General features: G+C 52.5%; 42 protein-coding genes. 16 read left to right on the top strand and 26 right to left on the bottom strand.

Annotated features, from left to right (window positions below; translation table 11 throughout):
* Positions 1–220: 220 nt before the first annotated feature.
* The 3 genes from THS27_RS20130 to nspC form a co-directional block, all read right to left on the bottom strand.
* A complete protein-coding gene (locus THS27_RS20130) occupies positions 221–1789 on the bottom strand; it encodes an ATP-binding protein (RefSeq protein ID WP_085593861.1) in 1569 nt (522 codons plus the stop codon).
* A gap of 315 nt (positions 1790–2104) precedes the next feature.
* Positions 2105–3352 (bottom strand): saccharopine dehydrogenase family protein, encoded by a 1248-nt coding sequence (locus THS27_RS20125; protein ID WP_085593860.1) that lies wholly within the window; start codon positions 3350–3352, stop codon positions 2105–2107.
* A 50-nt stretch (positions 3353–3402) separates the two neighbouring features.
* Positions 3403–4500 carry a carboxynorspermidine decarboxylase gene (nspC, locus tag THS27_RS20120; RefSeq protein ID WP_085593859.1) on the bottom strand — a complete coding sequence of 366 codons (1098 nt, stop codon included), beginning with the start codon at positions 4498–4500 and terminating at the stop codon, positions 3403–3405.
* A 533-nt stretch (positions 4501–5033) separates the two neighbouring features.
* On the opposite strand from nspC, the gene THS27_RS20115 reads away from it, so the two are divergent.
* The 4 genes from THS27_RS20115 (at position 5034) to THS27_RS20100 (ending at position 8541) form a co-directional block, all read left to right on the top strand.
* Positions 5034–5507, top strand: a complete 474-nt coding sequence (locus tag THS27_RS20115; RefSeq protein ID WP_085593858.1) for a nuclear transport factor 2 family protein — start codon at positions 5034–5036, stop codon at positions 5505–5507.
* 14 nt (positions 5508–5521) lie between these two features.
* On the top strand, positions 5522–6085 hold the full coding sequence (locus THS27_RS20110) for a TetR/AcrR family transcriptional regulator (protein WP_085593857.1): 564 nt from the start codon (positions 5522–5524) through the stop codon (positions 6083–6085).
* Positions 6086–6330: 245 nt separating this feature from the next.
* Complete coding sequence (locus THS27_RS20105; RefSeq protein WP_139835681.1) at positions 6331–7824, top strand: hypothetical protein; 1494 nt, start codon at positions 6331–6333, stop codon at positions 7822–7824.
* Between the two features lie 231 nt (positions 7825–8055).
* Positions 8056–8541 carry a VOC family protein gene (locus THS27_RS20100; protein ID WP_085593855.1) on the top strand — a complete coding sequence of 162 codons (486 nt, stop codon included), beginning with the start codon at positions 8056–8058 and terminating at the stop codon, positions 8539–8541.
* Between the two features lie 15 nt (positions 8542–8556).
* Here THS27_RS20100 and THS27_RS20095 read toward each other — a convergent pair whose 3' ends face one another.
* Positions 8557–9594: a LacI family DNA-binding transcriptional regulator gene (locus THS27_RS20095; protein ID WP_085593854.1), complete on the bottom strand. Its 1038-nt coding sequence runs from the start codon at positions 9592–9594 to the stop codon at positions 8557–8559.
* A 197-nt stretch (positions 9595–9791) separates the two neighbouring features.
* Between THS27_RS20095 and THS27_RS20090 the strand changes: the two genes are divergently transcribed.
* The 9 genes from THS27_RS20090 to THS27_RS20050 all read left to right on the top strand — a co-directional run bounded on the left by THS27_RS20090 (position 9792) and on the right by THS27_RS20050 (position 19060).
* Positions 9792–11033, top strand: a complete 1242-nt coding sequence (locus tag THS27_RS20090; RefSeq protein WP_085593853.1) for an ABC transporter substrate-binding protein — start codon at positions 9792–9794, stop codon at positions 11031–11033.
* 86 nt (positions 11034–11119) lie between these two features.
* Positions 11120–12004, top strand: a complete 885-nt coding sequence (locus THS27_RS20085; RefSeq protein ID WP_085593852.1) for a carbohydrate ABC transporter permease — start codon at positions 11120–11122, stop codon at positions 12002–12004.
* 11 nt (positions 12005–12015) lie between these two features.
* The gene (locus tag THS27_RS20080) at positions 12016–12909 is read left to right on the top strand and encodes a carbohydrate ABC transporter permease (RefSeq protein ID WP_139835680.1); all 894 of its coding nucleotides are present in this window, start codon (positions 12016–12018) and stop codon (positions 12907–12909) included.
* Between the two features lie 5 nt (positions 12910–12914).
* Positions 12915–14000, top strand: a complete 1086-nt coding sequence (locus THS27_RS20075; RefSeq protein ID WP_139835679.1) for an ABC transporter ATP-binding protein — start codon at positions 12915–12917, stop codon at positions 13998–14000.
* 39 nt (positions 14001–14039) lie between these two features.
* Positions 14040–14786: a sugar phosphate isomerase/epimerase gene (locus THS27_RS20070; RefSeq protein ID WP_085593850.1), complete on the top strand. Its 747-nt coding sequence runs from the start codon at positions 14040–14042 to the stop codon at positions 14784–14786.
* 12 nt (positions 14787–14798) lie between these two features.
* Complete coding sequence (locus THS27_RS20065; protein ID WP_085593849.1) at positions 14799–15947, top strand: Gfo/Idh/MocA family protein; 1149 nt, start codon at positions 14799–14801, stop codon at positions 15945–15947.
* A 47-nt stretch (positions 15948–15994) separates the two neighbouring features.
* The gene (locus THS27_RS20060) at positions 15995–17053 is read left to right on the top strand and encodes a sugar phosphate isomerase/epimerase (RefSeq protein ID WP_085593848.1); all 1059 of its coding nucleotides are present in this window, start codon (positions 15995–15997) and stop codon (positions 17051–17053) included.
* 73 nt (positions 17054–17126) lie between these two features.
* Complete coding sequence (locus THS27_RS20055; RefSeq protein ID WP_085593847.1) at positions 17127–18290, top strand: Gfo/Idh/MocA family protein; 1164 nt, start codon at positions 17127–17129, stop codon at positions 18288–18290.
* Between the two features lie 203 nt (positions 18291–18493).
* Positions 18494–19060, top strand: coding sequence for a cysteine hydrolase family protein (locus THS27_RS20050; RefSeq protein ID WP_085593846.1), 567 nt, complete (start codon positions 18494–18496; stop codon positions 19058–19060).
* 150 nt (positions 19061–19210) lie between these two features.
* Here THS27_RS20050 and THS27_RS20045 read toward each other — a convergent pair whose 3' ends face one another.
* The 13 genes from THS27_RS20045 to THS27_RS19985 all read right to left on the bottom strand — a co-directional run bounded on the left by THS27_RS20045 (position 19211) and on the right by THS27_RS19985 (position 32471).
* Entirely contained in the window at positions 19211–20404 is a 1194-nt protein-coding gene (locus THS27_RS20045; RefSeq protein ID WP_085593845.1) for a sulfotransferase, read from the bottom strand.
* A complete protein-coding gene (locus THS27_RS20040) occupies positions 20401–21150 on the bottom strand; it encodes a hypothetical protein (protein WP_085593844.1) in 750 nt (249 codons plus the stop codon). The genes THS27_RS20045 and THS27_RS20040 overlap by 4 nt, the downstream gene beginning before the upstream one ends.
* A 159-nt stretch (positions 21151–21309) precedes the next feature.
* Entirely contained in the window at positions 21310–21585 is a 276-nt protein-coding gene (locus tag THS27_RS20035; RefSeq protein WP_085593843.1) for a hypothetical protein, read from the bottom strand.
* Complete coding sequence (locus THS27_RS20030) at positions 21582–22970, bottom strand: arylsulfotransferase family protein (protein ID WP_085593842.1); 1389 nt, start codon at positions 22968–22970, stop codon at positions 21582–21584. The genes THS27_RS20035 and THS27_RS20030 overlap by 4 nt, the downstream gene beginning before the upstream one ends.
* A gap of 363 nt (positions 22971–23333) precedes the next feature.
* Positions 23334–23828, bottom strand: a complete 495-nt coding sequence (locus tag THS27_RS20025; RefSeq protein WP_085593841.1) for an Lrp/AsnC family transcriptional regulator — start codon at positions 23826–23828, stop codon at positions 23334–23336.
* On the bottom strand, positions 23825–24826 hold the full coding sequence (gene doeB / locus THS27_RS20020) for a N(2)-acetyl-L-2,4-diaminobutanoate deacetylase DoeB (RefSeq protein ID WP_085593840.1): 1002 nt from the start codon (positions 24824–24826) through the stop codon (positions 23825–23827). Before doeB ends, THS27_RS20025 begins: the two co-directional genes overlap by 4 nt.
* 84 nt (positions 24827–24910) lie before the next feature.
* Entirely contained in the window at positions 24911–26092 is a 1182-nt protein-coding gene (gene doeA, locus THS27_RS20015; protein ID WP_085593839.1) for an ectoine hydrolase DoeA, read from the bottom strand.
* A 31-nt stretch (positions 26093–26123) separates the two neighbouring features.
* The gene (locus tag THS27_RS20010; protein ID WP_085593838.1) at positions 26124–27116 is read right to left on the bottom strand and encodes a cyclodeaminase; all 993 of its coding nucleotides are present in this window, start codon (positions 27114–27116) and stop codon (positions 26124–26126) included.
* A 2-nt stretch (positions 27117–27118) separates the two neighbouring features.
* Entirely contained in the window at positions 27119–28141 is a 1023-nt protein-coding gene (eutB, locus tag THS27_RS20005) for a hydroxyectoine utilization dehydratase EutB (protein WP_085593837.1), read from the bottom strand.
* An 11-nt stretch (positions 28142–28152) separates the two neighbouring features.
* Positions 28153–28938, bottom strand: a complete 786-nt coding sequence (locus tag THS27_RS20000; protein ID WP_085593836.1) for an Asp/Glu racemase — start codon at positions 28936–28938, stop codon at positions 28153–28155.
* A 100-nt stretch (positions 28939–29038) separates the two neighbouring features.
* On the bottom strand, positions 29039–30322 hold the full coding sequence (locus THS27_RS19995) for a TRAP transporter large permease (RefSeq protein WP_085593835.1): 1284 nt from the start codon (positions 30320–30322) through the stop codon (positions 29039–29041).
* Between the two features lie 15 nt (positions 30323–30337).
* Positions 30338–30922 (bottom strand): TRAP transporter small permease, encoded by a 585-nt coding sequence (locus tag THS27_RS19990; protein ID WP_168184954.1) that lies wholly within the window; start codon positions 30920–30922, stop codon positions 30338–30340.
* Between the two features lie 151 nt (positions 30923–31073).
* Positions 31074–32471: a PLP-dependent aminotransferase family protein gene (locus THS27_RS19985; RefSeq protein ID WP_085593834.1), complete on the bottom strand. Its 1398-nt coding sequence runs from the start codon at positions 32469–32471 to the stop codon at positions 31074–31076.
* Positions 32472–32690: 219 nt separating this feature from the next.
* On the opposite strand from THS27_RS19985, the gene THS27_RS19980 reads away from it, so the two are divergent.
* Positions 32691–33734, top strand: coding sequence for a DctP family TRAP transporter solute-binding subunit (locus tag THS27_RS19980; RefSeq protein ID WP_085593833.1), 1044 nt, complete (start codon positions 32691–32693; stop codon positions 33732–33734).
* 376 nt (positions 33735–34110) lie between these two features.
* Here the strand turns inward: THS27_RS19980 and THS27_RS19975 are convergent, their stop codons facing one another.
* From THS27_RS19975 to THS27_RS19940, 7 genes are all read right to left on the bottom strand, one after another.
* Positions 34111–34494, bottom strand: a complete 384-nt coding sequence (locus THS27_RS19975) for a hypothetical protein (protein WP_139835678.1) — start codon at positions 34492–34494, stop codon at positions 34111–34113.
* A gap of 301 nt (positions 34495–34795) precedes the next feature.
* A complete protein-coding gene (locus tag THS27_RS19970; RefSeq protein WP_085593831.1) occupies positions 34796–36193 on the bottom strand; it encodes an aspartate aminotransferase family protein in 1398 nt (465 codons plus the stop codon).
* A gap of 41 nt (positions 36194–36234) precedes the next feature.
* Positions 36235–37716 (bottom strand): NAD-dependent succinate-semialdehyde dehydrogenase, encoded by a 1482-nt coding sequence (locus THS27_RS19965; protein ID WP_085593830.1) that lies wholly within the window; start codon positions 37714–37716, stop codon positions 36235–36237.
* 234 nt (positions 37717–37950) lie between these two features.
* Positions 37951–38199, bottom strand: coding sequence for a hypothetical protein (locus THS27_RS19960; RefSeq protein ID WP_085593829.1), 249 nt, complete (start codon positions 38197–38199; stop codon positions 37951–37953).
* A complete protein-coding gene (locus tag THS27_RS19955; RefSeq protein WP_085593828.1) occupies positions 38196–41429 on the bottom strand; it encodes an ABC transporter transmembrane domain-containing protein in 3234 nt (1077 codons plus the stop codon). Before THS27_RS19955 ends, THS27_RS19960 begins: the two co-directional genes overlap by 4 nt.
* A gap of 43 nt (positions 41430–41472) precedes the next feature.
* The gene (locus THS27_RS19950) at positions 41473–42252 is read right to left on the bottom strand and encodes an MBL fold metallo-hydrolase (RefSeq protein WP_085593827.1); all 780 of its coding nucleotides are present in this window, start codon (positions 42250–42252) and stop codon (positions 41473–41475) included.
* Positions 42253–42668: 416 nt separating this feature from the next.
* Complete coding sequence (locus THS27_RS19940) at positions 42669–43628, bottom strand: acetyl-CoA carboxylase carboxyltransferase subunit alpha (protein WP_085593825.1); 960 nt, start codon at positions 43626–43628, stop codon at positions 42669–42671.
* A gap of 163 nt (positions 43629–43791) precedes the next feature.
* Between THS27_RS19940 and THS27_RS19935 the strand changes: the two genes are divergently transcribed.
* Complete coding sequence (locus tag THS27_RS19935) at positions 43792–44316, top strand: GNAT family N-acetyltransferase (RefSeq protein WP_085593824.1); 525 nt, start codon at positions 43792–43794, stop codon at positions 44314–44316.
* Here THS27_RS19935 and THS27_RS19930 read toward each other — a convergent pair.
* Entirely contained in the window at positions 44289–44747 is a 459-nt protein-coding gene (locus THS27_RS19930; RefSeq protein ID WP_085593823.1) for a helix-turn-helix domain-containing protein, read from the bottom strand. The genes THS27_RS19935 and THS27_RS19930 overlap by 28 nt on opposite strands.
* A 140-nt stretch (positions 44748–44887) precedes the next feature.
* Here THS27_RS19930 and THS27_RS19925 point away from each other — a divergent pair, with 140 nt between their 5' ends.
* Positions 44888–45910: a zinc-binding alcohol dehydrogenase family protein gene (locus tag THS27_RS19925; RefSeq protein ID WP_085593822.1), complete on the top strand. Its 1023-nt coding sequence runs from the start codon at positions 44888–44890 to the stop codon at positions 45908–45910.
* Positions 45911–46016: 106 nt separating this feature from the next.
* On the opposite strand, the gene THS27_RS19920 is transcribed toward THS27_RS19925, so the two are convergent.
* The coding region (locus THS27_RS19920; protein ID WP_246833043.1) for a LysR substrate-binding domain-containing protein at positions 46017–46497 on the bottom strand (481 nt) is incomplete at its 5' end.

Genomic DNA, 46497 nt, shown 5'->3' with positions numbered 1-46497 from the left:
TTAATGAGTCCTGAGCCTAGTGATTTTTTTTGATTATTTATTTTGACAAAATACGAGGGTGAATGTCACCAAATATCACTGAATTTACTCAGTTTTTATTGTTTATTTCGATCAATTTTTGCTTCACGGGAGTCATAAAATCAAAGTTATCATTTTTATGATTGGCCGTCTTTATGTGGTCGGCCGCTTCTTTAAATTGTCACGTCTGGAGTTGGGTGAATCATCCATCTTTTTGTGTCAATCTGTAGTGAGAATGGGCATCACGGGGTTTACCGCTTGTCATGTAGTCCAATATGCCTCGTCTTTCGAGGGCGGATAGCATATCCCGCGCGGTATGCCACCTAGTGGTGGACAATATTCGAAGTGCATCGCTTACGTTAATTTTTCCATGCTCAATTAGGTAATTAACGATCTTGCGTTCGTCCGGTGTTAAACTGAACGCTACGGCCTCTCCTAGCGCCTTATATGCATCACTGTCGAGAGAGTTGCTGCGATCCTTAACATTATTTCTTAGAGTGCAGATTACGCAGAGATTATCGGATTGTTTTTGCTTGAATTCTGGCGGTGGTAGGTTTGCCGCTGACATCTCAGCGACCATTCTTCTCGTTCCTTCACTTATGCACCTGACTTCGCCAAATTCTCTCAGACTCCTCATAACAAAAGGATTTCTTGGCCGGTGAGTGCCTACAATTGTCGCGGGAGTGATTTGCGGCATGAAACCACCGGGGCTTTCGACTTCTATGCGGTCGTCAAACATACGGACAAATATTGGAGCATTTCTGATGTTGAATGAGCGATGTACGCAAGCATTCACAATCATTTCATACCAAGCGTCGCGAGGGTATTCTGAGACAGTAAAGAATTTACCGTTTCGAAACTCAGTAAATTCTCTTACATTTGCTTCGATCAGCTCCGCAGCTCCCCGTATTACTTCAACAATTGTGCCTGAGATTAAACGGTCTTTTACAACGTTATAGTGTTGTCCTGAGAGGGCCTCTTTTCCTTCATAACGCAGAAAGTGAACAACAAGCCCGGGAAACACAGTGACTGGATCTTTGGCGAAAAGTAGGGCACACGCGTTATTGCACACGAATGTTCCTGAACGCTCACGCCCTAAGTGATAATTTTTTAGAATATCTTCTCTGGAATACTGAAGGTCTGTCGAAATGTTCTCTGTTACGAGTTTGGTAAATCTTGCGATTGCGTTTTCGTCAAAATCGTCAGGATAAACCAAACCACATGGCTCTTGCTCAAAAGAGCGTTCACCTTTGTCTATTCTGATTTCTTGCTTTTTTTGATCTAACAGCCGTTTGCATTCATCTCCAAGGCGTTCGTAAGCCTCGCCATTTGATAGTTCAACTAATTTACCTTCAACATATCGTATTCGAGCGAGGATAATAAAATCATTCTGCCCGGAACTATTAACGGCGGGAACTCTTTTTGTTTCAAATCTACCATCAGGACAGTGGTTTTCCCCTAGGCGCTCCAAATCTGACAATCGGTCCTGAGTTAAATGAGCGCACCCAGATATGGTTCCATCTTCCTCTATGCCTATGGCGAGGACACCGCCATCTACATTTGGACCATTTCCAAATCCTGACAAATACTTAGCCAGTTCTTTGGGCTGGGCTTTTGCTGATTTTCGATCAAATCGGTGATCTTCCGTCAAACGAGTAATCAGCGAAACGTCGTTGCTGTCGTATATTTGATCAGGGGAGTATAGGGCCTCGATTGGAGGTTTCTCCAAGAGATCCAAAAGCGAAAACTGCTGACTGTCATTTTGGGGCATTTATCTACTCGACGCTTACTCGACGCTAACCTGACAACTTAGGTGCAAGTTAGATCATGAGGTGTTCGGGGATGATAGAACCATGCATGACCATGCAACGATCTGTATCTTTAATACCATTAGCAGAGTGGCGGTTGTGATGGAATTCAATTCCCTATTGTGACTCTGCAGTTTACTCAATCTAGCCGATGATAGATGACGTTTGTGCTCATTGCTCGTGGAAAATTTAGGCTCGGGTTAAGTTTCCGTTTTAAGGCAAAAAACGGCGGAACATGTCCGCCGTTTTGAGTGGGTTTGCTGCATTGATTGCAGATATCAGCCTGCGAAATCCAGATCGCGGTCGCCATTGGCATCCTTGATACGGGTCGGAAGACCCATCTGGTTTAGCAGGTGCAAAAACGGTTTGGCCGGAAGGTCTTCGATATTGGCCATTTTTTTGACATCCCAGTCGCCCGATGCAATCAGCATGGCAGCCGCAACCGGCGGAACGCCAGCGGTATAGGAAATGCCCTGGCTGCCGACTTCTTCATAGGCGTCCTTGTGGTCGGCAACGTTGTAAATCAGAACCTCGGTTTCCTTGCCGTCCTTTTTACCCTTCACCAGATCCCCAATGCAGGTTTTACCGGTATAATCGGGTGCCAGCGAACTGGGGTCCGGCAGGCAGGCCTTTACAACCTTAAGCGGGATTACTTCCTGCCCTTCGGCTGTTACCACCGGCTGTTCAGACAGCAGGCCGATATTGTTAAGAACCGTAAAGACGTTGACGTAATGGTCGCCAAAACCCATCCAGAAACGGACATTGGGTACATTCAGGTTCTGTGACAGGGAATGAACCTCGTCATGGCCGGTCATGAAGGTTTGGCTTTCGCCAACCACTGGCATGTCCCAGATTTTCTTGATCTCGAACATCTTGTTCGATTGCCATTTGGAATCCTGCCACGAATAAACCGTGCCGGTAAATTCACGGAAATTGATTTCCGGGTCAAAATTGGTGGCAAAATATTTGCCGTGGCTGCCGGCATTAATGTCGATGATGTCGATGGATTCAATTTCATCGAAATAGTCTTCGACCGCCAGTTTGGCATAGGCATTAACGACGCCCGGGTCAAAGCCGGCACCCAGAATGGCGGTGACACCGGCTTTTTCGCATTCTTCGCGGCGTTTCCATTCATAATTGGCGTACCAGGGCGGCGTTTCGCAAATCTTGTCCTGCTCTTCATGGATGGCAGTATCAAGATAGGCGGCACCGGTGGCGATGCAGGCCGACATAACCGGCATGTTAATAAAGGGCGAACCGACATTGAGAACGATTTCGCAACCGGTTTCCCGGATCAATGCCGCGGTGGCATCAATATCGGTTGCGTCAAGTGCATGGCCCGCAAGAACGCCGTCCACATTTTTCAGGTTTTTCTTGGCGTGGATCGTATCAATGATCGCCTGGCATTTCGCAGCGGTGCGCGAAGCAATATGGATATCGCCAAGCACGTCGTTGTGTTGTGCGCATTTGTGTGCCACGACCTGGGCCACGCCACCAGCACCGATGATGAGAACGTTTTTCTTCATTTCAGGCCAAAAACTCCCTTTTTTGAATAGGTGAAATCCAAATAATCAGCCTATGACAGGCTGGAAACATAGTCTTCAAAGCCAAATTCCCGAACAAGGCGTTCGGTTCCGTCAAGTTCGCGAATGGCGATAGAGGGCATGCCAACCCCGTTAAACCAGTTCTTCTTGACCATCGTATAGCCAGCAGCATCCTGAATGGAAATGCGGTCGCCGACCTTGATTTCGTTTTCAAAGCGAAACTCGCCAAACACATCGCCCGCCAGGCAGGACTTGCCACAAATCATAACTTCATGATCGCCAGTGTTGGGGGTTACTTTCGCATTTTCGCGGTAAATCAGCAAATCGAGCATGTGGGCCTCGATCGAGCTGTCGACGATGGCAAGGTTTTTGCCATTATACAGCGTATCCAGCACGCTGACTTCCAGCGTTGTACTTTGCGTGATCGAGGCTTCGCCCGGTTCGAGATAAACCTGCACGCCAAATTTTTCGGAAAATTCCTTGAGACGGGCGCAAAATTTATCCAGCGGGTAGTTTTCGCCGGTAAAATGAATGCCGCCGCCCAGGCTGACCCATTCAACACGTGACAGCAAACTGCCAAATTTGGTTTCGATGTCGGCCAGCATCTGGTCGAACAAATCGAAATCGCTATTTTCGCAGTTATTGTGGATCATGAAGCCCGATATTTTATCCATCACCGCTTCAACCCTGGTGACATCCCATTCGCCCAAACGCGAAAACGGGCGTGCCGGGTCGGCCAGATCAAAGCTGGATGAACTGACCATCGGGTTCAGGCGCAAGCCGCGCACAATGCCCGATGCCTGATCGGCAAAGCGGTTTAACTGGCTGATGGAATTGAAAATGATCTTATCCGCATTGTCGATGACTTCGGCAATTTCATCATCGCCATAGGCAACGCTATAGGCGTGGGTTTCCTTGCCGAATTTTTCCCGACCCAGTTTAACCTCGAACAGGGACGAAGACGTCGTGCCATCCATATAATCGGCCATGAAATCAAATACCGACCAGGTGGCAAAACATTTAAGCGCCAACAACGCCTTTGCGCCGGAATGTTCGCGCACATAGGCGATCTTTTCCATATTGCGCAGCAGTTTTGATTTATCGATCAGATAATAGGGCGTGTGCAGCATCGTCTTCTCGTTCCTTGACCGAAGGCCCTGTTTTCAGGGACCGAAAATACACTATGGAAAACGTCCGTCGACCGGCAAACGTTCCCACTCAGCTTTGGTGTTCTGTCCCGGTTTGCGCCAACGGATATAACACCGTCAATACGCGGGCACTTTTTGCCAGGGGCGTAGGCGCCGCGACCCAATAGCAGCGGGGCGCGTGGTGGTCAACACTATGACCACGTTGTGAACGCATATGACAATGCCGGTTAAACATGCCCGGATCGTGACAGTCTGCGCGACATCCCGTTAATCGATTGATTCCATGTAGGTATCAGGGGTGAAAAATAACAGGTTTCGGTTTGATGAAACTTCGGTGCCCCGCGGGAAAAGACAGGTTTGTTTCCGGTAAAAAGACAAACGCCCCTATCGCGAAAGGGATCACGGGACTGTGATGCACGGAAAAATACGGCCCGATTGACGGTGTTCAAATTTTATTGTACCAAATGGATAACACTTTACTGATCGGTACAATAAAATTGAAAAAGGAATACACCATGTCTGAATTACGCCAGCCTTTGCCGCCCTTTACCCGCGAAACCGCCATTCAAAAAGTACGCCTTGCCGAAGATGGCTGGAACAGCCGCGACCCAAAGCGGGTATCGCTTGCGTATACCGTTGATAGCGAATGGCGAAACCGGGCCGAATTTGCCAGGGGGCGCGACGAAATCATTGCGTTTCTGACCCGCAAGTGGAACCGGGAACTGGAATATCGCCTGATCAAGGAATTGTGGGCCCATGACGCCAACCGTATTGCGGTACGCTTTGCCTATGAATACCGCGATGATGCCGGGAACTGGTATCGTGCCTATGGCAATGAAAACTGGGAATTTGCCGAAAATGGCCAGATGCAGCGTCGCTATGCCTGTATTAATGATATGCCGATAAAGGAAGAAGACCGTAAATTCTTCTGGGATCGATCCGGGCCACGCCCCGCCGACCATGCCAGCCTGTCTGAACTGGGATTATAGGATACTGTAATACGATGCCGAAAATTGTCGCAGAGCGCTCCGATGTCCTGCCTGTTCTCGCCGAGATTTTTCGCGAGTACGGGTTTGAAGGGGCCAGCTTGTCCCTGATCGGGAAACAAACCGGTTTGGGTAAAGGCAGCCTTTATCATTTTTTTCCCGGTGGGAAAGAACAGATGGCCACCGAAGTGCTGGGCGAAATTGACGGCTGGTTCGAAGAGCGGGTGTATCGCCCGCTGCGCGAAAATAACGACCCCGCACAGGCGATGCGCGATATGTGCGTTTCTGTGCGGGATTATTTTCATTCCGGGCGGCGGGTGTGCCTGATTGGGGCCTTCGCCCTTGACCATGTGCGCGACCGGTTTGCCGCCCCCATTCGCGATTATTTTGCCATTTGGCACCAGTCGCTGGCGGCGGCACTGGCGCGTTCCGGGCAGAATGCCAAATTGGCATCCGATATGGCTGAAGACGCCATTTTATCCATTCAGGGGGCGCTGGTGCTTGCCCGGGCCCTTGATGATATTCAGGTTTTTGACCGGGCAATGACCCGCATTGAAACCCGGCTGACATCACTGCCCTAAACAGCACCGTTGCATTGAGTCGTGGCGAGCCGTTGCAATGACGGTTTCTTTGGTGCGGCATTACGGGGCATCTGCGCCAGCCCCTGTAACAACAGTGTTTTCACATTCCCTTATTCTACTTTTAATTGATTATGTATTCTTAATTTTGTTCTTTTGATATAGTTTACAGATGGGAAATATGTGGGGTTGATCTGATAAGTCGCCATAAAAACCGGCGGCACGTGAGAGAGTTTTTATGGGGATAAATGATGAAAACAATCACAATAGTGCGCGCGCGCCGATTGATGGCCGCCACTGCAATGATGATGGGCGTGTCCGGGGCCGCCCATGCCAGCAACATGTTGCCGCCAGATGCAGCAAATGCCTGCCCGATTAGTAAAACCACCATTGCGGGCTGGTTTGCCAGTGGCGCAATTACGGCCAATGGTGTGGTGTCGCCGGCTGATAGCACGGCTTTTCCCACCAATAACACCAATTGCGACTTTTATGCCTGGTCGGCGCAAATGTTTTTGTGGCTGACATCGCCCGTACAACTGGCCACCGAAAATAACACCCTTGCCAGCACGTTTGTCTTTGACGGGGCCGGTTTTTACGATGTGTCACCGGCTAATGCCGCAGGCCAGCGCATATTTTTACCCAACACATCGGCGCTGGATAATTTCGCCATTCGAATCAACAAAACCGATGACAGCCTGCCAACCCGAATTGGCGAAACCGGGCAGGCCGGCGGGGGTGGTGTGCTGATTTCGCAGGCCGGATCGCTGGTTTATTACGGTATCCATGCCAATAATGTGTATGCCGAGTTTTTAACCGGTCAAAAAGCCGGGAAAATTGCCCAGGACCAGTTTCCCACGACGGCAGCAGACCTTGAGGAAATTGACGATTACGCCACGAAAAAACTGGCCGACGGCGACGCCCTGACGATTGAATTAAAAACATCCTGGATTGATGCCGCAACGTTAACTGATCCTGAAAACTATATTCAGGTACAGGCCGCAGTACCGAAATATGACCGTACCAGCCCTTCACAATGGACATTGGCCGGAAACGAGCTAAAGACCCTTGCCCTGGTAGGGATGCATGTTGTCGGTTCGGTTCAGGGGCACCCGGAAATGATATGGGCGACGTTTGAACACCAGAACAATTCACCCAACGGGACGTATTATTACGACCGGAACGGGGCGGTGAAAGTTCCCTTTGATCCAGCCTCAACCGGATACTCCTTTTACAATTCAACTGCGACGGCCGCATCCTATAACCAGGAAAATGCGCACGTTAATGGCAGTGGAAATATCGTATCGACCAATGGCCTGCCGATCGGGCCAACCGCAGTGGTGCGAACAAACCCGTGGGGCAATGCCGGGGATGATGCCGCATCGGCCGAAGAAAATACCAACATCATTTCCACCAATAACAACGTCATTTCGGCATTGGCCGCGGGTGATATCCGGGCCAATTATGTTCAGGCCGGGGCCGTCTGGACGAAAGGCGGGGTTATTCCGCAAATGTCCGAACTTGACCCGAACGGTACTGTGACGATCACGAACCCCGAAGAAGTTGGGTCTGTCCGTTTGAGCAACAGCACGATGGAAACGTATTTTCAGGGGGCTGGTAATGGCAGTTGTTTTCTGTGCCACAATGGCGGCAGCAAACCGGCACCCGATGCCAGCTTTGGCGAGGATAATTTAAGCCACATCTATTTCAATATCATCCCGCTTGGCGGGGCGGGCAAGCCATAATGCCCCGGGTATAATGCACGATGTTTAGAAAAAAGGGGATACTGCCAGCATGGGGGTATCCCCTTTTGCGCCGGTGGCCTTATTCGTTTTATTCGGGGGCTTGTGAGGCCATAAATTTAAACCGATATGAAATAACAGGTTCAAAATTATGCCCTAATAGCAGGGCATAAGTACATAAACGGGATAATCCCGGTTTTGATCTGATGGTGTAACCAAGGCAAGGAGGCACATATGCCACCCGCAGTGTTTAGCGTCGATCACATGGCTTTTCCCACCCGCGATCTTGCCGCGACGGATGACTTTTATTCGCGGGTATTAAAAGCGAAGCTGGTTCATGCCGAAAGTGGCTATAGTCCGGCATGGAAAAGCGATTATTTGCGAATAACCTTTGCCTTGCCAGATGGCACGCAAATTTCATTTTTTGACTGGCCTGCTGATTTGGGCCCCTATGCCGATGATCCTGACATGCCCGATGATGTTTTTCATATCGGGTTGCGGTGTGATGTGCCGCGCGATGTTATTGCCTGGCAGAACCATTTATTCGCGCAAAAAGTGGTTTACCATAACGAAGACGACGGTACGTCGCGCCGGTTGTATTTTCGCGATCCCAACGGGATTCGTTTTGAAATTTTTGCCGCTGAAACCCGGCATCCCCGCAGCGATAGCGAAATTGATGCCCGTGCCGTTTATGATGAATGGCGCAGTATCCGTGTATGACGGGGGTGTCATCCCCTAGCGGTTGCTGAAGGGGGCGGTACTGCCACGAGATATAAGTTCCAGTTCAAACGCCATTTCGGGCAGGGGCGGGGCATCGGCATCACGAATTTTGTGGATCAGGGCACGGGCCGCGGCCTCGCCAATGCGGCGGCGTGGCTGGTGAATTGTGCTAAGTGCAGGGATACTGTGGGCGGCAAACTCCACGTCATCAAACCCGACAATCGACAGGTCTTGGGGCACCTTTATACCGTTTTGGTTTAATTCAGAAATCAGTCCGAAGGCCATTTCATCACTGGCGCAGAACAGGGCCGTCGGGCGTTCCTCCTGGTTAAGCGAAAGCCAGTGCTGTGCTGCTTGCACGCCGCTTTCAATGGTGAAATCCCCTTGTATTTTCCAGTCATCGGGGCAGCCCAGACCATGCTTTTGCAAGGACTGCAAAAAGCCGGTTACGCGGTCACGGGACAGCACATTATTTGGCGGCCCTGCCACATGGCCGATTTTGCGGTGCCCCAGTGCCACCAGGTGATCTGTTGCCATCATTGCCCCGGCGATGTTGTCGATGTGAAAAGCAGCTGTTTTGCTGCCGGGTATCCATTCGCAGGCAAAGACCATGGCCGGTTTTCGGCCGTTTTGGCGATCAAAGAACGATTGCGGAATATTGCCATCCAGAACGATGGCCCCGTCAATGCGGCTGATGTTGAACAGGTTGCCAAACGCTGCTTCATCAATCGGGGGAAACTGGGAATCAGCGATCAGAATGCTGAAACCTTCTTTTGAGGCGATGGTTTCAATCCCCTTTAACACCCGCGAAAAAAAGCTGTTTGCCAGATTCGGAAGCAACACAAGAATGGTGCCAGTGCCGCCCCGGCGCAGGTTTCGTGCGCTTTGGTTGATGGTGTATCCCGATTTTTCAATGGCTTGCAGAACGGCATCGCGTGTTTTTTCCGATACCCTGTCAGGAAAGGACAGCGCCCTGCTAACGGTTGCAGTCGAGACATTTGCCATTTTGGCAACATCTTGAATTCGGGGAAGATTTCCCTTCTTGGCTTTCATCTTGCCCTGTGTTCCCCCCGAAATTCATCGTCTTTAAGTTGAAAAAATCTTGACAGTCCAATGCAATCGCGTCAACGATTGTGTAATCGATTACATAAACGCCGGATGAGCTAATATCAATAATGTAATCGATTACAAAAATAAATGGAATTGTTCCGCGTCCTACAGGCTGGCAATTCCGTCATCGGGAGGAAAAAATGAAAACGTCAAGAATTGCACTTTTTGCGTCTGCGCTGATGTGTTCGACGGCATTTTCGGCCCAGGCTGCCGAACTGGAAGTGATTCACTGGTGGACATCGGGTGGCGAACAGGCGGCTGTTTCGTTGCTGGCAAAGGAATTTGACGCCAACGGCCAGGATAGCTGGCGGGATTCGGCCATTGCCGGCGGGGAACAGGCCCGCGCGGTTGTCATGCAACGCATTTTAGGGGGCGATGCTCCGCAAGCGGCACAATTTAATAATTCCCGCCAGTTCGAGGAATTGGCCGAGGCCGATTTGTTGCTGGATTTATCGGACCTTGCCAAAAAAGAAAAATGGCGTGATGTCGTGCGCCCGAAAAGCATTTTGGATCCCTGTGAAATTGACGGGAAAATTTATTGTGTACCGGTCAATATTCATTCGGACCAATGGTTGTGGACCAACAAGGCCATTTACAAGGAAGTTGGGCTGGAAGAACCCCAAAGCTGGCAGGATGTTATCGATCAGGCCGGGAAAATACGTGATGCCGGTTATATCCCGCTGGCCGTCGGCGGGCAGGGATGGCAGGAAGACCTGACCTTTGACGATGTTTTCATGGGGGTTGGCGGCAAGGAACTTTGGAACAAGGTTTACGTTGATCGCGATGAAGATGCCGCCAAAAGCCCCGAAGTTGCCAAGGTTTTTGAGACCTATGGCAAATTGCGGGATCTGACAGATGAAGGATCGGCCGGGCGGAACTGGAATGATACGACAAGCCTTGTGATCAACGGCAAGGCTGCGGTTCAGGCAATGGGCGATTGGGCGCGCGGCGAATTTGTGCTGGCAGGCAAAAAAGCCGAGGTTGATTATGGGTGCGTACCTGGTCCCTCCAGGCATCCGGTACTGACGACTGGCGGGGATATTTTTATTTTCCCCAAACAGGATGACCCGGAAGTTGAGGCCGCCCAGCTTCGTCTGGCATCGATGTTACTAAGCCCGGATGTGCAGGTGAAATTCAATACAGCTAAGGGATCTTCCCCGGTGCGCGGCGATGTGAATATGGCATCGGCCGATCCCTGCATGCAAAAAGGGCTGGCATTGTTGAACGACGATGAAAACATCGCCCTTCCCAAAAATGCCATTCTGTCATCGGACACCGATGGACGCATCCAGGATCTGGTTAGTCAGTTCTGGAATACACCCTCCATGACGGTGGCAGATGTGCAGGACCAGTTTGCCGCTATCTTACAGGACGGCAGCTAAGCGCATCAAAGTGTGGTTTGAACGGTACTGAACCGCCAGGCCACACTTTTCATCTGACATTATGGTTTTGGAGATCAGGATTTGCCATGAAACGCAAAACCCGGATGTGGTCCAACTTGTCTGCAAAGATCGCCAGTGTACCGATGCTGGTAACAGCGATTGGTGTTTTTGTTCTTTGCGTTGTGTATTCGATTGCGCTGTCTTTTACGCGCTCGCGCTATTTTCCGAAATTCGATTTTATCGGCTTTGACCAATATGTCCGCCTGTGGACGACAGATCGCTGGACGGTATCGGTTTCCAATCTTTTGATTTTTGGGCTTCTGTTTGTCGGGTTTTGTTTGTTACTGGGCTTTTTGCTGGCTGTGATGCTGGACCGCAACATTCGTATGGAAGGCGTTTTTCGCACCACTTTTCTTTATCCTTATGCGCTGTCCTTTGTTGTGACCGGTTTGATCTGGCAATGGATGATGGACCCGGCGCTGGGCATTCAAAATGTGGTGCGCAACATGGGCTGGGAAAGTTTCAGCTTTGCCCCGCTCACCAGCACAACATATGCCATCTACGGGGTCGTCATCGCCGCTGTCTGGCAGGGAACCGGCCTGATTATGTGCCTGATGCTGGCGGGTTTGCGCGGTGTTGACCGCGAAATTTGGAAAGCCGCCCGTGTCGACGGTATCCCGCTGTGGCGGACCTATATTTTTATCATTATCCCCATGATCCGTCCGGTCATTGTGACATCGGTTGTGTTGCTGTCGATCAGCGTGGTGCGGGTTTATGACCTGGTTGTTGCGCAAACGGGCGGTGGACCGGGCATTGCAACAGAAGTTCCTGCCAAATTCGTGATCGATCACTTTACCGAACGCGGCAATGTCGCCATCGCGATGGCGGCGGCAACCATGATGCTGTTGCCCGTGCTGCTGCTGGTTGGCCCGTGGGTTTACAACGAATATGTGCGCCGCGTGCGTGCCTAGGAGAGGGAATTATGACACAGACAAACCCTGCTGTGGCGCGCGGCAGAAAACCCAAAAAAATGTCACCGGCGCGTTATGGCCTTTACGGATTGCTGGTGATTTCAGCGACTTTTTTCCTCACGCCACTATATGTCATGATCGTTACATCCTTGAAGCCGCTGGAGGAAGTGCGGTTGGGGCGGTTGTTTTCATTGCCAGCGGATATAACCTTTGATGCCTGGATTAAAGCCTGGAGCACGGCCTGCACCGGTGTGACCTGTGCGGGGATCAGCCCCGGTTTTGTCAATTCCGTGCAAATCACCGTCGTCAGTGTTTTGATTTCGGTCTTGCTGGGCGCGGTTAACGGTTATGCCCTGTCATTCTGGCGCTATCGCGGGGCGAATGTGCTGTTTGGTATTCTGGTCATGGGGGCTTTCGTTCCGTTTCAGGCGGTGATTTACCCGCTGATTGTGTTTCAGCGCGAAATTGGCATTTTCGGCTCGCTCGCCGGGATCGTGATGGTGCATTGCATTTTCGGGATGCCAATTATCACGCTGATTTTCCGTAATTATTTTTCCTCGCTTCCCGAAGAACTGTTTAAGGCCGCGCGCATTGACGGGGCCGGTTTCTGGCAGATCTTTTTGCGCATCATGATGCCCATGGCTGTGCCGATCACGGCCGTTGCCGTGATTTTGCAAACGACGGGCATCTGGAACGATTATTTGCTGGGCCTGGTTTTTGGCGGGCGCGACAACCAGCCAATGACGGTGCAGCTAAATAACATCGTCACGACCTCGTACGGGGTGCGTGAATACAACGTCAATATGGCTGCAACCATCCTGACGGCCGCTGTGCCGCTGGTGATTTATTTTCTGTCCGGCAGGTTCTTTGTTCAGGGCATCGCCGCAGGCGCAGTAAAGGGATAATGGCAATGACGAATGGTGTTTCGATACGCGATCTTTCGCTGAGCTTTGGCAGCCTGTCGGTGATTGATACCCTGAATATCGACATCCAGGAGGGCGAATTTCTGGTTCTTTTGGGGCCGTCGGGCTGTGGCAAATCAACCTTGCTCAACGTAATTGCCGGGCTTTTGGAGGCAACCGACGGCGAGGTTTGGATTTCCGGGCGTAATGTAACCTGGGAGGAACCCAAGGACCGGGGCATTGGCATGGTTTTTCAATCCTATGCCCTTTACCCGCAAATGACGGTGGAGAAAAACCTGTCGTTCGGTCTTCAGGTTTCGGGCATGGCCAAACCCGAAATTTCCAAACGTGTGGCCCGTGCGGCCGAGGTGTTGCAAATTGAACCCCTGTTAAAGCGGCGCCCTGGTGCCCTTTCTGGCGGGCAGCGCCAGCGCGTGGCAATTGGCCGAGCACTTGTCCGCGATGTCGATGTGTTTTTGTTTGACGAACCTTTGTCAAACCTGGATGCAAAGTTGCGCGCCGAATTGCGGGTGGAAATAAAACGCCTGCATCAAAAACTTTCCAACACCATGATTTACGTCACCCATGACCAGATCGAAGCCATGACGCTCGCGGACCGTATCGCGATCATGAAAGGCGGGGTGTTACAGCAACTTGATACTCCCCAAACAATCTATAGCCGCCCGGCCAATCGGTTTGTGGCCGGTTTTATCGGCTCGCCCGGCATGAACTTTTTAAATGCCGAACTTGAAGCCGGTGCTGACCCTGCTTTCAAAGTTGGCGCCTCGCGCATTCCCGCTGCGGGTTATTCCTTTGATGGACTGGGGCTTGTTGCCGGGCCGGTTACATTCGGGGTGCGGCCCGAACATGTTGCCGCAGGCGAGCAGGCCGAAAAACTGCCTTTTGTTACCGATGTGCCAATCGAAGTGATCGAACCGATGGGGGCCGATACCCTGGTCTGGTCCCGGTTCGAGGGGCAGGAATTTACCTTTCGGATTGATTCCGAACATACCTATCGGGTTGGCGATCAGGTGCGTATTGGCTTCGACCCGGCGCGGGCATCGGTTTTTGATGCCAGCGGCAACCGTCTTTAAGTTTTCCCAAAATCATCCCGTTACCGAGGAGACGTAGTAATGACTGTATCCTTCCAGCTTTATAGTGCCCGAAATTTTCAGCCGTGGGCCGATGTGCTGAAAATGATTTCCGGTGTGGGTTATAAAAACGTTGAAGGTTTTGGCGGGGTCTATGAGGACCCAAAGGCTTTTCGGGCCTTGATGGATCAGAACGGGCTGGCGATGCCATCTGGCCATTTTGCCATGGATATGCTGGAAAATGATTTTTCCACAGCCGTTTCGATTGCCAAAGACCTGGGCGTTGAAACCATTATTTGCCCCTTTTTAATGCCGGATGACCGCCCCGGCGATAGTGCAGGCTGGGTGGATTTCGCCCATCGCCTTGTTGCTGTTGGCGATAAATGCAAGGACGCCGGTTTTCGCTTTGCCTGGCATAACCATGATTTCGAGTTCAAGGCCCTGCCCGACGGGCAGGTGCCACAGGAAATTATTCTGGAAAATGCCCCGAATATTGGCTGGGAAATGGATGTGGCGTGGGTTGTGCGCGGGGGCGCTGACCCGTTTGCCTGGATCGAACGTTTCGGGCCGCGTATCTGGATTGCCCACGTTAAGGATATTGCCCCGGAAGGTGATTGCAAGGACGAAGACGGCTGGGCCGACCTGGGCGAAGGTGTAATGAAATGGGACGAACTGCTGGCAGGTTTAAAATCCCGCGGTCAGACAGCGTTGTTTGTGATGGAGCATGACAAACCATCGGACGCGCACCGTTTTGCCAGCCGGTCTTTTCAGAATTTCAAAAAGCTTTAAGGAGTGCGTACTATGACCCGGACCCTAGGTGTCGGAATAATCGGCTGTGGCAATATTTCGCAGTCCTATTTAACCCAGGCGCCGCGTTTTCGCGGGATAGAGATCCGCGCCTGTGCCGATTTGAACCAGAATGCAGCCCGCCAGCGCGCCGAAGAATTTGGCGTGCGGGCTGAAACAGTTGATGGGCTGCTTGGCAGCAGTGACATCGATATCATTTTAAATTTAACCATCCCCGCCGCCCATTTCGAAGTATCGCGCCAGTCGCTTGACGCAGGAAAGCATGTGTATTCGGAAAAGCCCTTTGTGCTTGATGTGGCGCAAGGGCAGGAACTTGCGCGCATGGCAAAGGCGCGGGGCCTTCGGGTTGGTTCGGCACCGGATACCTTTTTGGGCGGGTCCCATCAATTTGCACGTCATCTGGTAGATCAGGGAATTGTCGGCAATATCGTGGGCGGAACGTGCCATGTCATGAGCCACGGGATGGAACACTGGCACCCCAACCCGGATTTCTTTTTCAAGCCGGGCGGCGGCCCGATTTTGGACCTGGGGCCTTATTACATTACCAATCTGGTACAACTGATTGGGCCGGTAAAGCGGGTTGCTGCAATTTCGTCCACGCCGACACCGGAACGTATCATTACCAGCGAACCCCGGTCCGGGGAAAAAATTACGGTAGAAACCCCCACCACCATTCATGCGGTACTGGAATTTGCCAGCGGGGCCGTTGTGACACTGGGGGCAAGTTGGGACGTTTGGAAAAACGGCCATGCCCCAATGGAACTTTACGGCGACAAGGGAACCTTGCTGGTGCCTGATCCCAACTTTTTTGCAGGCAATGTTTCGCATAGCGAAAAAAGTGGCGATTTTGTTGCTGGACCGGTGGATTGGGATCATCCCTTTGGCATTGCAAACCGCGATTTGCCAGATGGCCGCAAAGTGGCCGATTATCGCACCGCGGGTTTGGCGGACATGGCAATTGGCATTGTCGAAGACCGCGAAAATCGTTGCGGGCTGGATGTTGCCTTGCACGTTATCGATGTCATGACATCGATTTTACGCTCGGGTGAGACAGGCAGTTTTATAACTTTGGGAACAACATGTAACCGACCGGCAGCTTTGGGGCCGGATGCGGCACGCGCACTGTTGCTTGATGCCGGTTAAAACAGCGTTCTTTCCTTGAAATACATATGAATAATAAAGGAGGTCCCATGTCGCGGACAATGAAAGGACCAGCCCTGTTTCTTGCCCAATTTGCGGGCGACGAAGCCCCTTTTAACACCCTTGAAAATATTGCCAGATGGGCGGGGGATCTGGGCTATGAAGGTGTGCAGATACCAAGCTGGGACAGTCGTTTGATTGACCTGGAACGTGCTGCCACCAGCAAGGATTATTGTGACGAGATTAAAGGCGTTCTGGCACAAGCGGGGGTATCTTTAACGGAAATTGGCACCCATTTGCATGGGCAACTGGTTGCGGTCCACCCTGCTTATGATGCCCTGTTTGACGGTTTTGCCGATCCATCGGTACATAATAATCCCAAGGCACGGCAGGAATGGGCAGTCCGCCAGATTGAACTGGCGATCCAGGCGTCGGCCAATCTTGGCTTGACCCAAATGGGGTCCTTTACCGGATCATTGGCGTGGCCCTATCTTTATCCGTTTCCACAACGCCCGGCGGGGTTGATCGAGGCTGCATTTGACGAGCTTGCCAAACGCTGGCGGCCGTTGCTTGATAAAGCCGATGCGGCGGGGGTGAATATTTGTTATGAAATCCACCCCGGTGAAGACGTGTTTGATGGCGCGACGTTCGAGATGTTTTTAGACCGGCTGAACGGCCATCAACGCTGTAACATTCTGTATGATCCCAGCCATTTTCAGCTTCAGCAGCTTGATTACCTTGATTTTATCGACATTTACGCCGACCGCATTAAAATGTTTCATGTCAAGGATGCCGAGTTTAACCCGACGGGGCGCCAGGGCGTTTATTCGGGCTATCAGGGCTGGGTTGGCCGGGCCGGGCGGTTTCGCTCGCTCGGCGACGGGCAGATCGATTTTGGTGCCATTTTTTCCAAACTGACAGCCCTTGATTTTGACGGCTGGGCCGTGCTGGAATGGGAATGCGCGTTAAAACATCCCGAAGACGGGGCACGTGAAGGGGCTGACTTTATTCGCGATCATATCATTCGTGTGACTGAACATGCGTTTGATGACTTTGCCGGTAGCGGTGCAGATGATGCGACAAACCGGCGTCTGCTGGGCCTGTCGTAACGGTGGTAGATTATAAGAATTGATGCAGGATGTTGCAGGCAGCAGCACCGCAAACAATAACAAGGAGAGAAACATGGCTGGAACCACGAGCGATTATCCTGCCCCGCCACGTCGGATCCGGCTGGGAATGGTTGGTGGCGGGCAAGGGGCCTTTATCGGTGCGGTGCATCGGTTGGCGGCGCGGATGGATAACCGTTATGATCTGGTTGCCGGGGCTTTGTCGTCGAAACCTGATATCGCCCGGGCATCGGCGGCGGAATGCTATATTGCGCCGGATCGCGCCTATGTTGATTTTCGGGAAATGGCGATGCGCGAAGCCGAACGCGAAGACGGCATTGAAGCCTGCGCCATTGTCACCCCCAATAACCTGCATTTTCCCGCTGCAATGGCGATGCTGGATGCCGGTATTCACGTTATTTGTGACAAACCCCTGTGTATGAGTGTGGCCGAGGGTGAAGAACTGGCCGCAAAAATAAAGGAAACCGGCCTGTTATTTGCGCTGACGCACAATTACACCGCATACCCGATGGTGCGCGAAGCCCGCGATATGGTGCGGGGTGGCAAGTTGGGCAATATCCGGCTGGTGCAGGTGGAATACCCGCAGGGCTGGCTGGCAACACCGGTTGAAAACAAACAGGCCAACTGGCGGGCAGACCCGGCAAAGGCCGGGCCGGGCGGCGCGCTGGGCGATATTGGGACCCATGCTCATAACCTGGCCGATTTCGTCACCGGGCTGGAAATTTCCGAATTATGCGCGGATTTGTCGAGCATGGTTGAAGGACGGTTGCTGGACGATAACGTGCAAATTTTGCTGCGTTATAAAAACGGTGCGCGCGGCATGTTATGGGCAAGCCAGGTTGCCGTTGGCCACGAAAACGGCCTTAAATTGCGGGTTTACGGCGATAAAGGGTCTATCGAATGGGCGCAGGAACATCCCAATCATATGCATTTTCGCCCGCTTAATGCTCAGCCGCGTTTAATGACGCGCGGTGGGCCGGGTAATAGTGCGGCGGGGGGCCGCGTGCGTGTGCCTTCTGGTCATGCAGAGGGGTATCTTGAAGGGTTTGCCACCCTTTACACCGATTTCGCCGATCAGCTTTCTGCCCGTATTGAAGGGCATATCCCCAATGTTGAAGCCGGACTGGTGCCCGGCATTGCCGAAGGGGTGAATGGCATGCGCTTTATTGAAGCGGTTGTTTCATCATCCGAACGCGGGGCAAGCTGGACCAGCCTTTAGGGGATGGCACCTGCTAAATGGCAGATATGCAAGGCGGTCCCGGCTGGGGCCGCCTTTTTTTATGTGTAACATGTGGTCATTTTTACTTAATATATTGAAAAATGTATTATTTGATACATTTTGGTGTTTGCGCAAAAAGGTGATCTGTCTATGATCATGCGCCCGATGGCGGGTAGCTGTTTTCCTTGTTAAAGGTTTATTCAATGAGCACGGCACTTTTGATTATTGATGTTCAAAATGCGGTACTGATCGATGATGCGCTTGTTATGTCAGACGCGCGCCGCGAACAGATTAATGCGGTGTTTGATCAAACCGTTGACCGGTTGCGTGTCTTGCAGGAAAAGGCCCGTGCCGAAGGTGTTGCCGTGATAATCGTGCAACATGATGGTGGTGCGGGGGATCTTTTGGAACGGGGCACGCGCGGATGGGAAATTCGTGCGGAACTGGCACCACAAGACGGCGATATCGTTGTTGAAAAGAAAAACGCTGATTCGTTTTTTAATACCACGCTTGGCGATGTTTTATCGGCCCGCGGAATTACCCGTTTGGTGACGGGTGGTTGCATGACCCAATATTGCGTTGATACCACCATTCGCCGTGCGATATCGCTGGGATATGATGTAACCCTGATTGGTGACGGGCATACAACGACCGATAGCCAGAGCCTGAAATTTGAAGATATTGTGCGCCATCACAATGAAACCCTTAACCATTTTCGCGCCGGAAATGCCTGTGTTCGTGTTGTGAAGTCACAGGATATTACATTTTAACGGGCCGGTAGACGACATGCTTGGGCGCGGTGGTTCTGTCCGCTTTTGAACCTGGGAACATTGGTGGGCAGAAAAATGCCTGCGCGGGGAACCCGGGCGCAGGCATTTGTGATTTGTGCCCCGTTTGGAACCAGGGCAGAGGTTATTTTATTATAGCGAACTGTTAAGGCCCGATGTTTCGGCAGGTTGCTGGTCATCCGCCAGGTTTTCATAGCCAAAGCGGGCTGCTGCGATGCCGGTTAATTCATGGATTGTCGTGATTTCAGCACCGCTGAATTTGGGCCTGTAATAGCTGGGCGCATGGATGGTCGGGGCGACTTCATCAATGATGGCACCGGCATTGTCCATATCGACATGGGCGAACAGGCGTTCAAGCTGGTTGCGCGGGTCGGCAACGAAATCCTCGTAGCGTACGACAAGGGTTGCCGCACGCAATTTGTCGTTGATCGACAGGCGATCAGCAAGAAAATGATGCAGGTTGGCCCAGTATTGGGCCCAGCCTTCCACTTCGCGGCCTTCTTGCCACAGGGCGGAAATCTGGCGGGTAGCGTGGGTGTCGCCAACATTGATCGGGCGGCGGTCCATGCCAAATTCGTAATGGCCAACGCGCTGCATATGCGCCAGTGCGCGTGGGTTGCCTGCTTCACCCTTGCAAAACAGGGTGTGCTGTTTGGCAAGCGATGCAATATGCCAAAGCGGGTCGCGCACCGGCAGCACAAAGCGGGCATCGGGGAACATCGATAGCAGATATTCCATGCGCGTGATCAGGTAGTTGGCCTTAGAGACATAGCGTGACCCGCCGCGAATGGCGATCATTTTACGGATATGGTCGCGATAGAAGTTTTCAAAGGCCGAATTGCTGACCTCGCCACCCAGAACATTGCTGTGATTGGTATCATGCAGATGTTTGAAAAATGCCATCCAGATCACTTCCTCGAAGGCTTCGGGGCTTTCGGGGGTGATATTGATACCGTCGGCATGGGTGCGTTCAACTGCAACCTGCTGGCGGGGTTTTGGGGCGAGGTCGACAAATTTGTTCCATAGATAGGGTGTGAAAACCGGCGGGTAGTCGCGATAACGATGGGTCGCCGATGCCGGGTGTTTTGCCAGGGTTTCCAGCAGGATGGTACTGCCGGATCGTGCCAGCCCGGCAACAAAAACCGGCTTTTCAATTTGGACATCGGCAATCGTATCGGCGGCCATTTTTGTATCGAAGTTACCAAATCCGATCCAGCGGTCCGGGTTATCGGCAATTTGCCCGCTAATCCAGTGATCCCAGCCCGAAACATGAAAAGCGGCACCTTTGGTCGGCGATTTATCGTCGCTATGCGTCATCTTGTTCATTCGATGCGGAATCCTTTTTTTATCGCCACGGAAACCAGAATAAGCATGACAAAGAAGGTCAGCTCCCATCCACGGGCCCAATCGGGACCAACATGGATGATTTCCTGTGCGGGAAGGTCAAAACGGATTTGCTGGATAGGGGTGTTGTCTGGCAAATAGCCAGCCGGGTTGCCGATCAGGGTGTTCCACCATTGGTGATGGCCGATAACCGGTACTGCGGCCTGCAAGGGAACAACAATGTCGGATGTGCCGGTATCGGTGGTGGTGGAAACCCGCACAATCGGGCAGGCGCCACCATTTTGCGACAGGGGGCCTGTGCCGATTTGTTCAACATGCGCATCAGACGGGCTGGCCGAAATGGTGGTGGGGGTGCCGGGCATGGGGCACGTATAGCCATATTGCCCGTCCAGCCATATCAGCAGGGCAAGGGCGGGCAAGGATGCCACAACAGCCGGCACCACAATGACACCAACCAGTTTTAACGAATGTCCCAACTGGGCTTTGGCCAGCCGCATTCCTTCGGCAAAATCCTCGCCATCGTCGTCGGACATGGCCTGACGTGAATTTGCGACGTCGGATTTTACTTTTTTGATCCGGTTTTGCGGCGACAGCAGGGCATACAGCACCATGGAAACAATCGCACACACAACCGACCAGGCAATGATCCGGCCTAACGGGCCTAGTTGATCGGCCAATACGGCATCAAGCCAGTCAAAGGCGGGGGCGGGCCAGTCAAAAATACCCATGGGACTATCCGAATTCCTGTGTTGGCTTTTACCAAATTCCGATGATCAAAATTGACCAACGAGACCCTTGATCGGCGGGCACCTGTCTGTCACGGCGTAAGCCGTGTTGCGCAGTCTTGTCTAATGCTGTCGCCATAAGGGGTCTTATGGCGACAGGGGTTATGACGTGTGCTGGTCAGACTTGGCCGTGTTGGCATGTGCCGTTGTGGTGCCGGCAGCATTTTTACGGCGTTTGTTTCGCAGCATTTTGCGGATCGGCCACATCAGGACAAAGCCAATGGCCACACCAACCGCCGCGATTACGGCCCAAAGCGCGCTGAGCAGGCTAAGCCCGGCACCCGGCCCGACATAAGCCTGGGCTGGCATGGCTGTCAGCAGCGGGGCTAATGCGACGATGGCACCGGTAAGAGTAATATTTTTCAAGGTCAGCTTCATTGGTCTTCTCCTTTCGTGGGGGAAGAAAACAGCGCGGCGCGGTCGTCAGAAATGCGCTCGGCCTGTGAAACGATGGGGATCAGTTTTTCGTCGGCTTTTTCGGGGTTATCGCGGCGGATGGGGTTATAGAACTCCCATACAATTTCGCCATCTTTATTTACCTCGAACAGGCGTCCAGGCGTTGATTCCGTGATCAAAGTGTTGCCATTGGGCAGGCGTTCCTGATCGGATCGGATATCGCTATAGAAATAGTTGTCCTTACTGCCGTCATATTCCCAGGTAATGCCGCCGGTTTTGGGATCAATCTGCAAGACTCGCGACATACCGGCATCGGGGTCGTCAAGCTGGCCCTGGTTATCAAACAGAAGGATATCGCCATTGGGCAGCAGGTCCGGGTCGTGCTGGCCCAGCCATGAACCGCGTGTGGCCCAGACAATCTTTTCCTGGTCCATATCGAGGACGGCGAGAATGCCAAGATCGCGGAAGGACAGCAAAACATCGCCTTCCTTGCCATAAGGGAAATTTTGTGCGGTTTCGGCCGTAATCACCTCGATCGTATTGGTGTGCAGTACGTCGTCCTTGGAATAGTACGGTACAAAATCGATCAGGTGGTCGTAGGGCGAATTAATGATCGCATCGAGGATGGAAACTTTTTTCAGTTCCTTGCCTTCGGGCGATAAAATAACGGCAAAATCGTCCAGCCGGGGTGGCTTTAGCTGGTTGCGATATTGGTAGGTATTGTTGCGAAATTCCTGGGTCAGGGCATAAACCTTGCCATCTTTATCGACGGAAAAGTCATGATGGGCGGTGCCCAGATACCCCCAGACAACGTTGGAATCCTTGTCGATCCGCGCCAGGCCATAACCGTAAGGTGTATCGCCAGCAGCAGTGTATTGCACAATCAGGTCGCCATTGGGCTGCATCTTGGCGGTATGCCAATGCATATATTCGTCTTTCTGCGGGTTCTTGATGGGCGAGCTATCGTTATAAATTTTACTAAAGGGCGTGTTCCATTCATGAACAATGTTGCCCTTCATATCAATCAGGACGGCATGGGGGCCATCGCCGGAGGAATACAGCGTCAGGCCGTTTTCAGCCTTGTTTTCATCATAGATGGTGACGCCTTTTTTGTCGTTGCGCGCGGGTGCCCAAAAATCCAGCCGACCGATATCGTTGTACTGGGTTTCCTTTTCCCACAGGGCAACGCCAGCAGACCACGCATTGCGCAGATATTGCGATGGCGGAACTTCGGCCAGCATAACACCGGCGCCCACGGAAAAGCTGATAGCAGCGATGCCAACGACAAAAACAGCAAAAAAGCCACGATCGCCACCGTCATCCTCGGATGAGGGTGGAGTCTGGTTTTCTTTTTCAGGTGACGGCACGCTTAAAACCTCCGATTTCTTACATGCTTGAAGGGTAATGACGGCGCTGGGCAATATTACGGCTAATCACCGGGTAAATAGGGCTTTTTGGCCGCTTTTTGCCCCCATTTCGCCAAATAGTTTAATTTTTGCGACGTTTTACGCGGGTGTTCTTTTTCATTTGCATTGCATGGAAACAATGCAATTCCCGGATGTTTAATCGACGCCTAAGTTTTTGAAATACGGTAAAAAATATGGTGACATATGCTTATATTGCATTGCAGGGCGCGCCGGGGTGATTTCTCAAAACAAAAGCCCCGCAACCAGCGAATGGCGTTGCAGGGCTTTGTGCCTTTGGGCCGGGGTAAAATACCCGGTTTGATGTTATTTTTGCCGTTTGGGCTGATCGATAAGCGATTCTAGCGGGGGATCGGGTGTGAATTTCACCTTTTTGGTAACGATATAGGTGAAATATCGATCGATCCCTATGCCCGCGATCAACAAACGGTCGATTAATCGCTGATAGGAATCAACATCGCGGCACAGAATTTTCAGCATGTAATCAACGCCGCCGCCCAGGGCAAAACATTCGATGATTTCGGGGATATCCTGAACGGCGCGTTCAAAGGTGGCGAAATCCTCGTGCTGATGATGGCGCAGGGTTACTTCCGTCATAACCAGCGTAGGGCGGGCCAGTTCTTCCAGATTGATCCGGGCATGATAGCCCGAAATCACGCCCAGATCTTCCAGTCGTTTTAACCGTTCCCAGCATGGGCTTGGCGAAAGGTTCACTGCCTCGGCCAGTTTGACCTTGGTAATGCGCCCTTCGCGTTGCAGCGTGAGCAAGATCTTCAGATCCTGTTCATCAAGCCGGATCATGCAGGCACCACATCAGCAATGACAGCAAGGCAGTCGCCGGTTTTGATCAGCCCGGGGAAATGGCGGCAGGCCAAAATGCCGCCGCGTGGTGCTGTATAAACCGTGGCGGGAACACCGGTGCGCTCGGTGTCGTAAATACGGGCAATAATGTCGCCTGCCTTTACGGTTTCGCCCAAATCAACGCAGGGTTCAAACAGGCCGGTATTTTCGCTGGCAACGAAACAGCTTCCATCGGGCATATCCAGCATAACGGTCTGTTCTGGTTGTTCAATCTCGCCCGAAACGATACCGGCATGGATGAGTAAATTGCGCACCCCGCGATCCGCAATGGCAACCCGTTCGGCACTGGTCGATCCGCCGCCGCCCAGTTCGGTGGTGACAAAGGTTTTACCGGCTTCTTCGACCACGGTGTCAAACATGCCAACACTGTCAAGTTCCAGCATCATCATCGAATAGGGCGCGCCAAAGGCTTGCATCGCGGCAACGCAGGCCGCTTCCTGTTTTTTATCAGGCAGAACGTGAACCGCAGCAAAGGGCACAAAATCCAGTGTTTTGCCGCCCGAATGCATATCCAGCACAAGGTCAGCCTCGGGCACCAGATAACGCAGAACATAGTCGGCAATTTTTTCGGTTACCGTGCCGTTGGGGCGGCCGGGGAAAGTGCGGTTAAGGTTGCCCTTGTCGATGGGTGATGTGCGTGAGGCATTTTTAAACGCCGGATAGTTCATCGCCGGCAAAATGATGATGCGGCCCGAAATTTCGGTGGCGGCAAGGCTGGCGGCCAGTTTGAACAGTGAAACCGGACCTTCATATTCATCGCCGTGATTGCCACCGGTTAAAAGGGCGGTGGGGCCTGTACCGTTTTTGATGACAGTGATGGGGATCATGACAGCGCCCCATGCGGAATCGTCACGCGAATAGGGCAGCTTTAAAAAGCCGTGAAAAACCCCGTCGGTATCTAGCGGGATGGTCGGGGTAATGGGCGATGCGTGTGTCATTGGCCGTATCCTTGAATGAAAATGCAGGGTTGCCGCGACCCTCGGCAACCCTTGTTTATCCGTCCGTGCGTGCTGTGTAAAAGATTAGTTTTTCACAAACAGCTGGCGCGGGAAGTTGGTCAGGGTTTTGGACCCGTGTTCCGTGATCATCAGGCTTTCGGTAATTTCAATACCCCAGTCTTCAAACCACAGGCCCGGCATGAAATGGAACGTCATGCCAGGTTCAAGCACGGTGCGATCCCCGTGCCGCAGGCTCATGGTGCGTTCGCCCCAGTCCGGCGGATAGGAAAGGCCGATGGGATAGCCACAGCGGCTGTCTTTTTCTATGCCGAATTTTTGCAATACACCAAAAAATGCCTTGGCGATGTCTTCGCAAACATTGCCGGGTTTTGCGGCCTCAAGCCCGGCCTGCAACCCTTCGATCAGCGCACTTTCGGCATCGAGAAACCGCTGGTCCGGTTCGCCAAGATAAACCGTACGCGACAGCGGCGCATGATAGCGTTTATAGCAACCGGCAATTTCAAAGAATGTGCCGGCATTATTGGGGATCGGTTTGTCGTCCCATGTCAGGTGGGGGGCGCTGGCATCCACACCCGATGGCAATAATGGCACGATGGCCGGGTAATCGCCGCCAATGCCTTCTACACCGACAATGCCGGTACGATAGATTTCGGCGACGAGTTCGTTTTTCTTCATGCCCGGTTCGACGATTTCGATAATGCGTTCGTGCATGTTTTCCACAATGCGCGCAGCCTGGCGCATGTAGAAAATTTCCTGTTCGGATTTTACCGCACGTTGCCAGTTCACAAGGGCGGTTGCATCCTTGAAGGTCGCATTGGGCAAATGGGTTTGCAGTTGCAGATAGCAGCGTGCCGAAAAATAATAGTTATCCAGCTCGACCCCGATATTGCGTGTGCCCCACCCACGCGATTCAATAATTTCCGACAGATAATCCATCGGATGGTGGGTCGTGTTTTGCACGAAATAGTCAGGATAGGGAATGATCCGGTCATGGGTCATGTAAACGGTGCGTTTGGCCCCGTTTGAATCTTGCGACCGGCCATACCAGATCGGATCATCCTCTATCGGGATTAAAACGCATTGATGCACATAGAACGACCAGCCGTCGTAACCGGTTAGCCAGGCCATGTTTGACGGATCGGTGACGATCAACAGATCAATCCCCTTTTCCACCATGGCTTTTTTGGTTTTATCAAGCCGCACGGCATATTCGTCGCGCGTGAAATTCAGTTCAACCTGGCTCATTGCAGGCCTCCAAAGCAGGGCAAGGCCCTAATCAGGAAACGATCTCGGTGCCGGCACCGGATGCATCGCATCTTTGCCGGGCGAGGGTGGCGATTGCGGTGTCCTGGACACCTGTACCGGTCAGGTCGCAAAGCGTGATTTGCCGGGCGTCGCTGCGCCCCGTCGCAGAACCGGCAATAACCTGACCCAGTTCCGTCTGGCTGCTGTTGGCATCGATCAGGCCGGCATCAATGGCATGGTGAAGTTCGCCAAGAATACGGCATTGTGCGGTGCTGTCGCAGACATAAAGATCAGCCTGCCCGATCAGGGCAGGGTCAATTTCGTTTTTATGTTCGGCATCGGACCCCATTGCCGTTACATGGGTGCCGGGTTTAACCCAGTCCGCCTGTAACACGGGGCTTCGCGCCGGTGTAGTTGTCACAATGATATCGGCATTTGCGCAGGCCTCTGCACCATTATCGGTGGCACGCACCGCGATGTTCAAATCACGGCTAAGCTCACGGGCGGTTTTTTCCGCCTTGGCAATGTCGCGGCCCCAAATGGTCGCCGATGTTACGGGGCGTACCAGTGTTAGCGCGGTTAACTGTAAACGGGCCTGAACGCCAGTGCCAAAAATAGTGGCATGTTTGGCATTCTCGCGCGCCAGATGGCGGGCGGCAACACCTCCTGCCGCGGCCGTGCGAATATCGGTCAGATAGCCATTATCGAGCATAACAGCTTCAAGCAAGCCGGTTTTGGCGGAAAACAGGTTCATCAGGCCGTTGACAGATGGCAGCCCCAGTTTCGGATTGTCAAAAAAACCGGGACTGATTTTGATGGCAAAGCTGTCAACACCGGGGACGTAGGCGGTTTTGACATCGACCTCGCCATTATAATCGTCGATATCAAGCCGGAGGATTGGCGGCATTCTGACATCCCGCGTTGCCAGCGCATGAAAGGCGTTTTGCACACAATCAATTGCGTCAACATCCAGCGAAATGACAGTACGTAAATCTGTTTCTGTCAGGATACGGATGGTTGGCATGGTTATGCTCCCTCTGAGGTGGGGCTATCCTGTTCGGCCTCGTTTGCAAGGTCGACATCCTCGCCACCGATAATGCGGCGATGCAGGCTCATATCGATGTTGCAACCCGTGCTTAACACCACGGTTCTGCCGGGATTGTCGATCAATCTGGCGCGCAGTGCTGCAATGCCAACGGCAGCGGCGCCTTCAATCACTTGCTGGTCATCGACATAGGCGGCCCGAATACCATCGGCGATTTGGGCCTCGTTGACCAAAACGAAATCGTCGGTCAAATCGGCGCACATATCGAAGGTATACTGGTTGTTTTCGCCAATGCCACCGCCCAGGCTATCGGCCAGGCTGGGCCATTCGCGAACCGATGTCGGTTTGCCTGCCTGCAGGCTTTCGATCATGGCACAGCCACGTTCCATCGAAATGCCGACCACACGAATGGCAGGGTTGATCGATTTTGCCGCCAGCGCCACACCGGCCAGAAGCCCGCCGCCCGAAAGCGGCACCAGCAGGGTTTCGGCATCGGGCAATTGTTCCAGCACCTCGACGCCCAGGGTCCCCTGACCCGCAATAATGTCGGCATGATCGAACGGCGGCAACATCGTCATGCCGTCGTCATTTACCAGACGGTCGACCTCTTTTTGTGCCTCGTCCTGGGATTTGCCGGAAATGCAAATTTCAGCGCCCTGCGCACGAATACCCTCGACCTTGTTTTTCGGGACCAGTTCCGACATGCAGATAACTGCGCGGACACCGGCATTACGCGCCGCATTGGCTAGCGCACGGCCATAATTGCCGGTGGAAACACCAACAACACCCTTGGCTTTCTGATCGTCTGTCAGGTTTAAAACGGCATTCGCAGCACCACGCAGCTTAAAGCTGCCGGTATATTGCTGATGTTCGCATTTGATCCAGACGGGGGTGCCAACATGGTCGCTCAGGCTTTGGCTGGGGCGTAGTGGCGTGTGAATGACATGCCCGGCGATGCGTTTGCGGGCAGCAAGGATATCGCCAAGCGTTATCGGCTTTTTCATTGCGACCTCGTTTAACTGGCGGTGGGTGGCGTGTGGTCAAACAGGCTGCCAAAGCCTGTGACCGGGTTTTGATAGTCCATCAGATGCAGGGCATGCCAGATCAAAGCCTGATTGCTGGTAATCACGGGTTTGCCCAACAGTTTTTCTGCGCGCTGTGCAATTTCTGCCGCCCGAATGGCCGTGCAGGATATAAAAACAGCATCCGCATCGTCGGAGTTAGCCTGCAAGGCTGCTGCCAGCAAGGCATCGGGCGGAATGGCTGTCATATCCGGGTCGTTTTCAAGGCCAAATCCCAAAACCCGTGTTATCTCGAACCCTTGTTGGGCAATGCCCTGTGCCACGGTTGCGGTGACATCAAGGATATAGGGGGCAGCGATGGCAATTTTTTTTGCGCCAACGGCACGCAGCGCATATTGCGATGCCAAAAGCGGATTGGTGACCTTGCAACCGGGCAGGCCTTCGCGGATCAAGGCACTGATGCGGTCTGATCCATTGACGGCAGTACCTGACGTACAGCCAAAAATCGCTACATCGACGCCAAAGCCGGGCAAAATGGTGCGTGCGGCACGCGGCAAATCGTCGGCCATTGCGCGCAGGCTATCGACCGTGATCGGGTTGGCATTGGCAATGCGAGTGGTGAACAGACCAATATCAGCGGGTAAAATACGGCGTAAGTCGTCTTCGCTGTTAAAATCTGTTGCCAGGGTAATTAACCCGATCCGGCCTGCCGGGGCAACCGGGTCGGGTTTGTAGCTTAGATTAACCAGCTCTGGCGTGATGTCGGTAATGGCTGACATCGGGGGTATGCTCCGTCAAAAAACGATAACGCTGTGTCCAAAGCCGGGGTTGCCAGTTTTCCGACCAGCCCCGGTGCAGGCACCGGGGCTGGCAGGATGCCTAGCGAAAGGCGGTTTCGGGCAGGAAGGTTGCAATTTGCGGGAAGAAAATCAGCAAGACCGCAACCAAAAGCAACATGCAGATAAAGGGCGGTGTCCCTTTGATGACTTCGGCATAAGGTCGCCTGAATATGGCAATGGCGGTAAAGATGTCACAGCCAAATGGCGGCGTGGCCGAGCCGATAGCCACCTGCAAGGTCACAAGGGTACCAACCAGAATAGGGTCGATCCCGGCATTATTGACCAGCGGCATGAAGATCGGCGTCAGGACCAGAATAACCACAATCGGGTCGACAAACATGCAGCCGATGAAAAAGGCAATCGAGATGGCAAACAGGATGGTGTAGGGACCGGCACTATCAAGGGCCAGCGCGCCAATCACGGCCTGCGGGATCTGGGCAAAGGAAATGACAAACGAAAATGTTGTGCCAGCACCCACCAGAATGAAAACCACAGCGGTGATCAGGCCGGTTGAACGGGCGATATGCAGTAATTCGTGCCATTTCACCGACCGGAAGATCAGCACTTCCAGGATGATCGCGTAAATCACCGAAACGGCGGCTACCTCGGTCGGGCTGACCCAGCCCAGATAAATCCCGCCGACAATCAGAACCGGAAACATGATGGCCGGGCCGGCATTGATAACGGCCTTGCCCCGTTCCAGCCATGTGCGACGTGGAATGGTCGGGATATCGTTGGCCTTTGCATACCAGACCGAATAGGCCGAAAACAAAAGCAGGATCAAAATGCCCGGGCCAATACCGGCGATGAACAATTCGCCAATCGAAACCTTGCCGACCACGCCGAATACGATCATGCCGATCGACGGCGGAATCAGAAAGGCGATATCGCTGGCATTAATGATCAAGGCCATGGTGAAGCTGTCTTTATAGCCAGCTTCCAGCATTTTTGGGCGTAGCGGCCCGCCCATGGCCACCACGGTTGCCTGGGTGGACCCCGAAACCGCCCCAAAAAGGGTGCAACCAAGAGCCGTTGTGACAGCAAGCCCGCCGCGCATATGCCCGACAAACGTCATGGCAAGGTCGATCAGGCGGCTGGCGGTGTGGCCCTTGGTGACGATATCGGCAGCAAAAATAAACATCGGCACCGCGATCAGGGCGACCGGGCTAATGCCGCTGACCATTTGCTGAATGATGATCTGATGGGGGATGGGCATGAAAAACGCAAAGGCGATGACACTGGCCGATGCAAGGGGAACCATCATGGGAAAGCCGAGCAACAAAAGGCCCAGCATGACGACAATAATTGTTGTACCTAAATCCATTGTTTTCCCGCCCCCTTACAAATGCGTATCAAGGTTGTCGTCATACGTATCCTCGACCCGGTAAGACAGGTGGACACCCGGCTTGAATATATTGGTCAGGGCAGCAAGAACGAACTGGATACCGGTCACAGTCAGACCGAAGGGCACGACAAGAACCGTCAGATACATCGGAATGCGAAGCGACGGGGTCAGGCGGTTGGTTTTGATCAGTCCGGCCACATAATCGATGGAATAATATGCCAGAATAAACAGCAATGTTGCTGTACCCAGCGTAACAATGATCATCAGAACCTTGCTGGCAACCGGTCCCAGCATGTCGGAAAAGGCCGACATGCGAATATGACGCCCCATTCGTGCCGCTTCCGATATGCCGACAAAGGTCACCAGAATGATCAGGAAGGTATTAAGTTCTTCGGAAAAAAACAGGCTGGAACTGAAACCCAGCCGGGCAATAACGTTGGCAACCGTGTTGATTGCCATGATGATGATGCTCCAGCCGAGCAATTGCCGTTCGATGACCGATAGCCAGTCGTCGATTTTTCTAAGCACATATAGCGCCGTGCGAGATTCTACCGGCGCTTCTCCGTTCGATCCAGACATACGACCTCCTTGATGCGCGTGCGAGACATTCATTTGGAACGCGTGACTATACGAACGGTTCCCTCCCACAGATATCAGTCTGCTTCGCGCCAGAAGGTCAGAATAGAAACGCTATTGAACGGTTCAATGAAATTTTTGTGTCATGACAAAATCAATACATGACATCGAACGCGTGAACGCCGGGCATTTGTTCCATGGTATGGCGGATCTGCATCAGGCCCCGATGCAGGCTTGGTGTATCGATGGCACCACCAACACATACGCGAATGGCATTCGGGCGTTTGACCTTGACCGTCATGAACGGGTCGGAAATGGTCACAGCGACCCCGTTTTTCCGCAATTCCGAGGCAAACCATTCCTCTTGCCAGTGTTCGGGGATGCGGACCCAGGCTGACAATGATGTGGGGTGATGGCGTACAACGGCATCACCCAAAATCTCGGCGACCAGGCTTTGTCGTTCACGCATCAGGGCGCGCTGCACGGTTACGGCCTGTGCTACCACTCCGTCTTCAATCCAGCGTGCGCCCATCTCGGCGATCAGGGGGGTGCCCATCCATCCGGTGACACGAAGCACACTGCTCGCGCGAATCGAAAGGTGTTTGGGCACAACAAGATACCCGGTTCTAAGGCCCGGCATGACAATTTTGGTCAGGCTGGAAATGTGAAAACCCAGTTGTGGCAAAAAGCTGGTGATCGGGGGCAGGTTTTGTTCCAGAAGCGGGCGGTAAACATCATCTTCAATTACGTAAACGCCATGCTGGCTGGCAATTTCGGCAATGCGTTTACGACGTTCCAGCCCCATCAGGCAATTGGTCGGGTTGGTGTAAACCGGGGTGACAACCAGGGCGCGGATGGCGCGTTGCTGGCATTCACGTTCAAATGCTTCGGGCAGGATGCCTTCATCGTCGGTTGGAAGGGCACCAAGTTTAAACCGCAGCACACTGGCCGTGCCGATAACACCATGATCGGTCAGGCTTTCAGTCAGGACAACATCATCAGGTTGCACGATGGATGCCAGGGCGATGAAAATGCCCTGGGCGGCCCCATTGGTAACAATTGTTTGTGACGGTTCGGCGGAAAGACCCATGCCTGCCAACCATTTCACGCCCACTTCACGGTGGTAATCAAACCCCGCAACAGGGCGGCAGCTTTCCATCCACGGGTGGTGGGGGTCTTCGGCCAGGCGGCGGTGCATCTGGCGTGACAGGTCATTGTGAAAATCGGTATAGGCGGCACGAACAATGGAAAGGTCGATCAGGTCGGGCTGGCGGTTATCAAGGATAAAGGACGATGCACGGTCCGTCAGGCGGGCCTGGACAAAGGTGCCGCGGCGTCGCTCGGATCGTAAATAACCCTGTCTTTCCACTTCCTTGTAAGCAGCACTGACGGTTTGAACGCTGACTTTCAAATGATATGCCAGATCGCGATGTGTTGGCATTCGGACATCGTGGCGCAAGCGCCCGGACTCGATATCCGTGATGATTGCTTCGACCAGTGCCTTGTATTTAGGGCCTGTGTCGCCACTCAGATCTGTCGTCGGTAGCCACATGTTGCTCGTTCCACCCATCCGTTTTGTCGGCACCCTAACATGGCCGAGGGTATTTTGGGTAGGGTCGTTTGTATTTTTGTCATGACACAAAACGTTCATTGACCTGATGCAGGAACATTTCAAAACTCCAAACGTTCAAACACACGACGTATCAATCTAACCGCCGCCGATCTTGTGAGGACGCAGGGTTGTAGCGGCCCAACAAGGGAGACTTCTGTAATGAGTTTGACAAAGCTCTTCAAGGCGACCCTGTCTGCCGCAGCTGTTTTTGCGGTTGCAGGTACGGCAATGACCGTGCATGCGGAGGAATGGAAATTCGCCATCGAAGAAAGCACGGGCGATGTCCAGGATTTATACGCCCAGAAGTTCAAGGAACTGGTCGAGGAAAAAAGTGGCGGTGATGTTGATGTCACCATCTACACCTATGGCCAGCTTGGGACTGAAAACGATATTACCGAACTGACTGCTTCAGGGGCCATTCAGTTCTCGAATGCATCGCCAGGCCATCTTGGCACCTTTGTTCCTGAAATTCAGGTCTTCGGCGTTCCTTATTTGCTGTCGCAAAACAATGACGTGAATAAGGAAATCCTGTCGCAAAGCCCGACGATTTATAAGGGCCTTTCCAAGGATTTCGAAAGCAAGGGCCTGAAACTTTATACCATGTATCCCGAAGGGGAAATGGTATGGACCACGAAGAAAAAAGTCGAAACGCCGAAGGATTTTGACGGTGTCAAATTTCGCGTGATGACCTCGCCGATCCTGATTGACAGCTATAAGTCATTTGGTGCTGATCCGGTCGCATTGCCGTGGGGCGAAGTGTATTCCGGTTTGCAAACCAGCGTGATCGACGCCCAGGTGAACCCGATTTTCTTCATCGAAAGCGCCAAGTTTTACGAAGTCACCGATTATCTGATTTATGCTGGTCAGCAGCAATATACCACCACTGTGGTCACCAACGACGCTTTCTATAAAGGCCTGTCGGATGAACGCAAGGAATTGCTGAAAGACGTAAAATCGGAACTTGATGATTATATCTTCAAGGCCCAGGCAGACCTGAACGAAAAGGCGCTTGATAAAATCAAGAAAGCCAAGCCGAGCATCAAGGTCATTAAACTTGACGCCGATCAGCGCGCCAAATTTGAAGCAGCATCGAAAAGTGTTGGCGACAATCTGGTAAAAGAAGTTGGTGGCGACACCAAACAGGTTCTTGGCGATTTGCGCGATGAAATCGCTAAAAAAGAAGAAGAAATGGGCAAGATGTAATTCTTTGTCAGTTGCGGTTTATAACCGTCACATTCAAACCCCCGCAGTTTTCTGCGGGGGTTTTTATTTGCCTTCTTTTAGCGGCTTACAGTTGACGGCTGAATGCGATGCTGCCCCATGGTGTGGTTCCAGTCTTGCATTGAGACCTCGCTCTGCGGGTTTATCCATCAAGACTGGTTCAGCCGGGGTTTATGGCCGCTAAAAATTCTTCCTGTGTGTCATCCCGGTCGGTAAAGCGGCGCGCTTTGTCGCGTGGACCGGAATTTCGCCATTGGAATGGTTTTCCGTGGCGATCAGCCCGATAACTTCGGCACAATATTCCGCCAGGGGCACCAAAGGCCCTGCTGCATTTTATATAGATGGGCATAAATGCGCCCTAGACGGCCAGCATGGGCAAGGGCCGTTTGATGGTAATATAGGCAAACAGCGCCATACCACATAACTGGATGGCAATGCCAAACAGCATTGCTGTGGATGGACCGCCGATATTGGCAATCGTTGTGCCAACAGCGAGCGTAAGCGTGCCGATGATAGCCAGGACTACCTGTAATTTGTCCAGGCCATCAAAATGACGCCGGCTGATGCGGTAATAAGTGCCGTAAAGGGCAAGTCCGATCCAGCCTGTAAGGTTAAGGTAATGGGTGCCAGGCAACAGGGTGTCTGTTGCCAAACCTGTAATAAATGGTTGCAGGCTAAAAAGCATTTCAAGAAAAGCAAGACATGCCGCAACTCTCCAGCATAGGCGGGGTAAATTGGCCATTTCGAGTCCATTTCGCTTGGCAAGTTAGATGGTTTGCGTCCCAATATTCGTATATTTTTTGTTCTGTAAGTATAGTTGGTTTTAATTTAAAATTTATACAATTAAATTTTAATGTACATTCAACATCAGGTGCTTAGGGGATTATCCGTTGGTATTTACCATGCTTTTCTTTGGTATAGTGCGCTGCGAAAGTAATCGGGTTGCACAGCAGCATTTTTAGCCAAAAAAGAAGGGCCGAACACAGGGTTCGGCCCATAAGGACGAGGAGCTGTTTTGGAAAAGTATTCTTTTGAAAACCTGCTTATTTGGCTGCCAGTTCGTCGGTAACGGCATCGACTGCCTGTTTGGCAATATCAACAACCTTGTCGATTTCAGCCTTGGTGATGCAAAGCGGCGGGGCAAAGCCCAGGATATCGCCATGCGGCATGGCACGGGCGATCATGCCACGTTCCAGGCAGGCGGCTGAAACCTTCGCACCCACTTTCAGGTTCGCATCAAAGCGTTCCTTTTTGTCTTTGTCGGCAACAAATTCCAGTGCGGCCATCAGGCCGACACCGCGCGCTTCACCCACCAGCGGATGGTTTGCAAAGGTTTCCTGCATCAGATTCTGGAAATAACCACCGGTTTCGGCAGAATTGCCCGTCAGGTTTTCGCCGTCAACAATGTCGAGGTTGGCATTGGCAGCCGCCGCGCAAACCGGGTGGGCGGAATAGGTCCAGCCATGTCCGATCGGCCCCATTTTATCAGAACCCTGTTCCAGAACTTTCCAGACCCGTTCGCCAACAATAACGCCCGACAGTGGCAGGTAGCCAGATGTCACACCTTTGGCAATCGTGATCAGGTCCGGTTTGATGCCATAATGCTGGGACCCGAAATAGCTGCCGGTACGGCCAAACGCGGTGACAACCTCGTCGGCGACCAGAAGAATATCGTATTTGTTCAAGACAGCCTGAATGGCTGCCCAATAGCCTTTCGGCGGGGTGATGATGCCGCCCGTGCCCATAACCGGTTCGCCGATAAAGGCGGCAACGGTTTCGGGGCCTTCGCGCAGGATCATTTTTTCCAGATCATCAGCACAGCGTTTGGCGAACTGTTCTTCGGTTTCACCGGCTTCGGCATTCCAGTAAAAATGCGGGCAGGTGGTGTGCAGAACAGGGGATTTGGGTAAATCAAATGCATTGTGGAAGGTGGCAAGGCCGGTGAGGCTGCCGGTCATGATGCCCGAACCGTGGTAACCGCGCCAGCGCGAGATGATTTTTTTCTTTTCCGGGCGACCCAGAATGTTGTTGTAGTACCAGATCAGCTTGATGTTGGTTTCGTTGGCATCCGACCCGGACATACCATAATAAACCCGCTGCATGCCTTCGGGCGCACTTTTAACAATGCGTTCGGACAGGCGAATGATCGGCTCGTTACCATGGCCAACATAGGTGTGGTAATAGGCCAGTTCTTTGGCCTGGGCATAAATGGCATCGGCAATTTCGGTGCGGCCATAACCGACATTGACACAATACAGACCGGCAAAGGCATCAAGGGTTTCCTTGCCTTCGGTGTCATGAATGTAAATGCCCTTGCCGCCATTGATGATGCGGTTGGGTGTTTCACCGTCTGCATGCTGGCGCATATGCGTTGACGGATGCATGAAATGCGCCCGGTCCATTTTTTGCAGTTCGGCGGTGTTGTTTTTAATCACATTCATTTTCTTCTCCCGTTCAAGGTCGTGGGGCGAACTACCAGCATTTAAAACGCTGCGCAGACATATTTAAGTTCGGTAAATTCTTCCATGCCGTGGCGCGATCCTTCGCGGCCCAGGCCCGATTGTTTGACCCCGCCAAAGGGGATTGGCGCACCGGTGATTTTCACACAGTTCAGTGCAACCATGCCGTATTCAAGCGCATTGGCGACCCGGTTGGCACGGGACTGGTCATTGGTATAAAGATAGGCGGCCAGGCCATATTCGCTATCATTGGCTTTGGCGATGACTTCGTCTTCGCTGTCAAACACGATAACCGGGGCCACAGGGCCAAAGGTTTCCTCGTGATAGATTTGCATGTCATCGGTGACGTCGGCCAGCAAGGTCGGCGCATAAAAAAGACCACCCAGTTGTTTGCCACCGACCACAACCCGGGCCCCTTTGGCGCGGGCGTCTTCAACATGTTCGGCACATTTGGCAACGGCGCGGTCATGCATCAGCGGCCCAATATCGCAATCTTCGTCCAGCCCGTTGCCAACGCGCAGTTTTTCAATGGCATCGGCAAAACGGGCGATGAACTGATCATAAATATCGCGATGGACAAAAATGCGGTTCGCTGCCAGGCAATCCTGGCCGCTGGTGGCAAATTTTGCCCCGATGGCGTGGGTAATGGCCTGGTCCATATCCACATCGGGAAACAGAATGAACGGTGCATGCCCGCCCAGTTCCATGGACATTTTTTTAACCGTTTGCGCGCCTTGCGCCAGCAACAGCCGCCCGATCTGGGTTGAGCCGGTAAAGGACAATGCCCGCACAACCGGGTTGCCACACAACTCGCCAACCACCGGGTTCGGGTCGCCGGTGATGACGTTAAAGACGCCTGCCGGGATACCGGCCCGTTCGGCCAGTTCGGCCAATGCGGTGGCCGAAAACGGGGTTTCGGTGGCGGGGCGCACAATCATGGTGCAGCCCGCGGCAAGGGCGGCAGCGGCCTTGCGCGTGATCATGGCGCAAGGAAAATTCCACGGGGTAACGGCGGCGGTTACACCAACCGGTTCGCGACGAATACTCATGGCGCGATTGGGCAGGTGCGATGAAATGCTTTCGACATTCACCCGTTTGGCTTCTTCGGCGTAAAATTCGATGAAGCTGGCGGCGTAGTCGATTTCACCGCGCGATTCATTGATCGGTTTTCCCTGTTCGAGCGTCATTAACAGGGCAAGGTCTTCCTTGTTTTCGATCAGCAATTCAAACCAGCGGCGCATCCGCCCGGCGCGTTCTTGTGGCAATAACGCAGCCCAGGCCGGAAAGGCGTTATGGGCGGCCTCTACCGCACGCCGGGTTTCGGCAACGCCCATATTGGGTACAGTGCCAAGAAAGCTGCCGTCAAACGGGTTTGTCACCTCGATGACCTGACGGTTATCTGCCGAACTCCAGCGCCCGTCGATATAGGCGTGTTCGCGCAACAAGCGCAAATCGGTCAGATTGCTTAACGACACACAACGCTGTTCTTTCAATTGTGCCGTCATGGGAGCCTCCTTAAAAACGGGCCCGGCCAATAATGTGCCGGGTCTGCCTGTTGAACTAATGGCAGACTAACAATATTGGCGCAGAGGAGGTCACCGAAGGTAAGGCGATTTGGTGTGGTTTTTTTGGCTGGAAGGGGCGTTTAAACGATGTTTTTTCTGCCGGTACGGGCTATTTGATGAAAACCCTGTTGGCTGAAAACGTCTAACAATTTGAAAGTAATATATTTTTACGGGTTATTTGGTGTTGTCGTCATCCAGCCAGCTTTTTATTTCGCGGCGTTTGCGCCGTTGTTCAAAAACTGTTCGAATGATTAATACCATAAAAACCAGGAATAACAGGGTTGTGGTGGTGGGAAAGGCAAAAGGAATGCCGATAACAACCATAAGTGCACCCGCCAGGCTTCCGCCAATAATCGCAACAAAACCCAATATCAGGACAATGGCGACAAAGGCGGCAATCAGTATGGCAGCAATTTTATTCATCGGTTCGGCTGGTCTCGGCTTGTAAGCTGTTTTGTGGTCAGGTCCAGTCTTTCGGCAAGAACGCGCAACAACTGGACAGATACGGCCTGGTCCTGGCGGACAAGCCCAAGGAATTCGGCTTTATCAAGTTTCAGAACCGTCATGTCCTCGACCACGCGAATGGTTGCAGATCGCGGCTGGTCAACCAACAGGGCGATTTCGCCAATCACTTCCTTGGGTTCGACATCGCGCAGTTTCAGGGTTTGGGCTTCGTCCGTTGTAAGCCAGATTTCACCGCGCCCCGAAATAACGATAAAGGCGGCGTCGCCCGGTTCACCCTGTTTGACGATAACCTCGCCACGTTTATAGGTAAGACGCGGGCTGGTAAATGCCAGCAGTTTGATGACATTTGGGTCCAGTGCGGAAAATAGCGGAATGGTCCGCAGCAACCGGACTTCTTCCTCGATGCTGCCATCCTCGGCCGGGACGGTATCGGTTTCGGCGGTAATGGCGGTTGCATCGCCCCGGGCATCGGCGGCGGTGTCGTCCTGTTTGTCGCGTTTGGTTAGCTTGCCGTTGGACATGTGCAGGCAGGTTGAAAAACGGTCTCCTGGCATATCGGCACCATCAACCCAGATGACACTGCGTTCGCTGGCTGTGCTGGTCAGAAATTCAACAACCTGATCGCGGGTTTCGTTATCAAGCGCGGACAGGGCTTCGTCAACCACCAGGATATCGGGGTTTTTGATCAGGGCGCGTACCAGCGTTATTTTCTGGCGCAGGCTTTGCGATACCCGGCTGCCACCCACCCCGACGTCGGATTCAAGACCCAGTGCAATCAGGGCTTCATACAAGCCGCCATCACGGGCGATTTCAAACAGAACTTCGCCCACGCGTTCTTCGGAATGGGCACGACCATAGGCAAAGCGACCAAACAACAGGTTATCAAGGATAGAAGCCGCTGCGGTGTAGTTATCGGCGTCAAAAAAGTCAATTTCGCTGGCAAGGTCTTCGGGGATATTTTCGTGGAATTTTGGCCGCGCTTTAAGAACCAGATCGCGGAAATTATCGTCCATCACCCGCAAACGGTGCCGGGCCGGGGTCAAATTCATGGCGAGTTCAAGCAGGCGGAGCCTGTCATCTTCACGAATGTTACCAACGTCAACGCCGTCAATGCGTTTCAGCATGTTTTTGACATCGCTAAGTTCGTCGGCCGAGATAAAGCTGTAGCGATCAAAAAATTCATGCCCCGGCGGCAGGCCGGTAAACAGTTCGATCATCAGTTCCAGCATGTTGCGGCCCATATTGATCATGGGTTCATACAGGCCGTTATCGCGTAACACGCTTTGAAAATAGGGGTGGTTCAAAAAGTTGCGACGTTCATAATTCGGGTTTACCGGCACGCCGAAAATCAGGTTGATCCCGACTGTTGCGTTGTCATTGTAGTTTTTAATATCAAAAGGTTCGACAAGGTCGGCCAGCCCGCGTTTGGCAAGAAGTTCCTTAAGGCGCGGGCGTGCTGCCAATACTGCCTTGGACAGATTGGGGCGCAATTTCGGATCAATACGCCGAAACAGGCCGATCCGGTAGATATCGCGATCCAGATGAACAACCGATAGAAGACTTAACAGTTCGGCGTTTAACTGTTCGAGGGAATCGTAGCCAGGCCCAACATAGTCAATCCATTGCCCGCCCGGATCATAGGGGATATTGCCTGATCGTTTGATTTCATCAAACATTTCGGCTGTCAGATGGTCGGGAAGGTCGGTTGGGGACGCCAGTTCGATTTTTTCGACCAGGGCCGGGGGCAAAAGTTTTGTTTCTTCGGGGGCGGCGTTGGCATGGCGTGTTTCGTCGGTCAGGGCCGGATTGTCGTTGTTTGCATCGGGCTGGTGTTCGGCCAGTGGGCGGTGTTTCAGGCCATAGAGCAGATTGTCAGATATGGTGCCATGAAACAGATATGAATCCGGTCCGACATATCCGGTGCGCTGACCCAGATAGGATGCGGGAAGCTGTGCTGAATTAACATCGGCAAATTGCACGCGACCGCCGCTTGGCGTGATAAGGCGTACCAGCAACCGGGCAAGATGTGATTTGCCACTGTCTGCTGTGCCAGTCAGAAGGGCAGCGCCTGGTAATGGCATGTTGAACGACACATTTTCAACCACCCGGGTGCCGTCATCGTCCGTCCATGACAGGGCATATACATCCATCGGGCTATTGAGATGCCCGGCCACCGGGGCGACCAGTTCGTGTTCCTGGTCCAGATCAGGCAGTTCAAACTGTTCGTAAAGCTGGTCATATTTAATGTGGGCATCGGCCAGGCGCTGGTAATAGGCCAGAAGTTCCTTCCACGGTGCCGACATATCCTTATAGGCGGCAAGGGCTGCGACCAGTGCCCCAAACGACAAATCGCCAGCAATAACCAGATAGCCGCCGATTGAGTAAAAGAAAAACGGCGTGATCTGGGCGATAAAGTTATTAAGGAATTTGATAAAGAATTTGCGGAAATAGATTTCCTTGCGGATTTCAAAAATACGTCCCATGCGCTGGGTATAACGCATAAGTTCGTAGCCCTGCGTATTGTGGGCACGAATGTCGGTCGCACCGCTTACGCTGTCGCCAATATGTTCGGACAGGCGACGGATGTTTTGCACCCGGTCCTTGCCAAGTTTGTTCACCCGGCGTTGCAGTTTTGGAATCAGATAGCCCTGTAATGGATAAAACGAAACAGCCGCCAGCCCCATTAACGGGTCCTGAATAAAGATAAAGGCCGATATCGTTACCAGAATGCCACCCTGATATACCGGCAGCGAGAATGCCTCGCCAAAAAAGCCACCCAGGGGTTCGGCTTCGGCCGTAATCATGGAGACAATTTCGCCCTGGCTGGTTTTGCGAAAATGGGGCAGCGGAAAGCGCAGGACGCGTTCATACAGGATATAACGCATCCGGCGCAAAAGCCGTTCGGCCATAACGCCGGTATAGACGTTGATAAAATACTTGAAGCCGCCATTTACAAAAACCAGGGCCAGAAAAATGCCAGAGAGTGCAAACAGATATTCAACCTGATCAAGTTTGACGCCCAAAATATCAAACGGTTCACCCGCGCCGCCAATGGCCTGGTTGACGATCATTTTGGGCAGATCGAGTGAATAGTACAGAAACGGAAAAGACAGCACTGTAACGATCAAAAGCACGATCTGTTGAAAGCGGCTGTGGCGCCAGATATAGGCAAATACCGAATTCGGCATGCACGTTTCCCGTTATACTGCAAAGCCCGACCGGCACATGCGGTCAGGTCAGGTCAAAGTTTTGGCCCGGTGCGACAAACCCGCAAAAGCCGTCGGCAACGGCATCGGGTTTGGCATAGGCCGGATAGTGATAAAGCCACATTTTGGCTTTGATGTCGTCGGGTAGCGTTTTTAACTGATCATAATGTGCATGCACACCCGACCACCGCGGGCCCAGTTCGCAATCCTGAAAAATGATGTCAGCCTTGCGGTAGTGGGCCATATGGGCATCGGGATTGAAAATCGCATCTGTTGTAATGAAAAAGCATGTCGATTTGGTTTCACCAATCAACGCAAATGACTGCATTTTTCCTTCTTTAGCGACGATATGGTCAACGGGCAAAATATTCAACTTAACGTTATGCCAGTTAAAGGCGCCGTTTTGCGACAGGGGTTTGACATTGAAATAAGTATCCAGAGTGCTGTTGCCGTGGTCGCTTACTTCAAGGCCGCCGCGCAAACTATGTTCCCATAGCGGTTCGATCAGCTCATCAACCATATAAAGATCGATGCGATGGCGGCGAAAAATAAAATAATTGCTAAGGGCGATCCATTCCAGCCCACCAATATGGTCGGAATGTAAATGGCTGACATAAATGGCCTCAAAGTCCTTTGGCCATAACCCAAGGCGATGCAGCGCGTGGCGCGCATCGGTGCCGCAATCTATTAACAACCGGGCCAGTTGGCCGGTTTCGGTATTCTTGGTTTCCAAAATCATATTGCTTTGGAAATTATCTGCGGCAGTACAGAACGCTGATCCTGATCCCGCAAAAGTAAGTTTCATTCCCCAACTCCCCTTGCTTTGACAAAATCTTAGTCGAGGAAGCCTATTCAGAACCACCTTAATTTATTCAAATTTGTACGTATCGTGTGATATCGGGTCTGAAAGTTGCGAATCATCGGGATGACAAGGTTTATGCGATACATAATATCGGTGTAATTACCAATTATGACGGGGATTAAGCGAATTTGGGTGGCGGTTATTAACCCGGTGGGCGTGTTTGCGCCAATTTGACCAATAATCCGCAAGACTCGTTATTTGTCAAAAAGTTAGCGGTTTTTCGGCTGTTGTATTCAACCGCGATCGTCACGACAGCAACATATATCATGGCGGCGCGGTAACCCGTTTCGGGAAAATAAAACGGGCCGACAGCGCAAAGCGTGTCGGCCCGTTTTAAATTCAAGGTATTTTGGGGTTCGTCAGTTCAGGCCCTGACGGCCCATTTCCAGAAACTTGTCGCGACGACGGGCTTTTAAAACACCGCCTTCATGGCCGGAAAGTTCGATCAGTGCTTTTTCAATCGCATCACCCACCTGTTTGCAGGCGTTCTTGGGTTCGCGTTGTGCGCCACCCAGCGGTTCTGTGATGATATCGTCAATCACGCCAAGCTGATGCAGATCCTGTGCCGTAAGGCGCAAGGCTTCGGCGGCGGTTTTGGCTTCGTCGCCGGAACGCCACAAAATAGAGGCACAGCCTTCGGGTGAAATAACCGAATAAATGGAATTTTCCAGCATCAGTACGGTATTGGCAATCGCCAGCGCAATTGCCCCGCCCGAACCGCCTTCACCAATGATGACGGAAACCAGTGGCACCTTGATATCAAGGCAGGTTTCAATCGACCGGGCGATGGCTTCGGACTGGCCGCGGGCTTCGGCGTCGGCGCCAGGAAAGGCACCGGCGGTATCAACCAGCGTAATCACCGGAATGTTAAACCGTTCGGCCATACGCATCAGGCGGATGGCCTTGCGATAACCTTCGGGTTTGGCCATGCCAAAATTGTGTTTTACGCGCGATTCGGTATCGCGGCCTTTTTCGTGGCCAATTACCATTACGCTGCGCCCCCGCAAACGGGCCAGGCCGCCAATGATGGCTTCGTCTTCCCCATAAAGCCGGTCACCGGCCAATGGTGTGAAATCGTCAAAAAGATTTTTAACGTAATCCACAAAATGCGGGCGGTCGGGATGACGGGCAACCTGGGTTTTCTGCCACGGCGTTAAGCGACCATACGTGCTTTGCAGCAATTTGGTCAGCTTGTCTTGCAGGCGCGCGACTTCATCGGCAATGTTGACTTCATCATCATTGCCGCTCAAATGGCGGAGTTCTTCGATCTTGCCTTCAAGTTCGGCGATCGGCTTCTCGAAATCCAGAAAGTTGTGCATCAGGACGTCAAATCCGGCTGGGAAACAATGGAGCGGAACATACGTGATCAGTCTGCCACGTCAAGGGTGGAGCAAAAAAAGGCGCGATAAATTCAATTTTCGACCATATCATGGGCCAAATTCCGTAAATTTTGCGTCTACAAGTTTGCTTAATGGAAAGAATATGTCCACCAATTTAGAAATTGCACCGTTGCTGAATCCTGATATCGCCGTTTTTAACCGCCTGACAGGTATTCTAAAAGCAGCCTTTGCCTTTCAGGATGGTATCGTGAACCCGCCCAGTTCGGTAACGCGTGTGGACGAGGCCGAACTGCAATGGCGATTTGAACGTGATATGGTGCTTGTTGCGCGCGATATCGAAAATGATCATGTCATTGTCGGGCAGGTCTGGATCGAGGAAACACCCGACGATGCCTATATTTATAAAATGTCGGTTGATCCGGCGTATCACGGTAAGGGCATTGGCCGGGCGTTAATTGATGCTGCCGTTAACCATGTTTTGCAAAAAGGTCGCAACGCCCGGATGCGGTTGCATGTGCGCAAGGAACTGGCGGGTAATATTAGCTTTTTTATGCGCTGCGGGTTCGCAATAACGGGTGATGGCACGCATCCCGGTTTTAGTCAGCCAACATTTTTTGTAATGACACGCGACGTCGCGGTTCACAAAACGCCTTCGCCGGCATTGTGACGCTTTTTCGAGGTGGCCGAATTACGACCGGATGAGGCTTGCTTCGACCTGGGAACCGGCATTGATGCGGGCTGATCCGAGTTTGCCGCAACGGGGGCATAATAGGGAACGTGGGTTTCCCCCCAGTCTTTTAGCGCCAGAATAATGGCACGTAACGTTTCCCCTTTTGCGGTCAGGCTGTATTCAACCCGCGGCGGTACCTCGGCATAAACCTTGCGATTGACCAGGCCGTCCTGTTCAAGTTCGCGTAATTGCCGGGTTAACATGCGTTGGGTAACGCCCGGCATTTTGCGGCCCAGTTCGTTAAAGCGTTTGGTGCCGTCCAGCAAATGATAGAGGACAACACCTTTCCATTTTCCGCCAATAACTGTCAGCGTTCCTTCGACCGGGCACCCGGGGCTGTGATTGGGCGGGCAATCAAAATCGGACATTGGGCCTCCATAAATGGCGGAAAACTGCATTAGTATACAAATTGTTACTATATGCAAAAATTGTGCGTACTTATCATTACCATAATTATGCGTTAGGACTCTGTCATTCGCAAATTAAACCTCGGCAAGGAGGAACGATAATGAAAGCCATTGGATTAAAAGTTGCCCGTCCGGTAACCGATGCAGCCCTGTTTGAACAAACCGAAATTGAAACGCCAACCCCGGCAGGCCACGATGTTCTGGTTCGGGTTAAAGGTGTTGCGGTGAACCCGGTTGATTTCAAGGTTCGCAAGGGCAAAGCTGATGACGGTAATTTTAAGGTACTGGGGTGGGATGCGGCAGGTGTGGTTGAGGCCGTGGGAGAAAATGTCACCCTGTTTAAGGCCGGGGATGAAGTTTGGTATGCAGGTGATGTAACGCGCCCGGGTTCGAACAGTGAATTACAGCTGGTTGACGAACGTATTGTGGCGCTAAAACCCAAAAGCCTGGATTTTGCCACGGCGGCGGCCTTTCCGTTGACATCGATCACGGCATGGGAAGCCATGTTTGACCGCATGAACATTGACCGTACCAATGTTGAGGGCAATAAGGGCAAAAGCATTTTAATTATTAATGGCGCCGGTGGAGTGGGATCCATCGCCATTCAGCTGGCCAAACTGGCCGGCCTTGAAGTGGTTGCCACTGCGTCGCGCCCGGAAACCATTTCATGGGTAACCAAAATGGGTGCCGATCATGTGATTAACCATCGCAAACCTTTGAAAGAACAACTCGAAGGTGCCGGTTTTGCCACAGTTGATTATGTTCTTTGCACCTCGCAAACCGATGATTATTGGGATGTGATGTGTGATCTGGTTGCCCCGCAAGGACGGATTGCTTCCATCACCGAGGCCTCGGACCTTCACAACGTTGATCTGTTGAAGGCAAAATCAGCCAGCTTTTCCTATGAATTTATGTTTACCCGTTCCATGTTCCAAACCCCGGACATGATCGAACAGCATAAATTGCTGGCGGAAGTGGCGGCCATGGTCGATGCAGGTGAAATTCAGGTAACGGCCACCGAAAATTACGGCAGCCTTAGCCCGGAAAGCCTGCGCAAGGCGCACGAATTGCTGGAATCGGGCAAGGCGATTGGCAAAATTACGTTTGAAGGTCTTGGTGCCTGATAAACTGCGAGGACTGGTTCTTGATGGGCCGTTTTAAGGTGCCGTGCAGCCTGATTTTATAAATATGACCGAACCGGAAATGAATGACCGGTTCGGTTTTTTGTTTTTATGATGTCAGTTCGGGTGTCCGCAACAATTTGTAAATGCGTTCGCGTAACCAGCGATGTAGCGGGTGGGTTGTGGTGCGGTCATGCCAAACCAGCGCCATGTCAAAACCCGGGACTGGCAGGGGTGGGGGCAAAATTTGCAAACGGCCGTGGCGGTTGGCGGCAACCCGGCCGGGAACAAGGGCGATCATGTCGCTTTGGGCAACAATTTCGGGAACCACAAGGAAGCCCGGGGCAGAAAGCAATATTCGGCGTTCATGCCCCAGCACTTTCAGGGCATCGTCCGCCGGGCCGTAAAACCCGCCGCCTTCTGGCGAAACAATCACGTGATCAAGGTCGCAAAACGTTTCAAGGTCGATCTGCCCGTGAATGGCGGGGTGGTTGGGGCGGGCAATGGTGACATAGCTTTCGTGGTACAGCTTGCGCATATGCAGGGTTTCGGGGGCTGTGTCCGGGGTGGTTAGGTGTTTAGTCCCGGCA

The organism is Thalassospira sp. MCCC 1A01428 (assembly GCF_002115825.1).
Lineage (GTDB): Bacteria > Pseudomonadota > Alphaproteobacteria > Rhodospirillales > Thalassospiraceae > Thalassospira.
The sequence above is the reverse complement of the archived record's forward strand: the minus strand, read 5'-3'. Positions and strand labels throughout refer to the sequence as shown.

Excerpts from the sequence above, each read along its gene's own strand:
- THS27_RS20130 (WP_085593861.1), bottom strand. The coding sequence starts at position 1,789 with ATGCCCCAAAATGACAGTCAGCAGTTTTCGCTTTTGGATCTCTTGGAG.
- THS27_RS20125 (WP_085593860.1), bottom strand. The coding sequence starts at position 3,352 with ATGAAGAAAAACGTTCTCATCATCGGTGCTGGTGGCGTGGCCCAGGTC.
- nspC (WP_085593859.1), bottom strand. The coding sequence starts at position 4,500 with ATGCTGCACACGCCCTATTATCTGATCGATAAATCAAAACTGCTGCGC.
- THS27_RS20115 (WP_085593858.1), top strand. The coding sequence starts at position 5,034 with ATGTCTGAATTACGCCAGCCTTTGCCGCCCTTTACCCGCGAAACCGCC.
- THS27_RS20110 (WP_085593857.1), top strand. The coding sequence starts at position 5,522 with ATGCCGAAAATTGTCGCAGAGCGCTCCGATGTCCTGCCTGTTCTCGCC.
- THS27_RS20105 (WP_139835681.1), top strand. The coding sequence starts at position 6,331 with ATGATGAAAACAATCACAATAGTGCGCGCGCGCCGATTGATGGCCGCC.
- THS27_RS20100 (WP_085593855.1), top strand. The coding sequence starts at position 8,056 with ATGCCACCCGCAGTGTTTAGCGTCGATCACATGGCTTTTCCCACCCGC.
- THS27_RS20095 (WP_085593854.1), bottom strand. The coding sequence starts at position 9,594 with ATGAAAGCCAAGAAGGGAAATCTTCCCCGAATTCAAGATGTTGCCAAA.
- THS27_RS20090 (WP_085593853.1), top strand. The coding sequence starts at position 9,792 with ATGAAAACGTCAAGAATTGCACTTTTTGCGTCTGCGCTGATGTGTTCG.
- THS27_RS20085 (WP_085593852.1), top strand. The coding sequence starts at position 11,120 with ATGAAACGCAAAACCCGGATGTGGTCCAACTTGTCTGCAAAGATCGCC.
- THS27_RS20080 (WP_139835680.1), top strand. The coding sequence starts at position 12,016 with ATGACACAGACAAACCCTGCTGTGGCGCGCGGCAGAAAACCCAAAAAA.
- THS27_RS20075 (WP_139835679.1), top strand. The coding sequence starts at position 12,915 with ATGACGAATGGTGTTTCGATACGCGATCTTTCGCTGAGCTTTGGCAGC.
- THS27_RS20070 (WP_085593850.1), top strand. The coding sequence starts at position 14,040 with ATGACTGTATCCTTCCAGCTTTATAGTGCCCGAAATTTTCAGCCGTGG.
- THS27_RS20065 (WP_085593849.1), top strand. The coding sequence starts at position 14,799 with ATGACCCGGACCCTAGGTGTCGGAATAATCGGCTGTGGCAATATTTCG.
- THS27_RS20060 (WP_085593848.1), top strand. The coding sequence starts at position 15,995 with ATGTCGCGGACAATGAAAGGACCAGCCCTGTTTCTTGCCCAATTTGCG.
- THS27_RS20055 (WP_085593847.1), top strand. The coding sequence starts at position 17,127 with ATGGCTGGAACCACGAGCGATTATCCTGCCCCGCCACGTCGGATCCGG.
- THS27_RS20050 (WP_085593846.1), top strand. The coding sequence starts at position 18,494 with ATGAGCACGGCACTTTTGATTATTGATGTTCAAAATGCGGTACTGATC.
- THS27_RS20045 (WP_085593845.1), bottom strand. The coding sequence starts at position 20,404 with ATGAACAAGATGACGCATAGCGACGATAAATCGCCGACCAAAGGTGCC.
- THS27_RS20040 (WP_085593844.1), bottom strand. The coding sequence starts at position 21,150 with ATGGGTATTTTTGACTGGCCCGCCCCCGCCTTTGACTGGCTTGATGCC.
- THS27_RS20035 (WP_085593843.1), bottom strand. The coding sequence starts at position 21,585 with ATGAAGCTGACCTTGAAAAATATTACTCTTACCGGTGCCATCGTCGCA.
- THS27_RS20025 (WP_085593841.1), bottom strand. The coding sequence starts at position 23,828 with ATGATCCGGCTTGATGAACAGGATCTGAAGATCTTGCTCACGCTGCAA.
- doeB (WP_085593840.1), bottom strand. The coding sequence starts at position 24,826 with ATGACACACGCATCGCCCATTACCCCGACCATCCCGCTAGATACCGAC.
- doeA (WP_085593839.1), bottom strand. The coding sequence starts at position 26,092 with ATGAGCCAGGTTGAACTGAATTTCACGCGCGACGAATATGCCGTGCGG.
- THS27_RS20010 (WP_085593838.1), bottom strand. The coding sequence starts at position 27,116 with ATGCCAACCATCCGTATCCTGACAGAAACAGATTTACGTACTGTCATT.
- eutB (WP_085593837.1), bottom strand. The coding sequence starts at position 28,141 with ATGAAAAAGCCGATAACGCTTGGCGATATCCTTGCTGCCCGCAAACGC.
- THS27_RS20000 (WP_085593836.1), bottom strand. The coding sequence starts at position 28,938 with ATGTCAGCCATTACCGACATCACGCCAGAGCTGGTTAATCTAAGCTAC.
- THS27_RS19995 (WP_085593835.1), bottom strand. The coding sequence starts at position 30,322 with ATGGATTTAGGTACAACAATTATTGTCGTCATGCTGGGCCTTTTGTTG.
- THS27_RS19990 (WP_168184954.1), bottom strand. The coding sequence starts at position 30,922 with ATGTCTGGATCGAACGGAGAAGCGCCGGTAGAATCTCGCACGGCGCTA.
- THS27_RS19985 (WP_085593834.1), bottom strand. The coding sequence starts at position 32,471 with ATGTGGCTACCGACGACAGATCTGAGTGGCGACACAGGCCCTAAATAC.
- THS27_RS19980 (WP_085593833.1), top strand. The coding sequence starts at position 32,691 with ATGAGTTTGACAAAGCTCTTCAAGGCGACCCTGTCTGCCGCAGCTGTT.
- THS27_RS19975 (WP_139835678.1), bottom strand. The coding sequence starts at position 34,494 with ATGGCCAATTTACCCCGCCTATGCTGGAGAGTTGCGGCATGTCTTGCT.
- THS27_RS19970 (WP_085593831.1), bottom strand. The coding sequence starts at position 36,193 with ATGAATGTGATTAAAAACAACACCGCCGAACTGCAAAAAATGGACCGG.
- THS27_RS19965 (WP_085593830.1), bottom strand. The coding sequence starts at position 37,716 with ATGACGGCACAATTGAAAGAACAGCGTTGTGTGTCGTTAAGCAATCTG.
- THS27_RS19960 (WP_085593829.1), bottom strand. The coding sequence starts at position 38,199 with ATGAATAAAATTGCTGCCATACTGATTGCCGCCTTTGTCGCCATTGTC.
- THS27_RS19955 (WP_085593828.1), bottom strand. The coding sequence starts at position 41,429 with ATGCCGAATTCGGTATTTGCCTATATCTGGCGCCACAGCCGCTTTCAA.
- THS27_RS19950 (WP_085593827.1), bottom strand. The coding sequence starts at position 42,252 with ATGAAACTTACTTTTGCGGGATCAGGATCAGCGTTCTGTACTGCCGCA.
- THS27_RS19940 (WP_085593825.1), bottom strand. The coding sequence starts at position 43,628 with ATGCACAACTTTCTGGATTTCGAGAAGCCGATCGCCGAACTTGAAGGC.
- THS27_RS19935 (WP_085593824.1), top strand. The coding sequence starts at position 43,792 with ATGTCCACCAATTTAGAAATTGCACCGTTGCTGAATCCTGATATCGCC.
- THS27_RS19930 (WP_085593823.1), bottom strand. The coding sequence starts at position 44,747 with ATGTCCGATTTTGATTGCCCGCCCAATCACAGCCCCGGGTGCCCGGTC.
- THS27_RS19925 (WP_085593822.1), top strand. The coding sequence starts at position 44,888 with ATGAAAGCCATTGGATTAAAAGTTGCCCGTCCGGTAACCGATGCAGCC.